Here is a 54,030-nt window from a genome sequence, read left to right as displayed (position 1 = left end):
ATCCGCAGCGCTCTTCGTTTCCGTTATAGGAACACCGCTCCTCATCTCTACGCTCACTAATTTTGAACGCAACGGCCTCGGCCCCCTTGAGTTCTGAACTGACAAACTCCGGCGGCATGCAAAATCGCTCCGCAAACTCCGGCGTCACCGCCCAGATATAGTGATCTTTCGTATAGACACCCTTTCCAGGGCGGGGTCCCGTGTAATAGCCGTCCGGACAGTTCTGGTACTTGGCTTTGATTTCGGCTTCATCCAGCCGCTGGAATGGTGCTTTTTGCGGCTCTTGCGCAAGAACGACTCCCGATACCAAGGCAGCGACGACGAGAAAAGCTGCCATATACGGGCGCCTTGACCCGACACATGCGGCAAGACAAGTCCACGCTCGCCTTCCGTTAATGAACATCGTTCCCTGCTGGACATGCATTTCCGGCTGTCTCCCAATCACCGTTTCATCGCTGCATCGGAAGCCACCGCACGGTCGCATCCACTTGGCACGTGATGACGGATGCTATCTCCTGATGCACGTTTTTGGTTCTCGGAAAAATCTATTTATAAAGAAGAAATTTCCGAAAATAATCCGATAATCCGGCGGCGCGGAATTCATCGCCGGAAGCCCCCGGTACCTGCGCGGGCTTCGTTGCACATTCCCGCAGTCCAGTTCCCCTCTTCCACACCGGCGCCAGCCGGCAGCAATCTGCGCCGGCGCAAGAAAATCCCCACCGCTGTCACAACCCCACGCCCTCCCCCGTCTTGTGATCATGCGAGGCGCACAGGGCGCCCGCGCAACCAGGCAAAGGAATCCCATGACCACCGCACGTCTCAATTTCTTCCAGCTCGCCCCGGCCAACCTGAAGGCGATGATCAATCTCTCGGGCACTGTCAAGCAGAGCTCGCTCGGCGCCAGGCTGGTGGAGCTGGTGCAGTTGCGCGTCTCGCAGATCAACGGCTGCGGCGTCTGCATCGACATGCACTGGCGCGACCTCGTCAAGCAGGGGGCCGAGCCGCGCCACCTGAACGCCGTCGCCGGCTGGCGCGAGGCGCCGTTCTTCGACGCCCGCGAGCGCGCGGCGCTGGCGTGGGCGGAGGCTGTCAACGCGCTGCCGCAGCGCGACGACACGGATGCGGTCTATCCGGCGCTGCGCGAGCAGTTCGGCGAGAACGAGATCGCCGAGTTGTCCTACGCGATCGCGGCCATCCGGGGGTGGAACGTGATCAACCTGAGCCTGCGCAACCAGATCCCGCAGAATCCGCCGCCCGGATTCTGAGCGCGGGCAGCCGCGCCGGTCGGCCGGCCCAGGCCAGGCCGGCCACGTCTTGCGCAACGGACGGCGGCGTCATGCCGCTGTCCCCGATTTCTCAACGAAAGGACTTGCCATGAAAATCGTCATCATCGGAGGTAGCGGCCTCATCGGGCGCAAGCTGTCGGCGCTGCTGGAGCAGGCCGGCCACGCCGTATTCGCTGCCTCGCCATCGGCGGGCGTCAACTCGGTCACGGGCGAAGGGCTGGCGCCCGCGCTGGCGGGCGCGGAGGTGGTCGTGGACGTCACCAACTCGCCTTCCTTCGAAGACGAGGCCGTCATGCATTTCTTCCGGACGTCGACGGCGAACCTGCTGGCGGCCAGCGCCGAGGCTGGCGTGCGCCACTTCGTCGCGTTGTCCGTGGTGGGCGCGGAGCGGGTTCCGGACAGCGGCTATTTCCGCGCCAAGGTCGCCCAGGAAGCGCTGATCGAGCGCGGCGGCGTGCCGTTCACCATCCTGCGCGCCACGCAGTTCTTCGAGTTCCTGAAATCGATAGCGCAGGCCGGCGCCGGCGACGGCACCGTGCGGCTGCCGTCCGCCCCGCTCCAGCCCATTGCCGCGGCCGACGTCGCCGCGGCGCTTGCCGACGTGGCATGCCAGGCACCGCTCAACGGTACCTGCGAAGTGGCGGGCCCCGCGTCGTTTCCGCTCGACGCGCTGGTCCGGCGCGTGCTGCGCGCCGGCGGGGATCCGCGCGAGGTGGTGACCGATCCGGACGCGCCGTACTTCGGCACGCGGCTCGCCGCGGATTCCCTCATCGCGGGCAGCCAGGCCAGGACCGGCAAGACCTCGCTGGAAGCCTGGCTCGCGGCCGCGCCGGACGCGCGCTGAGCCGCTCCCGGCACAGCGCCCGGCAGGATGGCCATGAGCGGCTCAGGGCACGCCAGGCGCCAGCTTCGTGGCCGCCAGCTCGCGGCCCAGCGCGGCGGCGATGCGCGCGAGCTTGTCCGGGTTCCGCTGCGCGTGGATGCGCACGATGCGCGCGCCGTCGGTCTCGATGGCTTGCGCCGATTCCAGCGCGCCGTCGATAAAGCGCAGCAGGCCCCACTGGCCATTGAGGATGACGGCCTCGAACTGCACGGCGCCCCGGTACCGCAGGCTGGTGGCGAGGTAGAGCTGGGCGATGCGCTGGCCGCCGACCAGCGGCACGCCGAAGCTGGGCACCTTGCCGCCGCCGTCGCCGATGAGCTGCGCGTCCTCGGCAAGCATGGCCTTGAGCGCGCCGAACTCCCCGCGCGTGGCGGCGTCGGCAAACCCTTGCAGCAGGCGCAGGTGGGTCTCGGGCGGCACCGCGTAGCGCGGCCGTCCGTCCTGCAACTGCGCTTTCGCGCGGTGGACGATCTGCCGGCACGCGCTCTCGGTCTTGCCGAGCGCGTCGGCCACTTCGCCGTAGTCCGCGTCGAACACCTCGCGCAGCAGGAACGCCGCGCGCGCTTCGGGCGCGAGGCGTTCGAGCATCGCGAGAAAGGCGACCGATACGTCGTCGGCGCGCTCGACGATCTGCTCCGGCGTGGGCGGCGAATCGGCCATCACGGGCTCCGGCAGCCACGTGCCGACGTAGTGCTCGCGCTGCACCTTGGCGCTGCGCAGCCGGTCGATGGCCAGGCGCGTGGTCACGGAGACCAGCCAGGCCTCGGCGCTGTCGACGGTCTCGCTGGCAGTCCCGTGCCAGCGCAGCCACGCGTCCTGCACGACTTCCTCGGCCTCGGCGGCCGAGCCCAGCATGCGGTAGGCGATGCCCTGCAGCCGGGGGCGGAGGCGGGTAAAGGTTTCGGTGTCTTCGTTCATGGCTCCCCCCAGACGTTTGGCATCCCTGTGTTGTGACAGCCATTGCGCCACGGCCGGGCAACGGCGCACTGACGGGCGGCGGCTGGATTGATACTAGACCGTCCGCGCCGGCCCGGGCCGGCTGCCGGATACCGCACATGCCGGCGCCGCGGCCAGCGGCATGGAACGTGACAGCGCGGCGCTGTCACAAGGCCGCCGCGCCGGACGTCTTGCAGTCACCGGCACCGGGCGAATCCGCCCGCATGCCGCCGCGCCGCCCAGATCACGGCGGCCTCACCAGACAAGGACAAACCATGCCACGCCTCAAGAAACTCGCAGTCTTGCTGAGCCTCGCCTCAGGCTCCCTGATGGCCCAGCCGCCGGCGGCGGCGCCGGAGCCCGTCGTCACCCCGGTGATGACCGTAGCGCTGGCCGACATGCCCGGCAAGGAAGCGCTGATGCTCACGGTGACCTACCCGCCGGGCGGCGCCGATCCCGTTCACCGCCACGACGCGCACGGCTTCATCTACGTGCTGGAGGGCAGCATCGTGATGGGCGTGAAAGGCGGCAAGGAAGTGACGCTGAAACCGGGGCAGACGTTCTACGAAGGCCCGCAGGACATCCACACCGTCGGCAGGAACGCGAGCCGCACGCGGCCCGCGAAGTTCCTCGTGCTGCTGATCAAGGACCAGGGCGCCCCGGCGCTGCTGCCGGTGAAATGAGCGGTGGAATAGCCGATGAGATTGCCATGGCGGCATCCGCGGCGGCACGGCTCACTCCACCGTCACCACGATCGCCACCCGCCGGTTCTCCGCCCGCCCGGCCGCGGTGCGGTTGTCGGCCACCGGCCGGCTCTTGCCGAGCCCGCGCACTTCGATGTTGGCGGGCGGGAAGGCTTTCTCGGCCAGCACCCTGGCCACCGCCTGCGCGCGCCGCACCGAGAGCTGCTGGTTGTATTCGGCCGAGCCGGAGTCGTCGGTGTGGCCGTCGAGCCGGACGCGTTCGATGCCGGCATCCTTGAGCGCCATGCCGATGCGCTGCACGATGGCCTGGTGGTCGGCGCTGATGGTGTCCTCGTTCAGGCCGAACAGCACCTTCTCGGACAGGTTCAGTTCCCAGCCGCTGCCGGTGAGCTGGAAGCCCTGCTGCCTGAGCGTCTCGACCTGCGGCGCGGTGAGCTTGCCGCCCGTGGTGGCCTGGCAGGCGGCGAGGCTCAACATGGCGGCGGCCAGGACGGCGGCCAGCCGCAGCCTTGCGCTGCCGGACAGGTTCGATGACACGATGGATCTCCTGTTTCTGTTCCGTGGGATGCCGCTATCCGGGCACGGCCTCGGCCGTGGCCAGGTGCGGCTGGGCGCTCTGCCAGCATCCGCCGCGGCCGCGCTTGGCCTGGTACATGGCTTCGTCGGCCTTCTGCAGCAGCCCGGCGGCGGTCTGCGCGTGCAGCGGGAATACCGCCAGGCCGACGCTGAGCGAGGCCTCGATGCAGGCGCCGCTGCTGAGCTGGACCGGGTCTTTCATGCGCAGCAGGATGTGCTCGGCCACCTGGATGATGTCGGCCGGCCGGCGCAGCGCGGTGACCAGCACCGCGAATTCGTCGCCGCCGATGCGCGCGACGAGATCGCCTTCGCGCAGGCAGGCGCGGATGCGCTGGGCGATGCCGGCCAGCACTTCGTCGCCGGCGGCATGGCCGAAGGTGTCGTTGATTTCCTTGAAGGCGTCGCTGTCGAGATAGAGCACGCCCACGTGCGACCGCGACGCCGCGGCGAAGCGCACGGCGCGGTGCAGCGCGTCCTCGAAGGCGGCGCGGTTGAGCAGCCCGGTCAGGCTGTCGTGGCTGGCGCGGTGGGCCAGCGAGCGGTTCTCGTGCTGGAGCTGGTCCTGCCAGCTTTCCAGCTCGTCGAGCAGGCCGTTGAAGTCTTCGCCCAGCGCGTTGAGCTCGGCGATGCGGGCCGGCGGCGTGCGCTGGTCGAAGGCACGCTCGGAGCGCACCGCGTGGGCCACGCGCATCAGGTTGCGCACCGGCTCGATGATGTGCACCAGCATGCGGCTCGACATGTAGTGCGCGCTCACCGCGGTCAGCAGCAGGCAGGCGAGCAGGCCGAGCAGGCCGCTGGCCACGAACTGGAACAGGTTGGCGGGATCGGCGCTCAGGCGCACGGTGCCCACCACCTGAGTCTCGTGCAGGATGACCTGCTCCACCGGGCCCAGGTCCATCAGGCGGCTTGCCAGCCGCTGCAGGCCGGCAAAGCGCACGCTGGCCGGATGATGCCATTCGGCCAGCAGATGGTCGTCGCGGTCGTAGACGCTGGCCTGCGCCACTTCCGCGGTGGCGATGGCGACCAGCGCCTCGCGGGTGGCGGCCGGGTCGCGGAACACCACCGGCGCTTCCAGCGTGTAGGCCAGCGAGCGCGCGATCAGGTGCAGGTTGTGGTCGGCGTAGACGCGCAGCGCCGCCAGCCCGAGCGCGGTCAGCGAAAGCCCCGCGGTGCAGACGGCGATCAGCGCCACGCTCAGGTGGATGCGGCGCAGCGTGTGATAGAGCGTGGGGCGCGCCGCCGCGCCGGGACGGTCATGCGGCTTCATGACGGTGGGCTCCGCCGCCGGCCGAGCTGCAGCACGCCCGGATGGATATGGATGCCGCTGCGTGCCACCGAGTCCAGGTTGACGCGGAACGAGACGCGGCTGTCGGCCACGCTCAGGCAGAACATGCTGCCGGTCTCGCATTCGAAGTCTTCTTCGGTGATCACCAGCACGGGGCGCCCGCCCAGTTCGGCCGCCACCTTCCTGCGGCTGGCGTCGGTCATGGCGGCCAGGTAGACGGAGTCGCAGCCGGCCATCGATCCCGCGCTCATGACGTCGATGCGGCGTGCCTGCACCGGGCGCCCGGTAGCCAGCGTGCCCCCGTCGGCGAGCCTGCCGGCGTAGCGCGCCGAGCTGTCCACGCACAGGCGCAGCACGTCGCGCTCGACCGGCCAGCGCGCGTAGCCAAGCAGGCTGTAGACCGTGCGCATCACGGCCTCGGAGCGCGGCTGGGCGGTATCGGCGGCGGCCCCGGGCGGCTGCACGCACAGCAGCGCGGCGCACAAGGCCGGCAAGATGCGAAGGAGAAGGAGCCGGCGCAAGCGCCGCGAGCGGCTGCTCGCCTCGCCTGGGACTGTCATGGAATGGGGCAAGAAGGTGCTACCTGCCAAGTGACTTGTTCTGGGCAGATCGGGCCAGCCCGCGAGCGGACCGATCTGGCTCTGGCCAGGAGAAAACGCCCGGTGCCGCGCGGCGCGCCGGGAAGCTTTGCTAGCCCACACACTATATCGGCGCGGCGGGGGCTTTATTTACCCCTCCGATCGGCGGATGCGCGCGGCGCCGTGGCGCGGACGGCACACCGGGGCCGCGCCGCGCACCGGCCCTGCCCTGCTTATCTACAATGGGCGCTGATGCATCCCCGGGAACCTCCCTCATCCATGCGCGACACCAAGACATCGCCCCGGCCACGCCGGCGCTGGACCGTGCCGGCCCGGCTCTACCTGCTGGGCGCGGCGATCCTGGCGGCCGGCTGGATCGGCAGCGCCCTGATCTACCTGAACGCCGCGCGCGAGGAAAGCTCGGCCGACCTGCTGTACGGCCCCGGCTGGCAGCGGCAATACGACTTCCAGCTCGAGCGCATCGGCGGCAAGGCGGCCGTGCTGGCAGCCGAGTTCTCGCAATGGTTCGGCGGCCTGTGGCACGGCAGGCAACTGGCGATCACGCTGGCGGTCCTGGCCACGGTGGCAGCGCTGCTGTGCTTTGCCGTGGCGCGCGAGCTGGCGCTCGCGGCGAGGCACCGGCATGCCGGCGAGGGCGACAAGGGCGACGGGAGCAGCCAGCGCCACGAGGATGGCGAAAACGACCGGTGAGCGCGCGCCCGCCTCAGAGCAGCGGCAGACCCGCGTTGCGCTTGACCTCGCGCAGCGACAGCATCGACTCCACGGCGGTCACGCCGGGCAGGGTGCGCAGCACGTCGCGCATGAAGATGCCGTAGTCGTCCAGGTCCCGCGACACCACCAGCAACAGGTAGTCCGCGCTGCCCGACACGTTGTGGCAGGAAATGATGCGCGGGATGGCCTGCACCTCGCGCTCGAAGCGGTCGGACAATTCGCGGCTGTGCACGCCGAAGCGCACCTGCGTGAAAGCCATCACCCCCAGCCCCAACGCCTGGCGCGACAGCACCGCGCGGTAGCCCTCGACATAGCCTTCGGCCTCGAGCCGCTTGAGCCGGCGCGCGCAAGGCGTCTCGCTGAGTCCCACGGATTGCGCCACGCTGGCGTTGGTGGCGCGCCCGTCGGCCTGGACCGCCGCCAGGATCGCGCGGTCCACTTTGTCCAGCTCCATGGCCTTTCTCCCATAAAGGGCCACAGATTAGCGCATTCCCCCAAAATTTGTCTTCCGCGCGCGGAAAATCGCCTGAAATCGCCCGGCCGCCAGCGGCATCATGATGCTTCCCCCACCGGAGTCGCATCATGGTTTCCCTGCATCTGCTGCTGACCTTCATCGGCGCGCTGGCCGTGGTCTACGCGCTGCCCGGCCCCGACATGGCGCTGGTGCTGCAGACCAGCACCGGGCGCGGCGTGCGGCACGGCCTGGCCACCGCGGCCGGGCTGGCGCTGGCGCGCGCCACGCACGTCACGCTGTCGGCCTGCGGCGTGGCCGCGCTGCTGCGCGCCGCGCCGTGGCTGTACCAGGGCGTGCGCGTGGCCGGCGGCCTCTACCTGGCGTGGGTGGCCATCCAGATCCTGCGCGGGCCGGCCTTCGGCATGGAAGCGGCCGAAGGCCGGGCCGAGGCCGCGTCGCCCTTGCGCGCGTCGGTGGCGCGCGGCGCGCTGAGCAGCCTGCTCAACCCGAAAGCGCTGCTGTTCTGCTCGGTGCTGCTGCCGCAGTTCGTCGATCCGCGCGGCGCGCCGGTGTGGTCGCAGGTGCTGGAGCTTGGCGTGGTGCTGGTGCTGACCGGCATCGCCTTCGACCTGGCCTGCGTGTTCGGCGCGGCGCGCCTGGGTGCCTGGCTGCGCGGCAGCCCGCGCGCGCAGGCGTTCCAGCGCTGGTCGTTCTCGGCGGTGCTGCTGGCGTTCGCGGCGCGGCTCTCGCTGGAGTGAGCGCGGCGCCGGTCACTCCAGCGGGTAGCGCTTGATGAGGTCGCCGAGCCGCGCGCTGTCCTCGCGCACCTGCGCCGCGAACTCGGCCGGCGAGTTGACCACCGGCTCGGCGCCGGCGGCGGCGATGGTCTTCTGCACGTCGGCGTCCTTCACGGCTTCGCGCAGTGCGGCCACCACGCCCTGCAGCACCGGCGCCGGCGTGCCCCTGGGCGCGAACAGGCCATACCAGGTGACGGCCTGGAACTGCGGATAGCCGGCCTCGGCGGTGGTGGGCACCTCGGGCAGCGCGGCCGCGCGCTTCTGCCCCTGCGTGGCCAGGATCCGCAGCGCGCCGCTCTTGTAGTGCGGCAGCGCCGCCGTGATGCCGGTGAACGCCAGGTTGACGTTGTTGGCGATCAGGTCGGTGACGATGGGGCCGGTGCCGCGGTAGTTGACGACGATGAGGTTGGGCAGGCCGGCCTCCTCCGCGAGCTGCTTGCCCGAGATGCGCGCCAGGCTCTCGCCGCTGCCCAGCGAGCACGACCTGCCCGCGCCCTTGCAGTACTGCACGAACTCGGCCAGCGTCTTCACCGGCAGCTTGCCGCTCGCCACCACGGCGGCCGGCGACTGCGAGATGGCCGTCACCGGATCGAGCCGCGCGAGCGGGTCGATCCCCTTCAGGCCCGGCGTGTATTTGGTGACCACGATGGCGGGCACCTGCAGCAGCAGCGTGTAGCCGTCGGGCCGGGCCTCCATCACGCGGCGCGTGCCGATCAGGCCGTCGGCGCCGGGCAGGTTCTCCACCACCACGGGCTGGCCCCACAGCACGCCGAGCTGCCTGGACACGGCGCGCGCGGTGGCGTCGGTGCCGCCGCCGGCCGCGTAGGGCACCACCAGCGTGACAGGGCGGTCCGGGCGCCAGGCGGGCGTCGCGCCGGCGCCCGCCGATGCGGCCAATGCGGCAGATACGGCCGGCGCGGCGGCCAGCAGCGCCACGGCGCAGGCCAGCGCCGCCTGGGCGCGCACGGGGCCGCGCCGTCGTTGGACGAAGGGATGCATGTTGTCTCCTTGTTGTTCCATGTTCTTGCGTGCTCATCCGATGCGGCATCGGGCATCGGGCATCGGGACCGGTCACCGGTTCGCGGCGGCTCAGGCCGCGTCCCCGCGCTCCACGGTCCATGCCCACGGCCTGCGCGCGCGGTCGGCCTGCTGCCAGGCGCGGATCAGGTGGTCGTCCTTGAGCGTGAGGCCGATATCGTCCAGGCCGTGCAGCAGCGCCTCGCGGCGCAGCGGGTCGATCGGGAACGCCATGGCGCTGCCGTCGGGCGCGGTCAGCGTGGCGCTCACCAGGTCCACCCGCAGCGGGGCGCCGCGCGCGCACTGTGCGGCCAGCGCCTGCACCGCCGCCGCGGGCAGGCGGATCGGCAGCACGCCGTTCTGGAAGCAGTTGTTGTAGAAGATATCGCCGTAGCTCGGCGCGATCACGCAGCGCACGCCCATGCCCATCAGCGCCCACACCGCGCCCTCGCGCGAGGAGCCGCAGCCGAAATTGGCGCCGGCCAGCAGCACCGGCGCGGCGCGGAACGCGGCCTGGTTGAGCACGAAGTCGGGATCCTCGCTGCCGTCGGCGCGGTAGCGCAGCGCCTCCAGCGCGTAGGGGCCGAGCGCGTCGCGCTCCAGGCTGGTGAGGCGCTCGATGCGGATGATCACGTCGGTGTCGATGTTGGCGCGCATCAGCGGCGCGGCGGCGCCCGTCACCACGGTAAAGGGTTGCATGGTCATGCGAGGCTCCGCACATCGGTGATGCAGCCGGTCACCGCGGCGGCGGCGGCCATGGCCGGGCTGGCAAGATGGGTGCGGGCGCCCGGTCCCTGGCGCCCGACGAAATTGCGGTTGGAGGTGGAGACCGAGCGCTGTCCGGGTGGCACCTGTTCGCCGTTGGCGGCCACGCACATGCTGCAGCCGGGCTCGCGCCAGGCGAAGCCGGCCGCCTCGAACACGGCGCGCAGGCCTTCGGCCTCGGCCGCGCGCTTGACGTTCTCCGAGCCCGGCACCACCCACGCCGTCACGCCAGGCGCCACATGGCGCCCGCGCGCCACGGCGGCGGCGGCGCGCAGGTCGGACAGGCGCGAGTTGGCGCACGAGCCGATGAAGACCCAGTCGACCGGCGTGCCGGCGATCGGCGCGTTGGGCGCCAGGCCCATGTAGTCCAGCGCGGCGCCGATGGCCGCGCGCGCCGCCTCGCCCGGCGCGTCGGCCGGGTCCGGGATGGTGCCGCCGACGGCGATGGCGTGCTCGGGACTGGTGCCCCAGGTGATGGTGGGCGCCACCGCGGCGGCGTCGATGGTTTCCTCGTGGTCGAACTGCGCGCCGTCGTCGGTGGCCAGCGTGCGCCAGTAGCGCGCCGCCGCTTCGAACTGCGCGCCGGCGGGCGCGTAGGGACGGCCGCGCAGCCACTCGATGGTGCGCTCGTCCGGCGCCACCATGCCGAAGCGCGCGCCCAGCTCCACGCTGAGATTGCACAGCGTCAGGCGCCCCTCCACGTCGAGCGCGCCGATCGCCGGGCCGGCGAACTCGATGGCATGACCCACGCCCGCGGCCGCGCCGAGCTTGCCGATGATGTGCAGCGCCAGGTCCTTGGCGGTGACGCCCGCGGCCAGCGCGCCCTCGCAGCGGATGCGCATGCGGCGCGGCTTCTGCTGGCGCAGGGTCTGCGTGGCGAGCGCGTGCGTGCTTTCCGACGAGCCCACGCCGAACGCCATCGCGCCGAGGCCGCCGTTGGTGCAGGTGTGGCTGTCGCCGCAGATCACGGTCAGGCCCGGCAGCACGATGCCCAGCTCGGGCCCCATCACGTGGACGATGCCCTGCCCCGGCTGGCCGAGATCGAACAGGGTCACGCCGGCCGCCGCGGAACTCTCGCGCAGCGCGGCCCACAGCCGCCCGCCCGGCGCGAAGGTATGGCCGTCGCGCCCGGGCCGGCTGGACACCGCGTGGTCCGGCGTGGAGAACACCAGCGCCGGGTCGTGCAGCGGCAGGCCGCGCGCGGCCACCTGGCCCAGCGCCGGCGGACCGGACAGGTCGTGCAGCAGGTGGCGGTCGATATGCAGCAGCGCCCAGCCGTCGCCCAGCTCGCGCACCACGTGCGCGTCCCAGAGTTTGTCGAACAGGGTACGGGGCATGCTCAGCCCGCCTTTGCGCCGGCCGGCGCGTCGGGGCTGGTGGCGCGCGCGCCGGCGTTGAAGCGCTGGCGCAGGCCGTCCCATTCGTCGGCGCCGAAGCGGCGGAAGGTCTGGCCCACGCTGGCCGATACCGCCGGCGCGGTGAAGGTGGCCTTGAGCTGGGCCAGCGCGGCATCGCCGGCCTCGATGGCGGCCTTGAGCATCAGGCCCGGCAGGATGGCCAGCTTGTAGCCCATGGCCTCGGCCTCGCGCAGGTCGAAGATCGGCGTGCGCCCGCCGGGCACCACGTTGAGCAGGCACGGGCCGCACACCAGCCGGGGCACCGCGGCCACTTCCTCGAGCGTCTGCGTGGCCTCCACGAAGGCCATGTCGGCGCCGGCCCCGAGCGCGGCGTTGGCCCGCCACACGGCCTCGTCCAGCCCCAGCACGGCACGCGCGTCGGTGCGCGCGATGATGGTGAAGTCCGGCGTGCGGCGCGCCTCCACGGCGGCGCGGATCCTGGAGACGAATGCCTCGCGCGATATCACTTCCTTGCCGTCCAGGTGGCCGCAGCGCTTGGGCGCGACCTGGTCTTCGAGATGGATCGCCGCCACGCCGCGCGCCTCGTACTCGCGCACGGTGCGGGTGACGTTGAGCTCGTTGCCGTAGCCGGTGTCGGCATCCGCGATCAGCGGGATGGACGCCGCGCGCGCCATCACCGCCGCGTTCTCGACCATCTCGCTCATGGTCAGCAGGCCGAAGTCGGGAAAGCCGCGCGCGGCCGAGGTGCCGGCGCCGGTCATGTAGCAGGCGGCAAAGCCCGCCTGCTCGATCAGGCGGGCGCCGATGGCGTCATACGCGCCGGGGGCAATGATCATGCCGGGCGCCTGGAGGCGCTGGCGGAAGGTGGCTGCGGGAGTCATGGGGCGGGTCCTGTCCTGCTTTCGGTGAGAGATGCCAGGGAAAATGGGCGGCGCTTGCTGTCGGGATGGCGGCCGGCCACGGCTGTAAATACGGCGGCGCGGCGATGGCGGCGTCGTGTTTATGTGTTTATATTCTAAATACAACTATTCGAGCCCGTCAAGAACGGGAAAAACCCGCGGGACCGTTGTGCTATGCTCCCCACGCCACTCAACCGCCATCCCATGCCGCGCGCCACCAACACCGCTTCGCCGCTGGGCCATATGCCCGGCACCTCGCTGCATCGCCAGTTGTTCATCGTGCTGCGCGACGAAATCACGCGCGGGGTCTACGCGGGAACCGGGGCCCTGCCCAAGGAAGAGGCGCTGTGCGAGCGCTTCGGGGTGTCGCGCATCACCGTGCGGCGCGCGCTGGCGGACCTGGCCGCGCTGGGCATCGTGGAGCGCCGGCACGGGCTGGGCACCTTCGTGCGCGCCGATGCGCGGGTGGAACGCAGCAGCCCCACGCTCAGCGTGATCGACGGCCTGCGCAAGACCGCGCTGGAAACCGACGTCGAGGTGCTGGAAGTGGGCGCGGCGGTGCCGCCGCCCGACATTGCCGCGCTGCTGCAGTTGCCGCCGGGCGCCAGCGCCGTGCACGCGCTGCGCCTGCGCAGCATGGCGGGCACGCCGGTCATGCTGACCGATGCCTGGGTGCCGGCCGCGCTGGGCAAGCGCGTGACGGCCGCGGCGCTGCGCAAGCATGCGCTCTACGAAATCCTGATGTCCCAGGGCGTGAAGTTCGGCCGCGTGGTGCAGGAAATCACCGCGCAGGCGGCCGACCCCGCCTTCGCGGCATGGTTGCGTACCGAGGTGGGAGCGCCGCTGCTAAAGCTGGTGCGGCTGATGCACGATCCCGACTCGCGGCCGGTGCAGTACATCACGGTATCGATGTCGCCCGAGCGCAGCCGGATCCTGATGGACATCTCGGCGGACCAGGTGAATACGCTGAGTGCCGGGCGCTTCGTGCACGACGTGCACGAAGCGCCGAAGGACTGAGGGCCGAAGCAGAAGGTCCGAGGCTGGAGGGCCGAAGGGCCGGGCATCGTGCACGGAGTGCCCGCGCACGGTGCCCCGTCGCCGGCGCGTCAGCCCGCGATGCGCGGCTTGACGCGGCTGGCGGCGTCCTTGGCGCGCGCGCGCGCCGTTTCCACGTCGGCGTCGTAGGCCAGCGCCACGCCCATGCGGCGCCTGGTGAAGCTTGCCGGCTTGCCGAACAGGCGCAGCTCGGTCTGCGGCACGCGCAGCGCTTCGTCCACGCCGTCGAAGACGACCCCGGCGGCATCCACGCCGCCGTAGATCACGGCACTGGCGCCGGGGCTCTTGAGCGCGGTGCTGACCGGCAGGCCGAGGATGGCGCGCGCGTGCAGCTCGAACTCGTTCTGCCACTGGGTGATCATGGTCACCATGCCGGTGTCGTGCGGGCGCGGGCTGACTTCGCTGAACCAGACCTGCTCGCCCTTGACGAACAATTCCACGCCGAACAGGCCCTGCCCGCCCAGGTTGGCGGTGACTGCCCCGGCGATCTGCTGCGCGGTCTTGAGCGCGGCCGGGTGCATCGGGTGCGGCTGCCAGCTTTCCACGTAGTCGCCGCTGACCTGCACGTGCCCGATGGGCTCGCAGAACTGCGTCTCGACCTGGCCGCCGGCACCGACCGCGCGCACCGTCAGCAGCGTGATCTCGTAGTCGAAATCGATGAAGCCTTCCACGATCACGCGGCCGTGGCTGACGCGGCCGCCGGCCATGGCGTAGTCCCACGCGGCCTTGACGCCTTCGGGGCCGTCGATCTTGCTCTGGCCCTTGCCCGAGCTGCTCATCACCGGCTTGACCACGCACGGGTAGCCGATGCCGCCGTCGATGGCGGCCTGCAGCTCTTCGAGCGAGTCGCAGAACCGGTAGGGGCTGGTGGGCACGCCGAGCGTTTCCGCCGCCAGGCGGCGGATGCCCTCGCGGTCCATGGTGAGCCGGGCCGCGCGCGCGGTGGGGATCACGCGCACCGCGCCCTGCGCTTCCAGCGCTTCGAGCATGGGCGTGGCGATGGCTTCGATCTCCGGCACCACGAGGTCGGGCTTCTCGGCCTCGATCAGCGCCCTGAGCTGCTCAGGATCGCTCATGGCGATGGTGCGGGCGTGGTGGGCGACCTGCTGGCCGGGCGCGTTGTCGTAACGGTCGACCGCGATGGTTTCCACGCCGAGCCGCTGCAGCGCGATCAGGACTTCCTTGCCGAGTTCGCCGGAGCCCAGCAGCATGACTTTGGTCGCGCCGGGCGACAGGGGGGTGCCGAGAGTGGTCATGTGAGACCTTCGAGATCAAGTCAAAACCGGGATTGTACGTCGAGGCCGATGGCGCGCCCAGGACGGCCGGTCAGCGCCTCGCTCAGGGAATCAGCCGGCGCACGTCCTGCTGCCACGACGGCTCGCCGCAGCCGGACGGGCTCTCCGGCCCGAGCAGCGTGAAGTAGCCGCGGCCCTTCATGCAGGCCTCGTAGGCGCGCACCTTGACGCACTGGCCGGTGCCGGCCTGCTGGGCGGCGGTCTTGCACTGCGCGATGGAACGGTCCATCGGGCCGAAGTCGAGGAAGTCCGGATTTACCGCGCCGGCGCCCGCGGCAAAACTGTCGGGGCCGCCGGCCGAGACCTCGACGGGCCCGGTGCAGCCGGCCAGCAGCAAGGCCGCGGCCATCAGCGCACCGGCAGGAACGGACCAGCTGGATTTCATGGCACGGCCTCCGGAAATGAGTGCTGCTGGATGATACGCCGATGCCGGCCATCGTTCGAGCGCGCCGCCAGTGATTTTTCCGGCGCAGCCTTGGAAGGAGCGCGCCGGGCAAATACACTTTGTCCACGGCCTCCATCCCGGACGCCATCGCATCAGGAGTGAGCATGAAGATCGACTTGTCGGGCAAGATCGCCCTGGTTTCCGGCTCGACCGCCGGCATCGGCCTGGCGACGGCCAAAGGGCTCGCCGGCGCCGGCGCGCGCGTGATCGTCAACGGCCGCAGCGAAGCCACCGTCGCCCGCGCGCTGGACACCCTGCGCGGCGCGGTGGCCGGCGCCGACGTGGTGGGCTTCGCCGGCGACCTGGCCGACGCCGGCGTCTGCGCGCGGCTGGTGGCGGAACAGCCGCACGTCGACGTGCTGGTCAACAACCTCGGCATCTTCCAGCTGCAGGATTTCTTCGAGACGCCCGACAGCGAATGGACCCGCTTCTTCGACGTCAACGTGCTGTCCGGCGTGCGGCTGTCGCGCGCCTACGCGCCGTCGATGGTCCAGCGCAAGTGGGGGCGGATCGTGTTCGTCTCGTCCGAGTCGGCAATCAACATCCCGACCGAGATGATCCACTACGGCTTCACCAAGACCGCGCAACTGGCGGTCTCGCGCGGCCTGGCCAAGCGCCTGGCTGGCACCGGCGTGACGGTCAACGCGGTGCTGCCGGGGCCGACGCTGTCCGAGGGCGTGGCCGAGATGCTGAAGGACGAGGTGCAGAAATCGGGCCGCCCGATCGAGGAGGTCGCGGCCGATTTCGTCAAGGCGCACCGTTCCACGTCGATCATCCAGCGCGCCGAGACCGTCGACGAAGTGGCCAACATGATCGTCTACGTCTGCTCGCCGCAGGCCTCCGCCACCACCGGCGCCGCGCTGCGCGTGGACGGCGGCGTGGCCGACACCATCATCTGAGCCCGCGCCGCTCCGCATGCGGGCGCGGCCTGCATGCGGAGCGGCCATGCAACGACCACCGCGGCAGTCTCTCAGGCGGGGCGGCCGAACGCCTCGCGCAGCTTGCGCTTGGCCTGTTCGAGCGTGGCGCGGCGCGCCTTCGGCAACTGCCGGCCGGCGCGGTTGATGTAGAAATTGAGCATCGACATCGCCGACTGGAACGGCGTGCCCTTGCGGCGGCGGCTGTGCAGCGCCGACCGTTTCAGCGATGCTGCGATCTCCGCGGCGCTGCCCGACTTGAAGATATCGGCCTGCAGATCGAGCGCATCGCTGTGCTCGGTCACGCGCTGCGACCAGCGCCGCGCGGCTTTCGCCTTGCCGCGGCCCGCGGCCTGGCGCGCCGGGCTTCCCTTCTTGCCCGCGCGCCGCGCGCCGGCGGGCTTGCGCCGGGCCGCGCGGCGCGCCGATCTCATGGCAACCATGTCGTGCTCCTTTTCCATCTAAACCGGCGCGCATGCCGACACCCGTGATTTTCACCCGTGCTTTGCATTCTCTTCCGGGCAATTTCATTCGCTTTCCCGCGCCGGTGAAATCGCCGCAATATGTGCACCGCGCAAAAAATGAAAGCGGCGGATCGCGCGCAAATGCCCTGCCGAAAACCCCGTGAAACCACGCCGAAGGTGCGCGTATACCCTCTGCCCACCAAGATTGCGGCGTGGGAATTACAGGCATACCATGAACTTGAACGTGCTCAAGGCAGCTCTGCGTACGGACGGTGTCATTAGATATAACGTTAAAGATATAACGGCTAAGGGAGACATCAAATGCATGATTATCAAAGCCTTGTCTTTGTGTGCGCTATTGTCCTTGTGTGCCTTTATGTCGTGCTTGGTACGCTCGCGCAGTCCCGTGCCATCAAGTTCGGCGCCCCCGCCATCGTCTCCGCGCTCGTGCTAGCCTTCTCCGTCTCGCCATGGCATTCGGTGGGATGAGCCGTCGGCACAACCTCTGACAGCACATCCGCTGCACTGCCGCGGCACGGCCCATGCCGCGGCGGCACCGTGCGCCCGGCTTCCACAAGGAGTTACGATGCGCCGCAGCATAGTGCATTGCGTCATAGCGATATCCGCGGGCCTGGCGGCCCTGCCGGGCGCCGTCCATGCACAAGCCGCCCAGGCTTTCACCGCCGGTCCCGTCGACCTGCTCGCCGGCCCCGGAAGGGAATACCCGGTGGTCGCGCAGCTGGCCGGCGGCACGCCGCTGTCGGTCATGGGCTGCGTCAGCCAGTACACGTGGTGCGACGTTGCGCTGCCCAACCTGCGCGGCTGGGTCTACGGGGGCATGCTCAGCTATCCGTACCAGGGCGGCGGCGTGCCGGTGCTCAGCTACGGCGCCATGATCGGGCTGCCCATCATCACGTTCTCGCTCGGCTCCTACTGGGGCAACTACTACCGCAACCGGCCCTGGTACCACGACCAGGGCCGCTGGGCTTCCCGGCCGCCCGCGCACGGACACTATCCCGGCCATCCGCCGCCGCATGCGCGCCCGCCCGGCGGCCCGTGGCATGGCGGACCTCCCCACGGCGGACGTCCGCCGGGCCACGGTGGCGGCGGCCACGGTGGCGGCAGCCATGGTGGCGGGGGCAACCATGGCGGCGGGGGCCACGGTGGCGGGGGCGGTCATGGTGGCGGTGGTGGTCATGGCGGTGGCGGTGGCCACGGCGGTGGCGGCGGCCACGGCGGTGGCGGCGGCCACGGTGGCGGCCACGGCGGCCGCTAGTCTCTCGCGGTGGTGGCGGTCACTGGCAAACGGGTTCATCCGGCGTGCGCCCTGCGGCCATTGCCGCGCGCGCCGGCGTGGCCCAGAATTTCGCCGGACGCGGTCCGCACGAACGCCCGCCATTCACAAAAGAAAGAGACACCAAGGAGACCACCATGCGCGATTACGCGGAGGCCATCGGCAGCTTTTCCTATGCGGCATCGCTGGCGGAGCGCCTGAGCGGCACGCCCGAAGCCCTCAACGCCTGCGTCGAATGCTGCGACCGCCACGCGCTGCCGGGCCGCATCGCCCTCTTCTGGGAAAGCCGCGACGGCACCAGCGAGACCTACACGTTCACCCAGCTGCAAAAGCTCTCGGCGCAGTTCGCCGGCTTTCTCAAGGCCCGGGGCATCGGCCCCGGCGACCGCGTCGCCGGGCTGCTGCCGCGCACGCCGGAACTGCTGGCCACCATCCTCGGCACCTGGCGCGCGGGCGCCGTCTACCAGCCGCTGTTCACCGCGTTCGGACCGAAGGCCATCGAGCACCGGCTGCGGACCTCGGGCGCGCGCCTGGTCGTCACCGACGGCGCCAACCGCGGCAAGCTCGACGACGTGCAGGACTGCCCCGCCGTGCTCACCGTGGCCGGCGCCAAGGGCCGCGGCCTGGTGCACGGCGACTTCAGCTTCTGGGCCGAGCTGGACCGCCAGCCCGCGGAGTTCGCCCCGGCCATGCGCAAGGCCGGCGATCCCTTCCTGATGATGTTCACCTCCGGCACCACCGGCCCCGCCAAGCCGCTGCTGGTGCCGCTCAAGGCCGTGGCGGCGTTCGCCGGCTACATGCGCGACGCGGTGGACCTGCGCCCCGAAGATGCGTTCTGGAACCTGGCCGATCCGGGCTGGGCCTACGGCCTCTACTACGCGGTCACCGGGCCGCTGGCGCTGGGCCATCCCACCACGTTCTACGACGGCCCGTTCAGCATCGAAAGCACCTGCCGCGTGATCGACAAATACGGCATCACCAACCTGGCGGGCTCGCCCACCGCGTACCGCCTGCTGATCGCCGCGGGCAAGGCCGTGTCCGGCCCGCTGCGCGGCAAGCTGCGCGCGGTCAGCAGCGCGGGCGAGCCGCTCAACCCCGAGGTGATCCGCTGGTTCGCCGAGCAGCTCGGCGTCACCATCCACGACCACTACGGCCAGACCGAGCTGGGCATGGTGCTGTGCAACCACCACGCGCTGCGCCATCCGGTGCACGTGGGCGCGGCCGGCTTCGCCAGCCCGGGCCACCGCGTGGTGGTGCTCGACGACGAAGCGCGCGAACTCGGCGCGGGCCAGCCCGGCACGCTGGCGCTGGACCTGGAGCAGTCGCCGATGTGCTGGTTCGGCGGCTATCACGACACGCACACCGGCGCCTTCGTCGGCAAGTACTACCTGACCGGCGACACGGCCGAACTGAACCCGGACGGCAGCATCAGCTTCATCGGCCGCGCCGACGACGTCATCACCACCTCGGGCTACCGGGTCGGGCCTTTCGACGTGGAGAGCGCGCTGATCGAGCATCCGGCCGTGGTCGAGACCGCGGTGATCGGCAAGCCCGATGCCGAGCGCACGGAGCTGATCAAGGCCTTCGTCGTACTGGACCCGCAATACCGCGCGAGCCCCGAACTGGCCGAGGAACTGCGCCTGCATGTGCGCAACCGCCTGGCGGCCCACGCCTACCCGCGCGAGATCGAGTTCGTGGCCGAACTGCCCAAGACGCCGAGCGGCAAGGTCCAGCGCTTCATCCTGCGCAACCAGGAAGTGGCGAAGGTGCGCGACGCCCAGGCGGAAGCGCGCACTTGAACTTGGTTTCGAGATGAAGCGAAGCGCTCCTGGCCGGGATCGTTTTGCAACGGCTTCTCAGGCACGGCACAAGACCGGCGTGGTGGCCGGGCGCGTCTTCACACCGCTTCGCCCGCGGTGCCTGGCCTGGCGGCGGGGACAGCCGCACCGTGCTCCGCTTCCGCACCGCGCCCGCGCAACCGCGCCAGGCGTGCGCGCGCCCAGCGCGCGCCCTGGTGCAGCCGGTAGCCCGCCAGTCCCCATTGCGTCGGGGCGACATGCAGGCTGGCCGTGGTGTAGGCCGCACCGTTGCTCCAGTACTGCTTGTACTGCTGCGTGCCGGAACCGAAGTTGAAATCGAAATGCTGGTCGAACGCCCATTTCACGCACCAGTCGATGAGGGCCGTGCCAGGCGAGAGCTTTCCGTAGGCTGCGTCATAGGTATTCATGAGGAGGTCGACGCACTGGTTCTGGACGGCGAGGAGATTGACCGCCAGCGTGACGCCGTCGAGTGTCAGCACCGCAAGCCGGAAGGGCCGGGCCGCCTGCCCGGCCGGATCATCCTCCGCTGCCATCAGCCGCATCAGGAAGGCACGGCTGTCGTCGGAGAACAGCCACGCGCTGTCGACCTCGCCGCGCTCGGCCCAGCGCCGCTTGTGCAGCAGCAGCCAGTCGACGAAGATCGCGGCGCGGCTGTCGTTGTGGTCGATCATCATGGCGTCGACCCGGCCTTGTCCCGCCAGACGGCGCTGCAGGTAGTCCGGCGGATTGCGGGCGCGGCCGACGCGGGAACGGCAGAAGTCGGCCCAGCCGGACAGCTCGCGCATGTGCGCCATGGGCGTGATCTCGTCGAGGCAGAAGGCAACGCGGCCGGTATCGCTGGCGCAGCGGTGCAGCAGCGAGCCGTTGCGCAGTCGTGGCAGGTAGACGAGATCGGGCCGCGCGCGCGCCAGCAGCGCGTGCCAGGCGCCCGCCACGATCGCGGCGGCGTCGGGGCCCGGCTCGACGAGGATATCGTGGGGAGAGTTGTTGTCCGGCCCGAGCGGCCGCATGAAACGCCAGCAAGCCTTGCGGCACGTCATCAGCGGCCACAGCACCACCAGGCGGCCCTGGCGGCGCCCGGCGAGGCATTGCAGCTTGCGCCCGGCCAGCTTGGCCTGCGCGTCGGGGCTGCTCGCGCAAAACGCGAACGACTGGAAATGCTGGCCGCCCGCGCGCCGCCACAGCGCATCCCATTCCGGCGCGAGCGCGTGGAATGCGCGGATGTCGCTGATTACGTCGTGCTGGACAGCATTCGTCGTCATCGTGGCCCCCGTATGGCTGATGGACGGCGACAGCTTAGCCGCCCGCACGCGCGACGCGATGTGCGGCCGCTCACACAAAGGAGCCGCGAAAGGGCCGCGAAAACCCTGCCCCACGTCACGGGGGTGGGGTCGATGTCGACCCTGCTGCACAGCAGCAGCGTCCGTCCCGAATTGTCCGGGTATGTCCCTAGGGGCTAACGAAATAGCGCCCTCTAGAATCAGCCCCTGGATGGTGCACTGCGCAACACAAGGCCCATCCTCTTCCGAACCAGACCCTCGACCCGATCCGCGCTGCATCGCATCCTGCGCATGCCGGCCCATGGCCAGGCGGCCGGGCGAATCACAGGAGAGCACGCATGTTCGTTTTTTCGTCCGAGCAGTTCGCCGAAGCGCAGAAGGCCAATCTCGCCAACCTGTTCGCGCTGACGAATACGGCCTTCGACGGCTTCCAGAAGCTGGCCGAGCTGAACCTGCAGGCGGCCAGGTCGTCGATCGCCGAGAGCCAGGACAATATCCAGGCCGCCCTGTCGGGCCGCGACCTGCGCGATGTCTTCACCACCCAGGGCACGCTGACCCAGCCCGCGGCCGACAAGGCGCTGTCGTATGTGCGCCATGTGTACGAGATCGCCTCGGAAACGCAGGCCGAACTCACCAAGGCGGTGGAGGCGCAGTATGAACAACACAACCGCCGCGTGCAGACCTTCGTCGACACGTTCGTGAAGAACGCGCCGGCCGGCTCGGAGGCCATCACGGCGCTGCTGAAGTCGACGGTCGCGGCCGCCAACAACACCTACGAATCGGTGCAGAAGGCAAGCAAGCAGGCCGCCGAAACGGTCAAGTCGAACTTCGAAGCCTCGACCGCTGCCGCCTCCGGCGCCGGCAGCCGCCGCACCGCCAAGGCAGCCTAGCCGAACGAGCGCGGCACGGCCTTCGTGCCGCGCAACGGCGCCAGGATCTTCTCGACGCGACTTTCTAGCGCAGGTGCCCGCCGAACAACCCCAGCAAGCCGATCACGATCAGGTAGATCGCCACGATATAGTTCAGCAGCCGTGGCACGACCAGGATCAGGATGCCCGCGATCAGCGAGATCAGGGGACTGGCGTTGGTAATGGCGATCATGATGTATCCCCTGCAGTGAACGTGCGCGCGGGGCCGCGCGGGAGCGATGCGCGCCCGCGCGGCCGATGGCCGGCCGGCACCGGCGCCGGGCGGAAGCCCGGGCCTGGCCGGACCGTGCTTACTTGCCCTTCCCCTTCATCAGGTTCTTCGCTTCCTCGATATTCTGCTCCGCGCGCTTGGTGATCACCGCCAGCGCCTCGGCCTGCGATTTCTGCGCCATCTCGGCCAGCTCGCGCATGTTGTGGAATGCCTTCTGCAGGCCCTGCTGCACGAATTCGCCCTGCTTGGCCATGGCCTCGGCCGGGCTGCCGCCCGAGCTCATCTGCTGCGCCGCGGTCTGGATCTCCTGCATGGTCTTGCTCAGGATCTCGGTCTGCTTCTGCACCAGCGCCTGCATGCCCTGGTAAGCCACCTTGTTGGCTTCCGTGAGCGCATCGATATCCTTGCGCCGGGCTTCGATCACCGAGGTCATGTCGACACCGGGAAGCTTGAACTGCTCGAGCAGCTTGCTGAAATCGGTAAACGGATTTGAGGTCGTAGCCATGATGCATCTCCTCGCAAGGGGGAATCGTGAAATGAGCCGCGCCGGAGCGCAGGCTTGCCGCGCGCAGATCGCCGGCGCGGTAACTCCAGTGTAGCGCGTGCGGCACAGCGCAAGTAAATGAATGCGGCGCACGCATCGGCAACGCCCCTTCCTTCGCCCCGCCCCCATTCGAAATCCGCGAACGCTTCTTTCGAAACTCTGAACTGGTCCGCGCGCGGGGCCGTCGATACACTCGCCCGCATCGTCACTGCCCCTCTTGCGGAGAACCCATGCTTCATCAGGCTTTGGCCGGCATCAAGGTGCTGGATTTGTCCCGGATCCTGGCCGGTCCCTGGTGCACGCAGAATCTCGCCGATCTCGGCGCCGAAGTCACCAAGGTGGAACGCCCGGGCCACGGCGACGACACGCGCGGCTGGGGTCCGCCCTACCTGCAGGACGCCGAAGGCGAGGACAGCCTCTCCGCGTACTTCATCTGCTGCAACCGCGGCAAGCGCTCGGTCGCCATCGACTACGCCACGCCCGAGGGCGCCGCGCGCATCCGCGCGCTGGCGCTGGAAGCGGACGTGCTGGTGGAGAACTTCAAGGCCGGCACGCTGCGCCGCTACGGGCTGGACTATGAAGCGCTCAAGGCGCTCAACCCGCGCCTGGTCTACCTGTCGATCACCGGCTTCGGCCAGAGCGGCCCGATGGCCGACAAGCCGGGCTATGACTACGTGTTCCAGGGCATGGGCGGCCTCATGAGCTATACCGGCCACCCCGACGGCCAGCCCGGCGCCGGCCCGCTGCGCACCGGCGTGGCGGTGGTGGACCTGACCACCGGCATGTACGCCACCTCGGCCGTGCTGGCCGCGCTGCTGCGCCGGCACGCCACCGGCAAGGGCGAATACCTCGACATCGCGCTGCTCGACGTCGCGGTGGCGCTCAACGCCAACCAGGCTTCCAACTACCTCGTGTCGGGCCGCGCGCCGCAGCGCAGCGGCAACGCCCATCCCAACTGCGCGCCCTACGAAGTGTTCCGCTGCGCCGACGGCCATCTCATCCTGGCCATCGGCAACGACGCGCAGTTCGCCCGCTTCTGCGACGTGGCGGGCCGCGCCGCGCTGGCGGCCGACGCGCGCTACGCCACCAACTCGGCGCGCATCGAGAACCTGCCGGCACTGCGCCAGCTCCTCGCCGACGTGTTCCCCACGCGCACCCGCCAGGCGTGGACCGACGCCTTCGACGCCGCCGGCGTGCCGTGGGGACCGATCAACTCGATGGAAGAGGTCTTCGCCCACCCGCAGGTACGGCACCGCCAGCTGGTGCAGGCCGCCGAGCATCCCACGCTCGGGCGCGTGCCGATGATCCGCAATCCCATGCTGGCCGGCGCCGGCGCGCCGCCCTGCGCGGCGCCGCCGCTGCTGGGCGAGCACGACGCGCCTTCCCCCGCGTGACGCCTCGCATGACACCACGCATGACGCCGCGCCCGGCGCCATGCGTGCCAAGAAACACGACACCAGAACACACCCGTATCCGGAGACACCACTTGAACACCCGCATCCTCGCCGCCACCCTGTTCACCGGCTTCGGCCTCGGCCTCGCCGCCGGCGCCCATGCCGCCGCCTATCCCGACAAGCCGGTCAAGCTGATCGTGCCTTATGCGGCAGGCGGCACCACCGACATCATCGCGCGCATCGTCGGCACCCGCCTGGGCGCCGTGCTCAGGCAGCCGGTGGTGGTGGAAAACCGCCCCGGCGCCGGCGGCGCGGTCGGCAGCGCCTATGCCGCCAAGCAGCCCGCCGACGGCTACACGCTGGTGATGGAAGTGGAAAGCTCGCACGCGGTCAACCCCAACGTGTACGCCAGGACCGCCTACGACCCGGTCAAGGACTTCGATCCCATCAGCAACCTGGCCGACGTGCCCAACGTGCTGGTGGTCAACCCCGCCTTCCCGGCCGCCGACCTGCCCGCCTTCATCAAGCTGCTCAAGGCGGAGCCGGGCAAGTTCTCGTTCGGCTCGTCCGGCAACGGCGGCCTGAGCCACATGAACGGCGAGCTGTTCATGAACGAGACCGGCACGAAGATGCTCCACGTCCCCTACAAGGGCCTGGGCCCGGCGCTGAACGACGCGGTGGCGGGTCAGATCCAGGTGGTGTTCGACAACATCCCGTCCTCCTCCGGCCTGATCCAGGGCGGCCGCCTGCGCCCGCTCGCGGTGGCGGCAAAGCAGCGCCTCAAGGTGCTGCCCAATGTGCCCACCTACGCGGAAGCCGGGCTGCCCGCCATGAACAATCCTTCGTGGTTCGGCCTCGGCGCGCCCGCCGGCACGCCGCCCGCCATCCTCGACCAGCTCAACGACGCCGTGCGCCGCGTGCTGGCCGAGCCCGAGGTGGTGGCCGCCATCGAAAAGCAGGGCGCCATCCCCAGCCCGATGTCGCGCAAGGCTTTCGCCGAGCTGATCCGCGGCCAGAATGCGCACTGGAAGAAGGTCGTCGAAGACATCCATTTCACCAAGCTGCAATAAGGCAGCGATAGGGCAGCGATAGGGCAGCGACCATGACACAGACAACACAGACGGACACCAGGCAGCACCCTGCCGCCGGCCACCACGCCGGCGTCGAGGTCGACGAGCGCGGCATCGCCACGCTCACCATCCGCGAGGCCGGCTCGCTGAACATCCTCGGCACGCCGGTGGTCGCCGCGCTCACCGCGGCCGTCCAGGCACTGGCCAGCCGCGACGACATCCGCGTGCTGATCGTGCAAGGCGCCGGCGAGAAAGGCTTCATCGGCGGCGCCGACATCAAGGAAATGGCCAGCCTGACGCGCGCCAGCGGCGAGGCGTTCATCAGCGGCCTGCGCGGCCTGTGCGACGCGCTGCGGCATTTCCCCGCGCCGGTGATCGCCCGCATGCCCGGCTGGTGCCTCGGCGGCGGCCTGGAACTGGCGCTGGCCTGCGACATCCGCATCGCCGCGGACAACGCCCAGCTCGGCATGCCCGAGGTCAAGGTCGGCATTCCCTCCGTGATCCATGCCGCGCTGATGCCGCGCCTGATCGGCAACGCGCGCGCCGCGTGGATGCTGCTGACCGGCGAGATCTCCGACGCGCAGGAAGCGCTGGCATGGGGCCTGGTCAGCAAGGTGGTGCCGCTGGCCGGGCTCGACGCCGAGGTCCAGCGCGTCGCCACGCTGCTGGCCGGCTTCGGGCCCACCGTGGTGCGCCAGCAGAAGCGGCTGCTGCGCGAGTGGGAAGACGCGCCGCTGGACGTCTCCATCGCCAACAGCGTGAAGGAATTCGGCAGCGCCTTCGAGACCGGCGAGCCGCAGCGCTACATGAACGAGTTCCTGGAACGCAAGCGCTAGGACCGGGCGGCCATCCTCGCGCAGGCCAGCGGAGCAGGCGGCTGCAAGCAGGTGCAGGCGGCATGCCGCTCCGGTATCATCGGCGGCACGGCGGCGCAGCCCGCCTGCATCGTCCTGTTCCTCCAAGAGGGATGTCCGCCATGACCGACACTCAAACCCCGCGCGGACGCCTGCGCATCGGCCTGCCCTTGGTCAGCGCGCAGTTCCTGCCCGCCTTGACCGCGTTCCAGGCACGCCATCCCGACATCGAGCTCGATATCGATTGCGACAACCGCAAGGTCGATGTCGTCGGCGAGGGCTACGACGCCGTCGTCCGCACCGGCGACGTCGGGGACGAGCGCCTGGCCGCGCGCGAACTCGGCAGCTTCCGCCTGTTCATCGTCGGCTCGCCGGCCTACCTCGCGCGGCACGGCAGGCCGGCGCATCCGCGCGATCTCGCCGCCCACGCCATCGTGCAGTACCGGATGCCGCACTCCGGCATGCTCCAGCAGTGGCCGCTCGAGCTGGGGCCCGGCGAGGCGCCGCCGCCGCTGCCGGTCCGGCTGACCACCAACAGCAACGAGGCGCGCCTGCATTTCGCGCTGGAAGGGCTGGGACTGACCTGCATGTCCGAGTTCTCGGTGCGCGACGCCCTCGACGCCGGCAAGCTCGAAGCCGTGCTGGAACCCTACACCCGGCAGCGGCACGTGTTCCGGCTGCTGTGGCCGGCGGAGCGCCCGGTCACCTCCGCGCTGCAGGCGTTCATCGACTTCGTGGGCGCGGCCATGACCGCGCCGGCGCAGCCGCGGCAAGGCGGCTGACACCCGCCGCCGGCCAGCGCCGGCATTGTCTCCGCAACGGATACACAGCGGGTCATTTTGGTGCGTTTATTTCCGCGATGGCGTTCATTAGAGTTGGGTCTGTTGGCGCGACGAACTCGAAGGAGCTCCGGACGCAACGAACATGAACGCAACTCGGACCATAGGACCCGTCAAATGAAACTCTACATCGCCCAGGCAACCTGCTCCCTCGCCGTGCAACTGGTCGCCAATGAACTCGGCCTGAACCCGGAACTGATCCACTACGATGTGTTCGACAAGACCACGTCGGCCAACGACGATTTCTCCAAGGTCAATCCCCTGATGTACGTGCCGGCGCTGGTGCTGGACAACGAGGAAAGGACGCAGCTCACCGAGACGATCATCATCGCCTCCTACCTCGCCGACCTGCACCTGGCCGCCGGCCTGATCCCGGCCCACGGCACGCTGGAGCGCGTCAAGTTCGACCAGCTCCTCACGTTCGTCGCGACCGAGATCGCCCAGAAGCATATTCCGCTGATGCGCAAGCTCCAGACCGAATTCGGCACCGAGTGGACGCGCGCCAAGCTGGTGAGCGCCTATGCCGTGCTGGACGAACGCCTGGCCGACGGCCGGCCCTACCTCACCGGCGACAAGTTCACCGTGGCCGACGCCTATGTGTGGGCCACGATGTGGCAGGAACGCTCGGGCGCGCAGATCGGCCACCTGAAGAACCTGATGGCCTATATCGACCGCATCAACGCCCGTCCGGCCGCGCAGAAGGCGCTCAAGGACGAAGCCGAGGTGGTCGCCCGCCACCAGGAACTCAAGGCCGCCTGAGCCCGGCTGAGCCTGTACGCGATGCCCGCGGGCGGCGCGCCGCCGCCTGCGGGTCCGGCCCCCCGGGCCTCAGATATTCCACTTCCCCGAAACCTCCGCCAGCGCCTTGCCCAGCTCAGAGAACTCCTTCTCCAGCAACAGCGTCAGCGACACATACCCCGCCCACGGCGCCGGGATGTCGTGCGGATCGAGCGCGGCCGCGCCGCGCACCGCCAGCCGGCTGACCACGCCGTGGGACAGGGCGCGCGCCATGCCGACCAGCATGGCCTGCAACCGCCGCGCCTCCGCCGCCAGCTGGCGCCGGACGGCGGCGGCGTCATCGCCGTCTTGCTGCCGCGGCCGGATCGCGGCCAGCACCTCGAGCAGGCTGATGCATACGCGCAGCCCGTGCTGGATCGTTTCGAGCTGCGCCATCGAAATATCCGTTTCCTTTGCCACCGACGGCATCAGCGCGCGCAGTTGCACCAGCAGGCTGCCCTGCAGCGCCATCGCGCGCTGCAGGGCAGCGGGGTCCAGCTGCGCGTCGAGCGCGATGGCGGTGTGCATGCGCGCGCAGCTGCGCAGCGCCTCGGCGAGCTGGTAGCGCCAGGTGTAGGTGGCATGCAGCGGCAGCGCGAACGAGAACAGCAGCGCCACCACGATGCCGATCAGCACGTCCACCGTGCGCCACAGCCCGTCGGCGATGGCGTTCTCGCCGTGGCCGGCGACGATGAAGATGGTGATGGCGGACAGCAGCGCGATATAACCGCCCTTGCCGATCGCGTAATACGCGCACACGGCGCAGGCGATCGCGATCAGGCCATAGCTGAGCAGCGGCACCTGCAGGTACGACTGCTGCACGATGATGACCAGCCCGACGGCCGCCCCGATCAGCGTGCCGAAGCCGCGCTCGGCCGCCTTGCGGCGGATGTTGCCCTGGTGCTGCAGGCCGCCCACCACCACCAGCAGCGTGATCGACGCCCATTCGCCGTGGGGGATGTGCATGCCCGTGGTGAGCGCGATGGAGGCCAGCAGCCCGAGCGCCACCCGTACCGCGTGGATCAGCCGCGCATGCCGGTAGCGCCGCGCCGGGTCCAGCAGCGGACGCAGCAGGCGCCGCAGCGGCGCCGGCAGCCAGGGCAGCGGCGGCCGCGCCGTCATGCCGGGCCTGCGCCGGCGTGGCAAGAAGGGCAGGCGGCCTTCGCCAAGGCGTCCTGCCGGGAAAGCGCGCGCAAGCTCGACTCCGTGGTGGCCCGGTGAAGCCCCGAGCATAGCAGCCCGGCGCCGCGGACGTCATCACGGCGGGTGGAGAACGAGCGTCGCTTCAGCCAGCGTCGAACGCCTGCCGTCCCTCGGCCACCAGCCTCGCCAGCAGCGGCGCGGGCGTCCAGTGCTCGCCGTGGGCGGCTTCGAGCGCGCGGATCTTGTCGAGCGTGCGCGCCAGGCCGATGCGCTGCGCATAAAACATCGGGCCGCCGCGCTGCGCGGGGAAGCCGTAGCCGTGCACGTACACCACGTCGATGTCCGAGGCGCGCCGCGCGATGCCTTCTTCCAGGATGCGCGCGCCTTCGTTGACGAGCGCGAGCATGCAGCGCTCCACGATTTCCTCGTCGCCGACCTCGCGACGGCGCACGCCGGCCTCGGCCGCGCAGGCGCGGATGATCTCGTCGACGAGCGGATCGGGCAGCGGCGTGCGGCTGCCGGGCTCATAGCGGTAGTAGCCCGCCGACGTCTTCTGGCCGAAGCGGCCCAGCTCGCAGATGCGGTCGGCCACCTTCGAATAGCGCAGGTGGGCCGGCCGCGTCGGCGCCAGCCGCTTGCGCGTGGCCCAGTTGATGTCCATGCCGGCGAGGTCGGCCATGGCCAGCGGGCCCATGGCCATGCCGAAGCCGGTCAGCGCGCTGTCCACCTGCCGCGGCGCGGCGCCTTCTTCGAGCAGGAAGCCGGCCTCGCGCCAGTAAGGCGTGAGCATGCGGTTGCCGACGAAGCCTTCGCACACGCCCACCAGCACCGGGATCTTGCCGATGGCCTGCGCCAGCTTCATGCAGGTGGCGGCCACCTCCGGCGCGGTCTGCCGGCCCCGCACCACTTCCAGCAGCTTCATCACGTTGGCGGGGCTGAAGAAGTGCAGCCCGATCACGTCCCGCGGGCGCGCCGTGGCCGCCGCGATGGCGTCGACGTTCAGCCGCGAGGTGTTGGTGGCGAGGATGGCGCCCGGCTTGCAGATCGCATCGAGCCGGCCGAACACGGACAGCTTGACGGCCATGTCCTCGAACACCGCCTCGATCACCAGGTCGGCGTCCGCCAGGTCCGTGTCGGCAAGCGTGGGCGCGATGCGCGCCATGCGCTGCGCGATGTCCTGCGGCGTGAGCTTGCCCTTGGCGGCGGTGATCTCGTAGTTGCGGCGGATCTGTGCCATGCCGCGTTCCAGCGCGGCCTCCTGCTGCTCGTACAGGATCACCGGCAGGCCCGCGTTGGCAAATGCCATGGCAATGCCCGCGCCCATGGTGCCGGCGCCGAGGATGCCCACCCGCGCGACCGGGCGCAAGGCCGCGCCGGCCGGCAGGGCGCCGGCCTTGGGCGCCTCGCGCTCGGCGAAGAACAGGTGGCGCAGCGCCTGCGATTCCGGGCCGGCCACGAGCCGGTCGAAATGCGCGCGCTCGGCATCGAGCCCCGCTTCGAGCGGCAGCCGGGTGGCCGCCTCCACGCAGGCGATGGCGGCGCGCTGGGCCAGCGCGTTGCGCGCGCGGGCGCCGACCGCGGCCAGGCGTGCGGCAAAGTCCACGCCCGCGCCGTCGGCGCACGGCTTGCGCGCGATCGCCGGGTGGGCGCCCGGCAACCCCGCCACGCGCTCGGCGAAGGCCACGGCGGCGGCAAGCGGCTCGCCGGCGATCAGCGCATCGGCCATGCCCAGCGCCACGGCACGCTCGCCGCGCACCGGCTTGCCCGACTGGATCAGTTCCAGCGCCGCCGCCACGCCGATCAGGCGCGGCAGCCGCTGCGTGCCGCCGCCGCCCGGCACCAGGCCGAGGCTGACCTCGGGCAGGCCCAGGCTGGCATCGGCGGTGGCGATGCGGTAGTGGCAGCCGAGCGCCAGCTCCATGCCGCCGCCCAGCGCCACGCCGTGGATGGCCGCCACCACCGGCTTGGCGGACTGCTCGATGCGCGCGATCACCTGGCGCAGCGTGGGCTGCGCGGTGGCCGCCGGCGTATTGAACTGGCGGATGTCGGCGCCGCCGCAGAACGCCTTGCCGGCGCCGAGGATGGCCACGGCGGCGACGGCTTCGTCCTGCGCCGCCATGGCCAGTCCTTCGGACAGGCCCAGGCGCACGGTGTCGCCGAGTCCGTTGACCGGCGGGTTGTCGATCAGCAGCACGGCGACGCGGCCGTGGCGCTGGTACCGCACGGTCGGGCCCGGGGCGGCGCTGTCTGGGGTGCTGGCGGAGTGCGAAGTCATGGAAATCTCGGGAAAAAGCTCGGGAAAGCTCGGGAAAGCTCGGAGAAAACGCCGCGAAGATTCAGACGGCAGTGGAAAGGATGGCCGTGGCCTGGCTCGACAGCACGCCGCCATTGCCGTGCACCAGCGCCACCTGCGCGCCCGGCACCTGGCGCGCGCCGGCCTCGCGGCGCAGCTGCGCGACCGCTTCGATCACCAGGAAGATGCTGTACATGCCCGGGTGCGTGCACGACAAGCCGCCGCCGTTGGTGTTCATCGGGAAGGCGCCGCCGGGCTCGATGCGCCCGCCCGAAACGAATGCGCCGCCTTCGCCCTTGGCGCAGAAGCCTAGGTCCTCCAGGAACAGGATCGGGTTGATGGTGAAGGCGTCGTACAGCTCCACCACATCGATCTCGGCCGGCGTCAGGCCTGCTTCGGCAAAAGCCTTGCGGCCCGACTCCACGGCCGGGGTCACGGTCACGTCTTCCATGCAGGAAATCTGCCGGTGCCAGTGGGCGTGGCCGCAGCCGAGCACGTAGACCGGGCTGGCGTGCAGCCCGCGCGCGCGGTCGGCGCGCGTGACCACGAAGGCGCCGGCGCCGTCCGTCACCAGGCAGCAATCGCGCACCGTGAGCGGATCGGAGATCATCCTGGCGCCGATCACGTCGTCCACGCTCAGCGGGCCGCGCGAGAACGCATCGGGGTTGAGCTGCGCCCACTTGCGCGCGGCCACCGCCACCTCGGCCAGCTGCGTGCGCGTGGTGCCGTACTGGTGCATGTGGCGCGCCGCCGCCAGCGCATAGCTGCTGGGCGGGTTGAAGGGCTTGTACGGATGCTCGTAGGGCTGCGGGTCCAGCTCGGCGCGCATCTGGTTCTGGCGCGTGCTGCTTGGCACGCTGCGCGGCGTGGCGCCATAGCAGACCAGGACGTTGTCGCATTCGCCGGCCTCGATGGCCATCGCCGCGATCTTCAGGTCGGCGATGAAGGACGAGCCGCCGAACATGGTGCTGTCGGAAAAGCGCGGCCGGATGCCGAGGTACTCGGCCATGCGCATCACCCACCAGGGCGAGGTGAGGCTGGAGGTGATGATGCCGTCGATCTCGTGCATGCGCAGGCCGCTGGCCTTCACCGCCGCGTGCGCCGCCTGCGCGATGATCTCCTGCTCGGTGCGCCCGCCGGCGTGGCCCATGCCGGCCAGCCCGGTGCCGAGGATGGCGACGGCGCCGCGCCGTGCGCCGTGCGTGCCGTGCGTGCCGTGCGTGCCATACATGCCGCTCATTGCCGCACCTCCGCGGAAACGAACTCCAGCAGCGGCCCGGCCGCCTCCTGCGCGATCCGTGCCCGCACCCGCATGCCGATGCGCACCGCGTCGGGCGCCACGCCCGCGACCCGGCTCATCATGCGCGGGCCTTCGTCGAGGTCGATCAGGCTGACGTTGTAGTCGCCTTCCTGCCGGCGCACCGTGGTGGCGGAATACACCGTGCCGCCGCCGGACGGCGCGTGCCAGGCCAGCGCATCCGAGCCGCAGTGCGGGCACAGCACGCGCGGGAAGAAATGCCAGCGCCCGCATTCGCCGCAGCGGGGAATGACGAAGCTGCCTTGCGCCAGGCTGGCGAAGTAGAAGGCGTCGGCGCCCTGGGTTTCGTTGCCGGCCGACGCGGCCGTGCCGCCGCCGTTCTCCGTGTGCATGGCGCTCGCTCCGCGTGGGGTTGCTTCGGGGTTCATTCGTCCACCTTCACGCCGGTGACCTGTACCGTGTGCTGCCACTTGGCCACTTCGGCCTCCACGTACTGGCGAAACGCGGCCGGGTCGAGCGTGCCGGCGGCCTCGGCGCTCTGCTTGCGCAGCTTGGCCGCCATCTCCGGCGAGCGCATGATGCGGTTGGCTTCCTGGTTCAGGCGCGCCACGATCTCCGGCGCGGTGCCGGCCGGCGCGTACAGGCCCAGCCAGGTGTACAGGTCGTAGTTCTTGAAACCGGCTTCGGCGATGGTGGGCAGCTCGGGGAACAGCTTGCTGCGCTCGGCGCTGGTGACGGCGATGGGCCGCAGCTTGCCGGCGGCGATGAAGGCGGAGACGCTCATCGAATCCTGGAACACCATCGGGATCTGCCCGGCCACCACGTCGTTGGTGGAAGGCGACGCGCCCTTGTACGGCACGTGCACCAGCGGCACGCCGGCCACCTGCCGGAACAGCTCGCCGGCCAGGTGGGTGGAGCCGCCCACGCCGGCGGAGCCGTACGGCACGCTCGGCTGCGCCTTGGCCCACTTGATGAACTCCGGCAACGTGCGCGCCGGCACCGAGGGGTTCACCACCAGCATGTTGGGCGCCTTGGCGATCAGGGCGATCGGCTCGAAATCCTTGACCGGCTGGTAGCGCACGTTCTTCTGCACGGCCGGGCCGATGACGTGGCCGGTGGCGCTGAGCAGCAGCGTGTAGCCGTCGCCGGGCTTGCGCGCCACGTACTCGGTGGCGATCTGCCCGGCCGCGCCGGGGCGGTTCTCCACCACGAAGCTCTGCTTGAACGCCTGCGACAGTTCCGCGGCCAGCAGGCGGCCCACGATATCGGTCATGCCGCCGGGCGCGAACGCCACCACGATGGTCACCGGCTTGGCCGGGTAGGCATCGGCCCGGGCCGGCTGCGCGTGCGCGGCGCCGGCCGCGAGAAGGGTGGAACAGATGCTGCCGCACATGGCGAGCAGGCGCAGGCGGGCCTGGATGGTTTTCACGGCTGTCTCCGGATCGATCGTTCTTATGTGTCGCCGCCGGACCGGCACAAGACGAAGGATCCGCCTTCCACGGGCCTGGAAGCTGGCAGCCAGTATATTTTTCGCGGCCGCCATCGGGCCATCCGAAAAATTCGAACCGGCAGTTCGCGGAATTAGAACGCTCGGAGAATGCGGCGCCCGGAACCGGGCCGCGCTCAGCCCTGCCGGGCCAGCAGCGCCATCGCCCTGTCGCCGAACAGCGTCAGCAGCACCCCGCCCAGGATCACCGCCGCGCCGGCAACCTTGACGCCGGTGAGCGGCCGCACCGCCATGCCGGCGATGCCGAACTGGTCGATCGCCAGCGAAGTGAACAACTGCCCCATGATGACCAGCGCGAGCATGTTGGCGATGCCGATGCGCGGCGCCAGCAGCACCGTGCAGAAGATCGCCGCGGCGCCCAGCAGACCGCCGGTGAAGCGCCACGCCGGCTGGCCCGGCAGGCTGGCCACGGCGCTGGCCAGGCCGCCCTTGCCCACGGCGATGGCGGCCAGCGCGACGGTGCCGACCAGGAAGGAGAGGAAGCCGGCCGCGACCGTGTTGCCGCCGAGCCCGGCGGCCAGGCGGCTGTTGACGGCGGCTTGCACCGAAATCGCGGCGCCGGCCGCGAAGGCGGTGAGCAGGAGAAATGGGTTCATGGCTGACAAGGCATCCGTGGCAGGAAAGGCGGCCGGCGCTCAGGCGAGGTCCGGCGAGGCGTCGGCGAACGGGTCCGCCGTGTAGCCGGCGCGCCCGAACAGGTAGGCGCGCGACGCTTCGGTGATCTCGCGCAGGCGCCGCATGTCCACGCCGAGCAGCTTGCCGCCGCGCTTGCGCAGGCGCCCGGCCACCATGACGGTGTCGACGTTGCCGCGGTCGGCCGCGTGCACCACGGTGCCGATGGCGTTGCTGGACGGGTAGAGATTGATGTCGCCGGCGCGGATCAGGATCAGGTCGGCCTGCTTGCCCGGCGTGAGGGAGCCGGTGCGGGCGTCCAGCCCGGCCATGCGCGCGCCGCTGAGGGTGCCGGCCTTGAGCATGCCGCGCACGGAAACGGCGGCGGGCGCGTCCTGCTCGCCGCGATAGCGGCGGTGCTGCGCATGCGCGCGCTGCACGAAGTAGGCCACGCGCATCTCGGAGAACATGTCGCCGCCGTAGGAAGCCTCCACGTCCACGCTGAGGGCCGGCTCGATGCCGTGGTCGACGGCGCGCTGGTAGGCATGCACGCCTTCCTCCAGCGCGTACTGCGCGTCCGAGCGCGGGCAGACGTTGACCCTGACGCCGGTGCGGCGGATGATCTCCCACTCGGCGTCGCTCAGGCCGGTGTTGTGGTTGAAGATATTGTCCGGGCCGAGCAGGCCTTCCCGCTCCAGCCCGGGCAGCAGCGCGCCCATCTCGGCGCCGAGGAACTCGGTGATGATCGGCAGGCCCAGCGCGCGCGCCGCGGCCCAGGTCGCGCGGTCCCACTGCGACATCATGGCCATGGTCACCAGGCCGTCCTCGCCGGCGAAGCGCTCGCGCTTGAGGCGGGCGAGGTCGCCGGGCCAGTGGTGCGCCCATGCGCCGGCCAGCGGCGTGCCGGGCGCGTACACGGCGCGGATGCCGGCGTCTTCCAGCGCGTCGATCGCCGCGTCGGAATGCTGCGGGCTGCGCGCATTGTGCGAGTTGTCGACCACGGTGGTGATGCCGGCGTCCAGGCAGCCCAGCGCGGTCAGCATGTTGCCGATGTAGATGTCCTCCGGGCGGTAGTGGGTGGCGAACGAGAAGTGCGTCGAGTTCAGGTAGTCAAGCAGCGTCGGCGAGTTCGGGGCGATGCGGCGCAGCTGGCCCTCCCACGCATGGCGGTGCGCGTCGACCAGCCCCGGCACGACGATCATGTCGGTGGCGTCGATGACCTGCGCGCCGTCGGCCGGCAAGCCGCGGCCGATGGCGGCGATCCGGCCGCCGCGGACCAGGATGTCGCCGCCGGCAAGGTCGCCGACCTGCGGGTCCATGCTGACGATGGTGCCGCCCCGGATGAGGATGGCTTGCGGTGCATCGGCGGGGGCCGGGGGGGCGACGACGTTGCGCAGGACGTCCCAGGCATGGCGTGGCGTTTCGGTGTTCGGCATCGGTGGGTCTCGCTTGTGGTTGGCGGCGCCCGGGCGCCCGGGGCGAGCGGGCGCCGCGCCGCGTTCACGCCGGCAAAGGCGGCGGCCATGGGACAATCGGGCGCCCGGGGCATGCAGCGCATTCTGGCCCGCGCGGGGGGCGGGAAAAAGCGGCCGCGGCCGGTATGAGAATCCGGCGCCGCCGAACAATGGACACGGGCGCGGGCGCTATCTTTCCCCGTCTTGAAAACGCGGAGGACTCGGACATGGACCGCTTGCAGGCAATGCGGGTGTTTCAACGCATCGTGGAAGCGAACAGCTTTACGCGGGCCGCGGAGACGCTGGGGTTGCCGCCCTCTTCCGTGACCAGCATCGTGCAGAACCTGGAAGCCCATCTCGGCGTGCGGCTATTGCAGCGGACCACGCGGCGGCTCAGCCTGACGCCGGACGGCGCGGTCTACTTCGAGCACTGCAACCGCATCCTCGACGACATCGACAGCGTGGAAGGCAGCTTTCCCGGCGTGGCCGGCAAGCCGAAGGGCAAGCTCAGGGTCGACGCGCCGATCTCCATCTGCAAGGCGGTGCTGATCCCGGCGCTGAAAGCTTTCCAGCAGGCCTATCCCGACATCGAGCTGACCTTGAGCCTGAACGACAGGACGGTCGACCTGGTCCAGGAGGGCGTGGACTGCGCGATCCGCACCGGCGCGCTGGCCGACTCCGCCACGCTGGTGGGGCGGCAGGTGGGCACCTTCGAGTGGATGACGTGTGCCGCGCCGGCCTACCTGGCCGAGTTCGGCGAGCCCGAGAGCGTGGAAGCGCTGCGCCAGCACCGCACGGTGGGATACACGCTCAGCCGCACCGGGCGCCCGCTTGAATGGAGCTTCGTGGTGGACGACAACCTGGAGCATTTCCTGCCGGCCGGCAGCCTCTTCGTCAACGACGCGGAGAGCTATGCCGAGTGCGGCGTCGCGGGCCTGGGCATCGTCCAGGCCGGCAGCTATCTCCTGCTGCCGTACATCGACGCCGGCAAGCTGGTGCCGCTGCTGCGCGGCTATGCGCTGGCGCCGGTGCCGGTTTCGATCCTGTACGCGCGCAACCGCAATCTTTCCCCCACGGTGCGCGCCTTCCTCGAATGGGCGATGGCGCTGTTCGCCGACTCGCCGGTCTTCAACGGCGAGCGCCTGAAGGGGCAGCCCGCGCGGCCCGCGGCCCGCCCCGCGCGGCGCCCGCGGAAGTGAGGCTGCCGGCGCCGCGGACAATGCGGACCCAGGCCTGCCCGCGCGCGCGTCAGCCTCCGCGGAACAGCTCGCTGGCACCCACGTACACGCGGATGCCCCTGTCAGCCTTGTGGCGCGCCCTCCTCCCGGGTCGCCGCCACGCGCGGATCGTCGAGCAGGAACTGCACGAAGGCGGCGGTAAAGGACGGCAGCTTGCGCTCCGCGCGCACGATCAGGTTCAGCTCGCGGCGCGCCCACGGCTCGGCCAGCCGCACGCCGGCCACGCGCGCTTCGCGCAGCGCCTGCGCGGCCACGCTGCGCGGCACCAGCGCCACGCCCACGCCGGCCTCCACCAGCGACAGCGCGGCTTCGAAGCTATGCGCATGCAGCCGCACGTTGGGGCTCTTGCCGGCACGCTGCGCCATGTCGCGCAGGAAGAGGAAATTGCTGCTGCTGCGGCTCATGCAGACGAAATCGAATTCCAGCGCCGCGCCGAAACGCAGCTCCGCCTGGCGCGCGAGCGGATGGTCGGCCGGCACGGCCAGGATCAGTTCGTCCACGGCATAACGTTCGGCGCGCACGCCGCCGGCATCGATGTCGCCCGCCAGGATGCCGATGTCGGCCTCCTGCGCCGCCACGGCGGAAGGAATGGCCTGGCTGGCGCGCTCCTCCAGGTCGATGTTGACGTCGGGGTTGGCCGCCAGGAAGCGGCTCACGCTGGGAATGATGAAGCCATTGAGCGAGCTGCTGTTGGCCAGCAGGCGGATGTGGCCCTTCAGGCCGGCCGAGAAGCGCCCCACTTCGCCGTGCATGCGCTCCACGCCCTGCAGCAGTTCGCGCACGTGCGCGAGCAGGGTCTGGCCGGCGGGCGTGAGCTCCATGCCGCGCGCGTTGCGCACGAACAGCGGCGTGCCCATCGCATGCTCGAGGTTCTTCAGCCGGTAGCTGGCGGCGGATGCCGTGATGTGGATCGCGGATGCCCCGCTGGACAGGTTCTGCGCTTCGGCAATGGCCTGGAACAGGCGCAGGTCTGTCAGTTCGTAGCGCACGGTGTCTCCGTTTTCGTTCTCGTTTTCGTGGCGCGCCCCCGCCGGAATGGCAAGGCCGCGCCACGATTCTAGAACATGCGGGCGGCCCGCCCTCCCGTGCGGGGGCGGGCCGCGGCGCCGGCGCCTCAGATCAGCGTCAGGCGCACGTCGATATTGCCGCGCGTGGCGTTCGAGTACGGGCACACGATGTGCGCCTTGTCGACCAGCGACTGGGCCACGGCGCGGTCCACGCCGGGCAGCGAGATGTTCAGGTCCACTTCGATGCCGAAGCCCGTGGGGATGGCGCCGATGCCGACCTGGCCGGTGATGGAGGTATCCGCGGGCAGCGCGATCTTGTCGCGCGCGGCGACGAACTTCAGCGCGCCCAGGAAGCAGGCCGAATAGCCGGCGGCGAACAGTTGCTCGGGGTTGGTGCCGGCGCCGCCCGCGCCGCCCAGCTCGCGCGGGGTGGCCAGCTTGACGTCCAGCACGTTGTCGGAAGACACGGCGCGGCCGTCGCGGCCTCCGGTGGCGGTGGCGCTGGCGCGGTAGAGGACTTTTTCGATCGACATGGTGAATCTCCGGTTTGTTGAGTGAGGGTGAAACTGCCGGCCCGGGAGCCGTGGGTTATGAAGTGCTGCGTTATGAGGTGCTGCGTACTGCGTGGTTCCTGCTTGCTGCCGTACTGCTGTCTGCTATCTGCCACCTGCTACCTGCTACCTGCTTACTATCAGCTATCTGCGGAACACTGCATAGCTGACGATTGAATCGTGCACTATATATATATCGGATTCCAGCGGCGCGCTCGCGCCGCCGCCGGCCTTCCTTCAGCCTTTCAACTGCCCGCGTCGGCGAACCGCTCGCGCAGCTTGTCCAGCCCCGCCTTGACCGACGCGATCTCTTCGATGCCGCAATCCGCCGCGCACAGCACCGCGCGCGGCACCGCCTCGGCCTGCTGCCGCAGCGCGCGCCCTTGCGGGGTCAGCGTGACGATGACCTGCCGCTCGTCGGCCGCGGCGCGCTCGCGGCGCAGCAGCTGCTGCGCTTCCATGCGCTTGAGCAGCGGCGTCAGCGTGGCCGAGTCCAGGTGCAGGCGCGCGCCGATGTCCGATACCGTCAGGCCGTCGGCCTCCCACAACACCATCATCACCAGGTACTGCGGGTAGGTCAGGCCCAGCGGCGCCAGCAACTTGCGGTATAGCTTGTTCAGGGCCAGCGAAGTGGCATACACGGAAAAGCAGAACTGGTGGTCCAGCAGCAGCGCGGAGGCGCTGTCGATGCCGGCGCCAGTGGCTGCCTGCTTGTTCCGGGAAGTGCGTTTCGTGTCCATGGACCGTAATTTAGATCGCGCACTATTTAATTGCAAGCTATTTTTTAGTCATGGCAGATTTTTTTTGCGCGCGCACCCGGCCGGTCAGGGCTGGTCGTCTCCCACCACGCCCAGCGCGGTGGTGTCTATGGTCTCAACCTTGCCCTTCTGCCGCACCTCCGTACGCAGCACGAAGGACTCGGTCGGACAGTACCAGTCGGTGATCTCCATGACCGCGGGTTCCGTCTGGATCACCTCGTCGCCCATCAGCACCGGGCCGAGCGAATTGCGCTTCTCGTAGGTGATCGGCATGCACTCGCGGCGGCCGAGCGTGGTCTCGATGGCGCGCGGGCGGCCCACGCGGCGCTCGCCGATGGTGACCGAGGCCGACGGCGCGCGGATGGTGGTGACGAGCGCGTCGGTGGCCAGGCTGTGGATCTCCAGGTCGAGGCTGGAGGTGAGCGTCTCGCCCGGCAGCACCACGCCTTCGCGCACCGCCAGCCCGGCATAGCTGAGCACGCCGTGGCCCTGGAACGACGCCTCGCCGAACAGGCGCGTGTAGCGCGCCCGCGCGTTGATGGTGGCGCGCTGGCTGCTGACCGTGCCGCCGGTGCCGCTGGCCGCGCGGTCGAAATTCATGTGGTGCACCTGGTCCATCACCACCGGCGGCCCCATCATCGCGGCGAGCGCCGATTTCGAATGGATCGTCAGCCATGCGCTGCAGCCGGTCTCGGTGCGCACCGGATGGCGGATCGTCATGGTGATCGACATCGGCATGTCGCCGTCGGCTTCCATCTGCGTGCGGGCGCCGGACTGGAACCAGTCGGTGTCGCAGATGGTGCCCGGCGCGGCGGGCAGCGGCTCCGCCGGCGCGGCAGATGCGGCAGACGCGGCGGCGGCGGCCGCGGCGGCGGCGGTATCCGGCGGCACGGCCGGCTGCGCCTGCGCGGCGCCGCAGATGCCGCACAGCAGCAATGCGGACAGGCGGGCCAGCGCCGGCGCCCATGCGCGCGCGCCCGGTTTTGCGCCGGCGGCGGTCCGGCAAAGTCGAACTGTCATGTCATATCCCTGGCTGGCCCGCGGGCCGCGGCGGCACCGGCCGCCGTCACGCAGCGAAGGTAGCACCGCCGCCAGGTCCGCACAATCCGGACCGGCAGCCGGCGCCGCCCGGCGCGTACAATCGGCCGACGCCAGCCATGACTACAAGGAGACGACAATGGCAGTGATCGGACCGGATGTGAGCCTGCACCCGAGCGCCTACGTGCACGAATCAGCCTACCTCTACGGCAAGATCACGGTGCACGAGAACGCCTCGATCTGGATCAACGCGGCCGCGCGCGCGGAGCACACGGAAATCGTCATCGGCGCGTACACCAACATCCAGGACTTCGCCATGCTGCACGTGGGCGACCGCACGCCCACCCTCATCGGCAGCCATTGCTCCATCACCCATCACTGCACCATCCACGGCTGCACCATCGGCGACAACTGCCTGATCGGCATCAACGCCACCATCATGGACGGCTGCGTGATCGGCGACAACAGCATCGTCGCCGGCCATGCCTTCCTCAAGGAAGGCACCGTGATCCCGCCCGACTCCATCGTCATGGGCAGCCCCGGCAAGGTCACGCGCACGCAGAACAACTACGTGCGCAACCGGCTCAACGCCTTCCTGTACTACAAGAACGCGCTGGCCTATGCGCAGCAGAACTACCGCGCCTGGGAGGGCCCGGCGTTCACGGCCGAAGTGATGCGGGAGATGGCGAAGCTGCAGGCGGAACTGAAGGCGCTGGCCGGCTGAGGCCGGCCGCCTGGAGCGGTCCGCTCACGCCAGGCCGCTCACACCAGACCGATATCCACGGCGCGCGTGTCGGGAAACACCTGCGCCAGGCGCGTGTCGTCCAGCCCGTAGAGACGCTTGAAGAGGCCGCCGAGCAGCGCGCGGTATTCGTTGAGCACGGGCCAGTCGCGGTTCTGGTTCAGCGTGCGCGGCTCCACCGCCACCTGCTCGCCGGCGATGCGCCCGCCGCGCACCGCGCCGCCGGCCACCCAGTACACCGTGCCGTGGCCGTGGTCGGTGCCGCGCGTGCCGTTCTCGCGGAAGGTGCGGCCGAACTCCGACACCACCACCAGCGTGGTCTGGTTCCACGCCGGGCCGATTTCCTCGGCGAAGCCGGCAATGCCGCGCCCGAGGTTGTCGAGCAGGCTGGCCAGCTGCCCTTGCGCGCCGCCCTGGTTGACGTGCGTGTCCCAGCCGCCCACGTCGATGAAGCCCAGGTTGAAACGTTCGCGCATCAGGCCCGCCATGCGGCGCGCTTCGAGCTCGAACCCCCTCGCGCTGAGCGCGCGCCGGTTGGCCGCCTGCATCTCCTGCATGCGGGCAGCCATGGCGGCATCGCCATCGCCCTGCCCGCCCTGCGTCAGCATGGCGTTGCGGCGCTGCATGGCCTCGGCCTCCTGCGCCACCGTCTGGCGCAGCTCGAAGCCTTCGTCGATCAGTGACTCGAAACGCGTGCCGCGGTACATCTGCGCCAGCACGCGCGTCTGGCGCTCGTCGAACGGCGTGCGCCCGGTGCCCTTGAGCGAGACGTTGGGCACGTTGAGCGGCCCGCTGAGCACCACCGGCAGGCCGTCGGTAAAGGCCACCGGCGCGGCGCGTCCGCCCATGGCGCCGGCCAGCCGGTTGAGAAAGCCGGTGCCGCGCAACGGCGACCCGGCGCCCGCCGGCGGCAGGCCCGCTTCCACGCCGTCCTGCGTCTCGAAGTGGCTGCGCGACAAGTCCTCCGTGCCGGCAAACGGCACGAAGGCAAGCTGCTGCTTCTGCCACAGCGGCAGCATGCTGCCCCTGAGCGCGGGATGCAGCGCCCAGTCGCCGATGCCCCGCTCCGGTCCCCCGCCGGAGGCCGCCGCCAGCGACAGCGCCGCGCGCGGATCGCCGGGCAGGCCGGGCGCAGCCGGCCGGGCGATGGCGATCGTGGGCCGGGAGGCATAATAAAAATCGCTGCCCGCGGGCACCAGCACGTTGGTGGCATCGTAGCCGCCGCGCAGGAATACCAGCAGGAAGCGCGCGTCGGCCTGCTGCGGCAGCGCATAAGCGCGCGAGACGATGCCGGGCGCCAGCGTGGCCAGCCCGGCCATGCCGGCGCGCCTGAGCCATTCACGTCGTTGCATAGCGGCTCCTGTGTCGTAATCAGTCCTGCATCCACTCGGGCGAAGACAACAATATCGTGTTCCATTCGGCCTGCGACGCGGCCTGCGTCATGGCGGTGCGCGTGGCGGGCCCGAGCGTGGACTCGATGCTGCCGAAGTACATGCGGTTGCCAAGCTGCGGAAAGCCCGTGCGCTCGGCCGGCTTGCCGTCGTCCTGCGAGAACAGCCCGGCCTGCCCGGAGCCGATCGCGCGCGCGATCTCGAAGCGCTTGACCATCTGGCCCGAGCTGGCCCACGCGCTTTCCGCGGCGGGGAAACCGTCCGGCGTGACGCGGCCGTAGAGCGGCTCGCCGAGCTGGTTGAGCCAGCCGATGGCCGGGCGCAGGTTGGCCACCATGCGGCCGTCGTACGCCAGCCGCAGCGACGACGCCACGAACTGCATCGGGTCCTTGAAGCGGCGCGTGCCGGAGGCCAGCGTGGCATCGAGCTCGGCCGACAGGAACAGCGTGCGCAGCACGGTGGCGATATCGCCGTCGCTCCTGGCGAACGCCGCCGCCATGCGGTCGACCAGCGCCGGCGGCGGCGCGTCGCCGACGAAGTGCGCGGCGATCTTGGCCGAGAGGAAGCGCGCCGTGGCCGGATCGCGGCTGAGGATGTCCACGGCCTGCTCCACCTCATGGAAGCCGGAGGGCTCGATGCGGTGGCCGAGCAAGGTCTTGGCGCCGAAGTCGTGGCGGTTCGGGTTGAACTCGAACACGCCGTCGGCGCGGTACAGCGCCTGCTTCTGCGGCGGCAGCTTCGGCGCCTGGCCGCTGGCGTTGATGCCGAGCCCGGTCAGCACGCGCGCCAGCTCCTGCACGTCCTGCTGCGTGTAGCGCGAGCCGCTGGGGCCGCCGGACACGCCGAGCGTGTGCAGCTCCATCAGCTCGCGCGCGTAGTTTTCGTTGATGCGGCCGGCGGCGCTCTGCGCGTTGTCCAGGTACTCCAGCATGGCGGGCGCGGTCACGGTGGCCATCAGCAGGTCGCGGAACCTGCCGAGCGCGCGCGGCCGGATGGCCTTGTCCTCGTAGTCGGCCAGCACCCAGCGCACCGAGCCCTTGCCCGAGTACACGCTGAAATGGTTCATCCAGAACCACGTCATCTGCTCGCGCAACTGTGCCGGCGAATAGAGCGCGCGCAGCAGGTGGCGCCGGCCGGTGTCGAGCACCACTTCGTTGCCGGTGCGGTTGAGCGCGTCGCGGGCCTTCTGCTTTTCGTCCTCGTCGGCGAGCGTGTTGATGCGCTGCTGCTCGGCGCGCACGCCGCGCAGGCGCTGTTCGCCGCTTTGCTGGGCGACGCTCAATGTGCCGATGGCGGCCGCGAGCTCGCCGCTGTCGGCCGCGGGCGCCTTGAGCTGTTCGTCGAGATAGCGCGTGCGGCCCAGCTCGCGCAGGCGGTCGATGCCGGCCTGGTTGGCGCCGAAGGTCACGCTGTTGAGCCAGTGCAGGTCGGCCGGCCTGAGCGGGGCGCCGGGCGTGCTGTCGTCGTGCAGCCCGCCTTGCGCGCAGGCGGCCAGCAGCACGGCGGCCGCGGCCAGGCACGGCGTTGCCGTCAGGCGTGGAAAGCGAAGAGGCATGGCGGTCCTGTCTCGGCTCGCGCGAGCGCGTGGGTGACACCGCTCTTACGCGCGCGGACGCGGTTCGGTTGACCCGTCCGCGCCGCGATTTACCCGAACTTACACCCTGGAATGGATGTGGATGCGCAAGGAAAACGAAAGTTCCGGCCGCTGTCCGCGCACGCCTGCCCGCCGCGGACTCAGGGCTGGCCGCCCGGCGCGGGCATCGCGCGCAGCGTGAGCGCCCAGAAGGCCAGCGCCGCCAGGCTGATGGCCGCGCCCAGCACGCACACCCCGCTCCAGCCGGCGTGCGCATAGACGTGGGTCGAGGCGATGGCGCCGGCGCCGCTGCCCAGTGCGTAGAACAGCATGTAGCAGCCCACCAGCCGGCCATGCGCTTCGGGCTTCACGCGGAACACCAGGCTCTGGTTGGTGACGTGGATGGCCTGGCCGGCCAGGTCGAGCACCAGCACGCCGGCCGCCAGCAGCCACAGCGACTGCGGCGCGAACGCCAGCGGCAGCCAGCACGCCAGCAGCAGCACCAGCGCCACGCCGGTGGTGCGCTGGCCCAGGCCGCGATCGGCCAGCCGGCCCGCGCGCGCCGCCGCCAGCGCGCCCGCCGCGCCCACCAGCCCGAAGGCGCCGATGGCCGTGTGCGACAGGGAATGCGGCGGCGCGCTCAGCGGCAGCACCAGCGCGGTCCAGAACGCGCTGAAGGCGGCAAACATCAGCATGGCTAGCACGCCGCGGATCTGCAGCGTGCGCTCGCGCGCGAGCAGCACGAACATCGAGCCGAGCAGGCGCGCATAACCCATGCGCACCGGCGCCGCGGCCTGGCGCGGCAGGCGGCGCGCCAGCACCGCAAGCAACAGCAGCGCCAGCGCGCCCGATGTCGCGTACACCGCCCGCCAGCCGGCCAGGTCGGCCAGCACGCCCGCCATGGCGCGCGCGGCCAGCAGGCCGATCACCACGCCGCCCTGCGCCGCGCCCACCACGCGCCCGCGCTCGCCGGGCGCGGCCAGCGTGGCGGCGAACGCGATCAGCCCCTGCGTCATGGCCGTGCCGAGCAAGCCCACCGCCAGCATGCCGGCCAGCAGCGCGGGGCGCGTGGCGGCGAAACTGACCAGCCCAAGCGCCAGGGCCAGCAGCAGCAGTTGCAGCAGGATCAGCCGGCGCCGGTCCACCAGGTCGCCCAGCGGCACCAGCAACAGCAGCGCCAGCGCGCAGCCGGCCTGGGTGGCGGTCACCACGATGCCGACCGCGCTCTCGGCAAAACCGAACTCGCGCGCCATGGCGTCCAGCAGCGGCTGCGCGTAATAGACGTTGGCCACGCTCAGCCCGCAGGCCAGCGCGAACAGCCAGACCAGCGCGGGGGGCATGCGGGCGGGCGCCGCGGCGGCGGGCGGTATCGCGCGCGCATCGGCGTCGATGCAGGCATTGGCGGTCATGCGAGACTCCATCTGGTTTTTTTAGAAAACCAGATGGAGTCTATTTAACTTGGTTTCTTTAAGCAACCAAATGATGCGCAGCGCGCCGGATCGCCCGCGGCAATGCGCAGCAAAAGGCACCTCGGCAAGGTTGCTGCGTATATCGTATAGTTGCGATATTAATTTTGAGAGAAACGGATATATGTTTCGGTAAAAAACGAAACAGGCCGTTCTTCCGCGAGCCGACCCGCCCCCCCAAATGGACACCGACGACACCGACGACATCGACATCGACGCCATCCTCAAGGCCCTCGCCAACCCGCTGCGGCGCAATATCCTGGGCTGGCTGAAAGACCCGGAAGCGAATTTCGCCATGCAGGACCATCCGCTCGACATCGGCGTGTGCGCGGGCCTGATCGATGCGCGTACCGGGCTGTCGCAGTCCACGGTGTCGGCGCACCTCGCCACGCTGCAGCGCGCGGAGCTGGTGACGTCGAAGCGGGTCGGCCAATGGATTTTCTTCAAGCGCAACGAGCAGACCATCCAGGCCTTCCTGGACCGGCTGCACCGCGATCTTTGAACCCCGGCGGCGCGCGAGCGCCCTGTTTTCCGCACCGATGGTGCCTGTCTACCTGCTGTCTCTCCTGATACCGGACGAACCATGACTACCCTTTTCGACCCGATCCGCATTGGCGACCTCGACCTGCCCAACCGCGTCATCATGGCGCCGCTGACGCGCTCGCGCGCGGTGGGCGGCGGCCGCGTGCCCAACGCCCTCATGGCCGAGTACTACGTGCAGCGCGCCTCGGCCGGCCTGATCCTGAGCGAGGCCACCGCCGTCACGCCGCAGGGCGTGGGCTACGCCGACACCCCGGGCATCTGGTCCGACGAGCAGGTGGCCGGCTGGAAGGTGGTCACCGATGCCGTGCACGCCGCCGGCGGCCGCATCTTCCTGCAGCTCTGGCACGTGGGCCGCATCTCCGACCCGGTCTTCCTCGACGGCGACCTGCCGGTGGCGCCCAGCGCCATCGCCGCCAAGGGCCACGTCAGCCTGGTCCGCCCGCAGCGCCCCTACGTCACGCCGCGCGCGCTGGAAACCGACGAGATCCCGGGCATCGTGGCCGCCTACCGCCACGGCGCCGAAAACGCCAAGGCCGCCGGCTTCGACGGCGTGGAAGTGCACGGCGCCAACGGCTACCTGCTCGACCAGTTCCTGCAGGACAGCACCAACAAGCGCACCGACGCCTACGGCGGCCCGATCGAGAACCGCGCCCGCCTGCTGCTGGAAGTGACCGACGCCTGCATCGACGTGTGGGGCGCGGCGCGCGTGGGCGTGCACCTGGCGCCGCGCGGCGACGCCCACACCATGGGCGACTCCGACCCGGCCGCCACCTTCGGCTACGTGGCGCGCGAGCTCGGCAAGCGCAAGATCGCCTTCATCTGCGCGCGCGAGGCGCTCGGCGACGACCGCCTGGGACCGGCCCTGAAGCAGGCCTTCGGCGGCGTCTACATCGCCAACGAACGCATGACCAAGGACACCGCGCAGCGCGTGCTGGCAGCCGGCGAAGCCGATGCGGTGGCCTTCGGCCAGCTGTTCATCGCCAACCCGGACCTGCCGCGCCGCCTGCAGATCGACGCGCCGCTCAACGCGCCGCAGCCGGAAACCTTCTACCACCCGGGCGCGGAAGGCTACATCGACTACCCCGCGCTCGCCTGAGCACCGGGAAAACAGCCACGCGCGGCGCCGTGCGCGGCGCGGCGGGCACGGCGCATCATGCCGCCGTGCCCGCCCGGCGGTGGCGCCATCGCCGTCCTCAGTCCGCCTGCGCTCCCGAACGGATCACCACCGGACCCCACTTGCGGATCTCGCTGTCGACGAACCGGCCGGTTTCCTCGGGGCTCATCGGCATCGGCTCCGAGCCGCGGTCCACGATGAACTTCTGCAGTTCGGGCGATTGCAGCGCCTTCACGGTCTCCGCGTTGAGCTGGCTGGTCAGCGCCGGCGGCAAGCCCTTCGGCGCCATCAGGATGGCCCAGCCCAGCGCCTCGAAGCCGGGCACGCCTTCCTCGCGCACGGTCGGCACCGACAGCAGCTGCGGCGTGCGCCTGGCCACCGTCACCGCCAGCGGGACGGCTTTCTTCGACTGGATCAGCGGCAGCGCCGCGGTGACCGAATCCACCATCAGCGGGATCTGGTTGCCGAGAAAGTCGGACTGCGCGGGGCCGCTGCCCTTGTACGGGATATGCACCATGAAGATGCCCGCCTGGGCCTTGAGCATCTCGGCGGACAGGTGCTGGGTGCCGCCGATGCCGGCGCTAGCGTAGCTGTACTTGCCCGGCGCCGCCTTGGCCCTGGCGATCAGGTCGTGCAGCGAGGCAATGCCCGAGCCCGGCGTGGCGAGGAACACCAGCGGCACCGAGAACACGCCCGAGATCGGCTGGAAGTCCTGGCGCGGGTTGTAGTTCAGTTTCTTGTACAGGGTCTGGTTGATGGCCATCGCGCTGCCTGCCATCACCAGCGTGTAGCCGTCGGGCGCGGCATGCGCGGCGATCTCCATGCCGAGGTTGCTGCCGGCCCCGGCGCGGTTGTCCACCACCACCGGCTGGCCGAGCTGCTTGCCGAGCCGTTCGGCCAGCGCGCGCGCGAAAATGTCGGTGGCCTGCCCGGGCGGGAACGGCACGATCAGCTTGATGGGGCGCTCGGGATAGGCGGCATGGGCAAGCGTGCCGGCCATCGCCAGGGCGGCGGCGATCAGGGCGTGGGGTGTCTTCAAGATGCTCTCCTGTCTTGTTGTTCTGTGCGGCGCGTTCTGTGTTGCGCGTTCTGTGTCACGCGTTCCCGGGCGCGATGCCCGGCGCGCGCAGGGAGCGATTCTACGGGACGGCGCCGCGCGCATTTCCATATGTGGTTCGCTGCGTTGGCACGGTCGCCCGTGCCGCCGTATGATGTGGCGGCACCCACCCCACATCATGGAGCGCCGCATGAACGCCGTCACCGAGCCGTCGCTGGCTTCGCAGGACCCCGCCTTTGCCCTTCCCTCGCTGCATTTCCCCGCCGTCCAGGCCGAGGTCTCGCCCCAGGAATGGGCCGTGCGCGTCGAACTGGCGGCCGCCTACCGGCTGGCCGCGCAGTTCCGCTGGACCGACCACATCTACACCCACTTCTCCGCGCGCGTGCCCGGCCCGGACGAGCATTTCCTGATCAATGCCTACGGCCTGACCTTCGAGGAAATCAGCGCGTCCAACCTGGTCAAGGTCGACATCGACGGCGAGATCGTGCGCGACGACACCGGCCTGGGCATCAACCCCGCCGGCTACACCATCCACAGCGCGCTGCATGGCGCGCGCCATGACGTGGGCTGCGTGCTGCATACCCACACCGCGGCCGGCATCGGCGTCTCGGCGCAGCGCGACGGCCTGCTGATGATCTCGCAGCACGCCATGCGTTTCTTCGGGCGGGTGGCTTACCACGACTACGAAGGCATCGCCCTCGACCTCGACGAGCGCGTGCGCCTGGTGGCGGACCTCGGCGACAAGAACATCTTCATCCTGCGCAACCACGGCCTGCTGACCTGCGGGCCCACCATCGCGCAGGCCTTCCAGGAACTGCATGTGCTAGAACGCGCGTGCGTGGCGCAGCTGGCCGCGCAGTCCGGCGGCGCGCCGCTGATCATCGCGCCGGACGCGGTGGCCCGCAAGGTGGCCGACGTGGCGATCCGCAACACCGGCGGCGCGGTCACGCGCAAGCACTGGGCCGCGCTGCTGCGCCAGCTCGACCGCAGCGATCCGTCGTACCGCCAGTAGAAGACAAGAAGCCCGCCAAGAGACGCTATCAAGATGAAGCGAAGCGGTTCTGGCCAGGCGCGCGGCCGCGGACAGCGACAGTACAAGTAGTACGGCAAGGCCGTGCAACGACGCCGGAATCATTTCGACGGCGTCTCTCAGCGCCGGTGGTCGAACCGGCGCGCGAGCCGCTCCCCGCCGAACTGCACCAGCGTCACCAGCGCGATCAGGATGGCGATGACGTTGAACATCACGGCGGTCTCGTAGCGCTCGTAGCCATAGCGGATGGCGAGGTCGCCAAGGCCGCCGGCGCCGACCGCGCCGGCCATCGCCGAGGAGCCGATCATGGCGATCACGGTGACCGTGGCGCCGCCCACGATGCCCGGCAGCGCCTCCGGCAGCAGCACGTGGCGCACGATGTGCCAGCGCCGGCAGCCCATTGCGCGCGCGGCCTCGATCAGCCCCGGGTCGATCTCGTTGAGGCTGACCTGCGCGATGCGCGCGAAGAACGGGACCAGGTGCACGCTCAGCGGCACCACGGCCGCCCACGTGCCCATGGTGGTGCCCACGATCAGCCGCGTGACCGGCAGCATGGCCACCAGCAGGATGATGAAGGGCACCGAGCGGAAGGTGTTGACCAGCACCGACAGCACGCGGTGCAGGCGCGGTCGCGGCCGCAGGCCGCCCGGCGCGCTGAGCGTCAGCACGATCGCCAGCGCCATGCCGCACACGAACACCACCAGGCAGGCGGAACCGGTCATCAGCAGGGTCTCGCCCAGCGCCTTCACATACTTGTCAGCCAATGGCGGGAACATGGTCCGCTGCCTCCTTGTGCCTGGCGCGCGTGCCGGCCTCGACCGCACCGACTTCATTGGCCGCGACCGCCGCGCCGGCGATGCTGGCCATGCCGGCCACGCTCGCCGCGCCGCTGGCCAGCCGCAGCGGACGCAGCAGCGCCAGCGTGGCGGCGGCCTGCGGCTGGGCGAACACCTGCTCCACCGTGCCGAGCTCCACCACGTGGCCGTGGTCGAGCACCAGCACGCGGTCGCAGGCCTGGCGGATCACCGCCATGTCGTGGGTGATGAGCACCACGGTCAGGCCAAAGCGGCGGTTGATGTCGCGCAGCAGGGCCAGGATCGATTCGGTGGTTTCCGGGTCCAGCGCCGAGGTCGCCTCGTCGCACAGCAGGATCTCCGGGCGCTGCACCAGCGCGCGCGCAATGCCCACGCGCTGCTTCTGCCCGCCCGACAGCATGGCCGGATACACCTGCGCCTTGCCGGCCAGGCCCACCAGTTCGAGCAGTTCCGTCACGCGCGGCGCGATCTGCGCGCGCGGCACGCCGGCCACGCGCAGCGGCAGCGCCACGTTCTCGAACACGGTCTTGGCCGAGAGCAGGTTGAAATGCTGGAAGATCATGCCCACGCGCCGGCGCAGCGCCACCAGGCCGTCCTCGTCGAGCGTGCCCACGTCCACGCCGTCCACGCGCACGTGGCCGCTGCTCGGGCGCTCCAGCATGTTGATGGTGCGCAGCAGCGTGGACTTGCCGGCGCCGCTGCGGCCGATGATGCCGAAGATCTCGCCGCGCGCCACGGTGAACGACACCGCGGACAGCGCGGCGGACGGCGCGCCGGGATACTGCTTGCGGAGCTGCTCGAACACGATGTGCGGCAGCGCGGACGGCTCTGGGGAAGGCTGCGGGGGCGCCTGGGACACGGTGGATCCTCCTGGAACGGCGGCGACGGCGGCGGCGTCAGAACGCCGGGATCACCGAGCCCTGGTACTTGCTCAGGATGAACTTGCGCACTTCTTCCGACTGATAGGCCTTGACCAGCGGCGCCACCCACGGCGCGGCCTTGTCGCGCTCGCGCACGGCGATCACGTTGACGTAGGGGTTCTGCTCCTTCTTCTCCACGGCAATGCCGTCGCGCGTGGCGATCAGGCCGGCCTGGTAGGCGAAGGTGTTGATCACGGCGGCCGCGTCCACGTCCGGCAGCGAGCGCGCCAGCACCACCGAGGCGCTTTCCACCAGGTCCAGCTTCCTCGGGTTGGCGGTCACGTCGGCCAGCGTGGCGGTGCCGGTAAACGGATCGAAGCCGTCGCGCAGCTTGATCAGGCCGTGGTCGCGCAGGATCACCAGCGCGCGGGTCTGGTTGCTCGGGTCGTTGGGAATGCCGATGCGCGCGCCGGCCGGCAGCGCCTCGAGCGACTTGTACTTCTTCGAGTAGAAGGCGATCGGCGAGATCAGCGTGTCGGCCACCGCCACGATCTTGTAGCCGCGCTGCGTGACCTGGTCGCGCAGGAACGGCTTGTGCTGGAACGCGTTGGCGTCGAGGTCGCCGTTGTTGAGCGCCTCGTTGGGGCTGGCGGTGCCGGTGATGACGATGGGCTGTACGTTGAGGCCCTGTTTCTTGGCCACCTGGGTGACGACTTCCCAGATTTCTTCGTCGACACCGCCGCGCACGCCTACCTTGATGGTCTTGTCGGCGGCCAGCGCGGGAGCCGCGCCGATGGCGAGCGCCGCCGAGGCGGCCAGGAGCGTGGAGAGGATCTTGCGCAGGGTCATGAGCGGTCTGCCTGGGTGCGGTTGCGTTGGAGACGGTGGCACGGCGGCCGGCGCGGTGGGTGACACAGCGCCGCGCGATGCCAGGGGATGCAGTCTAGGCAAGCGCCCGCACCCCGGTCCACGAATATTTCCGCACTAGCAAATCAGGAATTTATGCCCCTGCGCGGGCGCGGTCCGTCGCGCTGGCGCGCAGCGCGCGGACCGCAATCACGCCCGCGTCAAGGCTGATCGTAGACCCACACCGAGCCGTCGGCCAGCCGGGCGGCGATGCGCAGCTTGCCGTTCGCGGCGGCTGCGCTCACGAAGTCGGTCGCAGTGCCGTTGCCCGGCAGCGCGAGCGTCGTCGGCGTGTTGCTGTCCGTATCGAGGACAGCAAGCGACGACGCGGCGAGCCCCACCACGAAATGCGGGACGGCGCTCAGCTTCGTCAATGGCGGTACCGCGGCCGCGACAGGCGCATAGGGGATGCCTGGTCCGGCGTTGACAACGATCCCGGAGCCGCTCGCATAACCATAGAGTGGCGCATTTTCATTGACGGCATTCCCCTGGACGGCCCCAAGGCCAAGGTTTATCGGTGCCACGGCGCCCCAAGAAATTCCGTCGCCGTCCGCCCACACGAAGCTGCGCGATCCGTCTGCCTGGACAGCCAAGCCACCACCAGCGGGAAGCGGACGCGCGTCAAGAACTGGTGAGCCGTCGAAATAGCTGAAATACGCATCACCACCCACCTGCTGCCACCACCATATCCACGAATTGGCACACCAGCCCGTCGAGACAATGCCGGTGCCGACGCTGGCCTTCACGAAGGCACGCCCCGCAGTGGAAGAGGCCGTATATTGCGCGCAGTCCATCAGCGAGAAGCTCGTGAGGGGGCCGACAAGCTCCGCATCGAAGCTGCCGAACGGCACGCCCGCGCCATCCGCACCCAGTTGCACCACCACCGCCGAATTCGCCGGGTCCGTATCCGCCGCCAGCCACACGCCGCGCGCCGCCGCCGGCAACGCCGTAGCAGGTTCGCGCGGAGCGGCGTCGAGCGCACCGAAGCGCTCCAGCCGCGCCGGCTGGCTGCCGTCGGCGCTCAGCCGCCACACACGTGTGCCGTCGATGGCCAGGCTGATGACCGTCGGGCTGGCGATGGGCGCATCCGGCAGGCGTGTCCATGCGCCCGTGGACGTCAGCGGCAGCGTGCTGCTGTTGGTGCGGCCGTCCGGATAGGTCGCCGTCAGCGTCAGCGTCGCAACATAGGCGTCGACCTGTGCGGCATCGAGGCCGATCGTCACGCTGGTGCTGGTGGGCATGCCGACGATGGATGCGGCCGTGCCGCTTTGCTGGATCGACCACGCCAGCGTCGCCCGGCCGGCCAGGTCGGCGCCCGGCCCGTCGGTCAGCGTCGCCGTCACGGTGCCGGTGCGGCCCGGCTTCACGCTCAGCGACGGCGCCGAGAACGCGATCGAGGGCAGCGCCACCAGCGGCCGCGCCAGCGCGGCATTGGCGCACAGCCGGTCGCCCGCCGGCGTGCTGGCGCACGCGGTGAGTTGCCCCGTGCCCGCCAGCGTGCCCGTGGTGGAAACCTGCGCCGAATGGCTGTCCGCCGCCGGCGCGGCGGCGAACGTGGCGTTGTCGACCGCCCACGACCAGTCCGTCAGATCGGCCGCGCCGTCGACGCCGTCCGAGCGCTGCACCACCGCCGTGACGACCTGCGGCGCCGCGCTGTAGTTGACCGTCAGCGTGGACGGCGACAGCGTCAGCGCATAGGTCTTCGCCGCCGGCGCCTGCACGGCCAGGTGCGTGGTGCTGGTGGCCTGGCTGCCGTCGGGCAGCGTCGCCGTGGCGACGATGTCGACCTCGCCGGGCGCGAGCATGCGCACCGACGCATAGGTGCCCACCGGCTGCATCATGCTGGCCGCCGCCGGCGCCTGGTCGGAGGCCGACACGATTACCGCGACCGCTTCGTTGGACGACGACCACGCGAATTTGGCGCCCTTGACCTCGAGGCCGTCGGCGCCGAGCAAGGTGGCCTTCAGCGTCAGCGTGCCGCCCTGCGCGGGCGCGGCCGTGCCGGTGTCGACGACGAGGCGGCTGCTGGGTGTCTGCGTGGCTGGGGAAGATGGCGTTTCGTCGCTGCCGCAGGCGGACAGCAAGGCCGCGGCGAGGACGAGCGAGAGCAGGCCGGCCGCGCGAGACCGCGCGCCGGCATGGATACCTTGGAACATGTGACCTGACCCGTTTTTATTTATTGGCAAGCGCACGCCGCCGGCGTGCTCCGGGGGCG

General features: G+C 70.2%; 57 protein-coding genes (1 of these 57 only partly in view). 22 read left to right on the top strand and 35 right to left on the bottom strand.

The annotated features are described in order from the left end of the window. On the bottom strand, positions 1–337 hold the beginning of the coding sequence (locus tag ACKI2N_RS21875) for a hypothetical protein (RefSeq protein WP_420995602.1). The gene continues 548 nt to the left of window position 1, outside the view; only the first 337 of its 885 coding nucleotides appear in the window; the start codon lies at positions 335–337; its stop codon lies beyond the left edge, outside the window. 466 nt (positions 338–803) lie between these two features. On the opposite strand from ACKI2N_RS21875, the gene ACKI2N_RS21870 reads away from it, so the two are divergent. Together ACKI2N_RS21870 and ACKI2N_RS21865 are read left to right on the top strand one after the other, a co-directional pair. Next, positions 804–1,265: a carboxymuconolactone decarboxylase family protein gene (locus ACKI2N_RS21870; RefSeq protein WP_420995601.1), complete on the top strand. Its 462-nt coding sequence runs from the start codon at positions 804–806 to the stop codon at positions 1,263–1,265. 109 nt (positions 1,266–1,374) lie between these two features. Continuing rightward, positions 1,375–2,130: an SDR family oxidoreductase gene (locus ACKI2N_RS21865; RefSeq protein ID WP_420995600.1), complete on the top strand. Its 756-nt coding sequence runs from the start codon at positions 1,375–1,377 to the stop codon at positions 2,128–2,130. A 42-nt stretch (positions 2,131–2,172) separates the two neighbouring features. Here ACKI2N_RS21865 and ACKI2N_RS21860 read toward each other — a convergent pair whose 3' ends face one another. Next, positions 2,173–3,087, bottom strand: a complete 915-nt coding sequence (locus ACKI2N_RS21860) for an RNA polymerase sigma-70 factor (RefSeq protein ID WP_420995599.1) — start codon at positions 3,085–3,087, stop codon at positions 2,173–2,175. A gap of 293 nt (positions 3,088–3,380) precedes the next feature. Between ACKI2N_RS21860 and ACKI2N_RS21855 the strand changes: the two genes are divergently transcribed. After that, entirely contained in the window at positions 3,381–3,788 is a 408-nt protein-coding gene (locus ACKI2N_RS21855) for a cupin domain-containing protein (RefSeq protein ID WP_420995598.1), read from the top strand. A gap of 51 nt (positions 3,789–3,839) precedes the next feature. Here the strand turns inward: ACKI2N_RS21855 and ACKI2N_RS21850 are convergent, their stop codons facing one another. From ACKI2N_RS21850 to ACKI2N_RS21840, 3 genes are all read right to left on the bottom strand, one after another. After that, a complete protein-coding gene (locus tag ACKI2N_RS21850) occupies positions 3,840–4,286 on the bottom strand; it encodes an OmpA family protein (protein WP_420995690.1) in 447 nt (148 codons plus the stop codon). A gap of 94 nt (positions 4,287–4,380) precedes the next feature. Then, positions 4,381–5,652 carry a diguanylate cyclase domain-containing protein gene (locus tag ACKI2N_RS21845; RefSeq protein ID WP_420995597.1) on the bottom strand — a complete coding sequence of 424 codons (1,272 nt, stop codon included), beginning with the start codon at positions 5,650–5,652 and terminating at the stop codon, positions 4,381–4,383. Beyond that, the gene (locus ACKI2N_RS21840; RefSeq protein WP_420995596.1) at positions 5,649–6,230 is read right to left on the bottom strand and encodes a YfiR family protein; all 582 of its coding nucleotides are present in this window, start codon (positions 6,228–6,230) and stop codon (positions 5,649–5,651) included. The genes ACKI2N_RS21845 and ACKI2N_RS21840 overlap by 4 nt, the downstream gene beginning before the upstream one ends. 297 nt (positions 6,231–6,527) lie before the next feature. On the opposite strand from ACKI2N_RS21840, the gene ACKI2N_RS21835 reads away from it, so the two are divergent. Next, positions 6,528–6,959 carry a hypothetical protein gene (locus ACKI2N_RS21835; RefSeq protein WP_420995595.1) on the top strand — a complete coding sequence of 144 codons (432 nt, stop codon included), beginning with the start codon at positions 6,528–6,530 and terminating at the stop codon, positions 6,957–6,959. 13 nt (positions 6,960–6,972) lie between these two features. Here the strand turns inward: ACKI2N_RS21835 and ACKI2N_RS21830 are convergent, their stop codons facing one another. Further along, complete coding sequence (locus ACKI2N_RS21830) at positions 6,973–7,434, bottom strand: Lrp/AsnC family transcriptional regulator (protein WP_420995594.1); 462 nt, start codon at positions 7,432–7,434, stop codon at positions 6,973–6,975. A gap of 128 nt (positions 7,435–7,562) precedes the next feature. On the opposite strand from ACKI2N_RS21830, the gene ACKI2N_RS21825 reads away from it, so the two are divergent. Next, on the top strand, positions 7,563–8,192 hold the full coding sequence (locus ACKI2N_RS21825) for a LysE family translocator (protein WP_420995593.1): 630 nt from the start codon (positions 7,563–7,565) through the stop codon (positions 8,190–8,192). 12 nt (positions 8,193–8,204) lie between these two features. On the opposite strand, the gene ACKI2N_RS21820 is transcribed toward ACKI2N_RS21825, so the two are convergent. The 4 genes from ACKI2N_RS21820 to ACKI2N_RS21805 all read right to left on the bottom strand — a co-directional run bounded on the left by ACKI2N_RS21820 (position 8,205) and on the right by ACKI2N_RS21805 (position 12,252). Then, complete coding sequence (locus ACKI2N_RS21820; protein ID WP_420995592.1) at positions 8,205–9,230, bottom strand: tripartite tricarboxylate transporter substrate binding protein; 1,026 nt, start codon at positions 9,228–9,230, stop codon at positions 8,205–8,207. Between the two features lie 90 nt (positions 9,231–9,320). Beyond that, positions 9,321–9,947: a 3-isopropylmalate dehydratase small subunit gene (gene leuD, locus ACKI2N_RS21815; RefSeq protein WP_420995689.1), complete on the bottom strand. Its 627-nt coding sequence runs from the start codon at positions 9,945–9,947 to the stop codon at positions 9,321–9,323. Positions 9,948–9,949: 2 nt separating this feature from the next. Continuing rightward, entirely contained in the window at positions 9,950–11,350 is a 1,401-nt protein-coding gene (leuC, locus tag ACKI2N_RS21810) for a 3-isopropylmalate dehydratase large subunit (RefSeq protein ID WP_420995591.1), read from the bottom strand. A 2-nt stretch (positions 11,351–11,352) separates the two neighbouring features. Then, positions 11,353–12,252 carry an isocitrate lyase/PEP mutase family protein gene (locus tag ACKI2N_RS21805; RefSeq protein WP_420995590.1) on the bottom strand — a complete coding sequence of 300 codons (900 nt, stop codon included), beginning with the start codon at positions 12,250–12,252 and terminating at the stop codon, positions 11,353–11,355. A gap of 192 nt (positions 12,253–12,444) precedes the next feature. Between ACKI2N_RS21805 and ACKI2N_RS21800 the strand changes: the two genes are divergently transcribed. Beyond that, complete coding sequence (locus ACKI2N_RS21800; RefSeq protein ID WP_420995589.1) at positions 12,445–13,287, top strand: GntR family transcriptional regulator; 843 nt, start codon at positions 12,445–12,447, stop codon at positions 13,285–13,287. An 89-nt stretch (positions 13,288–13,376) separates the two neighbouring features. Here ACKI2N_RS21800 and purT read toward each other — a convergent pair whose 3' ends face one another. Beyond that, positions 13,377–14,582 (bottom strand): formate-dependent phosphoribosylglycinamide formyltransferase, encoded by a 1,206-nt coding sequence (purT, locus tag ACKI2N_RS21795; RefSeq protein ID WP_420995588.1) that lies wholly within the window; start codon positions 14,580–14,582, stop codon positions 13,377–13,379. 82 nt (positions 14,583–14,664) lie between these two features. Further along, entirely contained in the window at positions 14,665–15,006 is a 342-nt protein-coding gene (locus ACKI2N_RS21790) for a hypothetical protein (RefSeq protein ID WP_420995587.1), read from the bottom strand. 164 nt (positions 15,007–15,170) lie between these two features. On the opposite strand from ACKI2N_RS21790, the gene ACKI2N_RS21785 reads away from it, so the two are divergent. Beyond that, the gene (locus tag ACKI2N_RS21785; protein WP_420995586.1) at positions 15,171–15,965 is read left to right on the top strand and encodes an SDR family NAD(P)-dependent oxidoreductase; all 795 of its coding nucleotides are present in this window, start codon (positions 15,171–15,173) and stop codon (positions 15,963–15,965) included. Positions 15,966–16,036: 71 nt separating this feature from the next. Here the strand turns inward: ACKI2N_RS21785 and ACKI2N_RS21780 are convergent, their stop codons facing one another. Continuing rightward, positions 16,037–16,426, bottom strand: a complete 390-nt coding sequence (locus ACKI2N_RS21780; protein ID WP_420995585.1) for a DUF3175 domain-containing protein — start codon at positions 16,424–16,426, stop codon at positions 16,037–16,039. A gap of 44 nt (positions 16,427–16,470) precedes the next feature. Here ACKI2N_RS21780 and ACKI2N_RS21775 point away from each other — a divergent pair, with 44 nt between their 5' ends. The 4 genes from ACKI2N_RS21775 (at position 16,471) to ACKI2N_RS21760 (ending at position 19,540) form a co-directional block, all read left to right on the top strand. Further along, entirely contained in the window at positions 16,471–16,611 is a 141-nt protein-coding gene (locus ACKI2N_RS21775; RefSeq protein WP_420995584.1) for a hypothetical protein, read from the top strand. Between the two features lie 157 nt (positions 16,612–16,768). Beyond that, positions 16,769–16,936: a hypothetical protein gene (locus ACKI2N_RS21770; RefSeq protein ID WP_420995583.1), complete on the top strand. Its 168-nt coding sequence runs from the start codon at positions 16,769–16,771 to the stop codon at positions 16,934–16,936. A 97-nt stretch (positions 16,937–17,033) separates the two neighbouring features. Next, positions 17,034–17,723 carry an SH3 domain-containing protein gene (locus ACKI2N_RS21765; protein WP_420995582.1) on the top strand — a complete coding sequence of 230 codons (690 nt, stop codon included), beginning with the start codon at positions 17,034–17,036 and terminating at the stop codon, positions 17,721–17,723. A gap of 155 nt (positions 17,724–17,878) precedes the next feature. Next, a complete protein-coding gene (locus ACKI2N_RS21760) occupies positions 17,879–19,540 on the top strand; it encodes an AMP-binding protein (protein ID WP_420995581.1) in 1,662 nt (553 codons plus the stop codon). 98 nt (positions 19,541–19,638) lie between these two features. On the opposite strand, the gene ACKI2N_RS21755 is transcribed toward ACKI2N_RS21760, so the two are convergent. After that, entirely contained in the window at positions 19,639–20,871 is a 1,233-nt protein-coding gene (locus ACKI2N_RS21755; protein WP_420995580.1) for a GNAT family N-acetyltransferase, read from the bottom strand. A gap of 308 nt (positions 20,872–21,179) precedes the next feature. Between ACKI2N_RS21755 and ACKI2N_RS21750 the strand changes: the two genes are divergently transcribed. Beyond that, on the top strand, positions 21,180–21,731 hold the full coding sequence (locus ACKI2N_RS21750; RefSeq protein WP_420995579.1) for a phasin family protein: 552 nt from the start codon (positions 21,180–21,182) through the stop codon (positions 21,729–21,731). Positions 21,732–21,795: 64 nt separating this feature from the next. On the opposite strand, the gene ACKI2N_RS21745 is transcribed toward ACKI2N_RS21750, so the two are convergent. Both ACKI2N_RS21745 and ACKI2N_RS21740 read right to left on the bottom strand, forming a co-directional pair. Next, on the bottom strand, positions 21,796–21,942 hold the full coding sequence (locus ACKI2N_RS21745; RefSeq protein WP_420995578.1) for a DUF3096 domain-containing protein: 147 nt from the start codon (positions 21,940–21,942) through the stop codon (positions 21,796–21,798). 118 nt (positions 21,943–22,060) lie between these two features. After that, entirely contained in the window at positions 22,061–22,486 is a 426-nt protein-coding gene (locus ACKI2N_RS21740) for a phasin family protein (RefSeq protein WP_420995577.1), read from the bottom strand. Positions 22,487–22,755: 269 nt separating this feature from the next. Between ACKI2N_RS21740 and ACKI2N_RS21735 the strand changes: the two genes are divergently transcribed. From ACKI2N_RS21735 to ACKI2N_RS21715, 5 genes are all read left to right on the top strand, one after another. Next, complete coding sequence (locus ACKI2N_RS21735) at positions 22,756–23,919, top strand: CaiB/BaiF CoA transferase family protein (protein ID WP_420995576.1); 1,164 nt, start codon at positions 22,756–22,758, stop codon at positions 23,917–23,919. A 92-nt stretch (positions 23,920–24,011) separates the two neighbouring features. After that, entirely contained in the window at positions 24,012–24,989 is a 978-nt protein-coding gene (locus tag ACKI2N_RS21730) for a tripartite tricarboxylate transporter substrate binding protein (RefSeq protein WP_420995575.1), read from the top strand. Between the two features lie 32 nt (positions 24,990–25,021). Then, complete coding sequence (locus ACKI2N_RS21725; protein ID WP_420995574.1) at positions 25,022–25,825, top strand: enoyl-CoA hydratase; 804 nt, start codon at positions 25,022–25,024, stop codon at positions 25,823–25,825. A 140-nt stretch (positions 25,826–25,965) separates the two neighbouring features. Continuing rightward, positions 25,966–26,625, top strand: a complete 660-nt coding sequence (locus ACKI2N_RS21720; RefSeq protein ID WP_420995573.1) for a LysR substrate-binding domain-containing protein — start codon at positions 25,966–25,968, stop codon at positions 26,623–26,625. 174 nt (positions 26,626–26,799) lie between these two features. Further along, on the top strand, positions 26,800–27,441 hold the full coding sequence (locus ACKI2N_RS21715) for a glutathione S-transferase family protein (protein WP_420995572.1): 642 nt from the start codon (positions 26,800–26,802) through the stop codon (positions 27,439–27,441). A 69-nt stretch (positions 27,442–27,510) separates the two neighbouring features. On the opposite strand, the gene ACKI2N_RS21710 is transcribed toward ACKI2N_RS21715, so the two are convergent. The 7 genes from ACKI2N_RS21710 to ACKI2N_RS21680 all read right to left on the bottom strand — a co-directional run bounded on the left by ACKI2N_RS21710 (position 27,511) and on the right by ACKI2N_RS21680 (position 35,708). Further along, positions 27,511–28,581 (bottom strand): FUSC family protein, encoded by a 1,071-nt coding sequence (locus ACKI2N_RS21710; RefSeq protein ID WP_420995571.1) that lies wholly within the window; start codon positions 28,579–28,581, stop codon positions 27,511–27,513. Positions 28,582–28,744: 163 nt separating this feature from the next. Then, positions 28,745–30,877, bottom strand: a complete 2,133-nt coding sequence (locus ACKI2N_RS21705; protein WP_420995570.1) for a 3-hydroxyacyl-CoA dehydrogenase NAD-binding domain-containing protein — start codon at positions 30,875–30,877, stop codon at positions 28,745–28,747. Between the two features lie 61 nt (positions 30,878–30,938). Then, positions 30,939–32,135: a thiolase gene (locus ACKI2N_RS21700; protein ID WP_420995569.1), complete on the bottom strand. Its 1,197-nt coding sequence runs from the start codon at positions 32,133–32,135 to the stop codon at positions 30,939–30,941. Beyond that, entirely contained in the window at positions 32,132–32,545 is a 414-nt protein-coding gene (locus tag ACKI2N_RS21695; RefSeq protein WP_420995568.1) for a Zn-ribbon domain-containing OB-fold protein, read from the bottom strand. Before ACKI2N_RS21695 ends, ACKI2N_RS21700 begins: the two co-directional genes overlap by 4 nt. Before the next feature lie 32 nt (positions 32,546–32,577). After that, positions 32,578–33,582 carry a tripartite tricarboxylate transporter substrate binding protein gene (locus tag ACKI2N_RS21690; protein ID WP_420995567.1) on the bottom strand — a complete coding sequence of 335 codons (1,005 nt, stop codon included), beginning with the start codon at positions 33,580–33,582 and terminating at the stop codon, positions 32,578–32,580. 194 nt (positions 33,583–33,776) lie between these two features. Next, positions 33,777–34,256, bottom strand: coding sequence for a DMT family transporter (locus ACKI2N_RS21685; protein WP_420995566.1), 480 nt, complete (start codon positions 34,254–34,256; stop codon positions 33,777–33,779). Between the two features lie 39 nt (positions 34,257–34,295). Beyond that, complete coding sequence (locus tag ACKI2N_RS21680) at positions 34,296–35,708, bottom strand: amidohydrolase family protein (RefSeq protein WP_420995565.1); 1,413 nt, start codon at positions 35,706–35,708, stop codon at positions 34,296–34,298. 263 nt (positions 35,709–35,971) lie between these two features. Between ACKI2N_RS21680 and ACKI2N_RS21675 the strand changes: the two genes are divergently transcribed. Continuing rightward, positions 35,972–36,925, top strand: a complete 954-nt coding sequence (locus ACKI2N_RS21675; protein ID WP_426990957.1) for a LysR substrate-binding domain-containing protein — start codon at positions 35,972–35,974, stop codon at positions 36,923–36,925. A 101-nt stretch (positions 36,926–37,026) separates the two neighbouring features. On the opposite strand, the gene ACKI2N_RS21670 is transcribed toward ACKI2N_RS21675, so the two are convergent. From ACKI2N_RS21670 to ACKI2N_RS21655, 4 genes are all read right to left on the bottom strand, one after another. Then, on the bottom strand, positions 37,027–37,953 hold the full coding sequence (locus tag ACKI2N_RS21670; protein WP_420995563.1) for a LysR substrate-binding domain-containing protein: 927 nt from the start codon (positions 37,951–37,953) through the stop codon (positions 37,027–37,029). A 125-nt stretch (positions 37,954–38,078) separates the two neighbouring features. Continuing rightward, positions 38,079–38,504 (bottom strand): organic hydroperoxide resistance protein, encoded by a 426-nt coding sequence (locus tag ACKI2N_RS21665; RefSeq protein WP_420995562.1) that lies wholly within the window; start codon positions 38,502–38,504, stop codon positions 38,079–38,081. 263 nt (positions 38,505–38,767) lie between these two features. Continuing rightward, positions 38,768–39,262, bottom strand: coding sequence for a MarR family winged helix-turn-helix transcriptional regulator (locus ACKI2N_RS21660; RefSeq protein ID WP_420995561.1), 495 nt, complete (start codon positions 39,260–39,262; stop codon positions 38,768–38,770). An 84-nt stretch (positions 39,263–39,346) separates the two neighbouring features. Next, positions 39,347–40,213 (bottom strand): hypothetical protein, encoded by an 867-nt coding sequence (locus ACKI2N_RS21655; protein WP_420995688.1) that lies wholly within the window; start codon positions 40,211–40,213, stop codon positions 39,347–39,349. 244 nt (positions 40,214–40,457) lie between these two features. On the opposite strand from ACKI2N_RS21655, the gene ACKI2N_RS21650 reads away from it, so the two are divergent. Further along, positions 40,458–41,042 (top strand): gamma carbonic anhydrase family protein, encoded by a 585-nt coding sequence (locus ACKI2N_RS21650; protein WP_420995560.1) that lies wholly within the window; start codon positions 40,458–40,460, stop codon positions 41,040–41,042. A 38-nt stretch (positions 41,043–41,080) separates the two neighbouring features. Here the strand turns inward: ACKI2N_RS21650 and ACKI2N_RS21645 are convergent, their stop codons facing one another. The 3 genes from ACKI2N_RS21645 to ACKI2N_RS21635 all read right to left on the bottom strand — a co-directional run bounded on the left by ACKI2N_RS21645 (position 41,081) and on the right by ACKI2N_RS21635 (position 45,433). Continuing rightward, complete coding sequence (locus ACKI2N_RS21645) at positions 41,081–42,412, bottom strand: DUF1501 domain-containing protein (protein ID WP_420995559.1); 1,332 nt, start codon at positions 42,410–42,412, stop codon at positions 41,081–41,083. Positions 42,413–42,431: 19 nt separating this feature from the next. Further along, entirely contained in the window at positions 42,432–44,006 is a 1,575-nt protein-coding gene (locus ACKI2N_RS21640) for a DUF1800 domain-containing protein (protein ID WP_420995558.1), read from the bottom strand. A gap of 179 nt (positions 44,007–44,185) precedes the next feature. Next, positions 44,186–45,433: an MFS transporter gene (locus tag ACKI2N_RS21635; RefSeq protein ID WP_420995557.1), complete on the bottom strand. Its 1,248-nt coding sequence runs from the start codon at positions 45,431–45,433 to the stop codon at positions 44,186–44,188. Between the two features lie 238 nt (positions 45,434–45,671). Here ACKI2N_RS21635 and ACKI2N_RS21630 point away from each other — a divergent pair, with 238 nt between their 5' ends. Together ACKI2N_RS21630 and ACKI2N_RS21625 are read left to right on the top strand one after the other, a co-directional pair. After that, a complete protein-coding gene (locus ACKI2N_RS21630; protein ID WP_420995556.1) occupies positions 45,672–45,992 on the top strand; it encodes an ArsR/SmtB family transcription factor in 321 nt (106 codons plus the stop codon). A gap of 81 nt (positions 45,993–46,073) precedes the next feature. Beyond that, positions 46,074–47,129, top strand: a complete 1,056-nt coding sequence (locus ACKI2N_RS21625) for an alkene reductase (RefSeq protein ID WP_420995555.1) — start codon at positions 46,074–46,076, stop codon at positions 47,127–47,129. 97 nt (positions 47,130–47,226) lie between these two features. Here the strand turns inward: ACKI2N_RS21625 and ACKI2N_RS21620 are convergent, their stop codons facing one another. Then, a complete protein-coding gene (locus tag ACKI2N_RS21620; protein ID WP_420995687.1) occupies positions 47,227–48,147 on the bottom strand; it encodes a tripartite tricarboxylate transporter substrate binding protein in 921 nt (306 codons plus the stop codon). Between the two features lie 247 nt (positions 48,148–48,394). Here ACKI2N_RS21620 and ACKI2N_RS21615 point away from each other — a divergent pair, with 247 nt between their 5' ends. Further along, positions 48,395–49,216, top strand: a complete 822-nt coding sequence (locus ACKI2N_RS21615) for a class II aldolase/adducin family protein (RefSeq protein WP_420995554.1) — start codon at positions 48,395–48,397, stop codon at positions 49,214–49,216. A 137-nt stretch (positions 49,217–49,353) separates the two neighbouring features. On the opposite strand, the gene ACKI2N_RS21610 is transcribed toward ACKI2N_RS21615, so the two are convergent. The 4 genes from ACKI2N_RS21610 to ACKI2N_RS21595 form a co-directional block, all read right to left on the bottom strand. Next, on the bottom strand, positions 49,354–50,010 hold the full coding sequence (locus ACKI2N_RS21610; RefSeq protein WP_420995553.1) for a methionine ABC transporter permease: 657 nt from the start codon (positions 50,008–50,010) through the stop codon (positions 49,354–49,356). Beyond that, the gene (locus tag ACKI2N_RS21605) at positions 49,991–50,908 is read right to left on the bottom strand and encodes a methionine ABC transporter ATP-binding protein (RefSeq protein WP_420995552.1); all 918 of its coding nucleotides are present in this window, start codon (positions 50,906–50,908) and stop codon (positions 49,991–49,993) included. The genes ACKI2N_RS21610 and ACKI2N_RS21605 overlap by 20 nt, the downstream gene beginning before the upstream one ends. Before the next feature lie 37 nt (positions 50,909–50,945). Beyond that, on the bottom strand, positions 50,946–51,758 hold the full coding sequence (locus tag ACKI2N_RS21600; RefSeq protein ID WP_420995551.1) for a MetQ/NlpA family ABC transporter substrate-binding protein: 813 nt from the start codon (positions 51,756–51,758) through the stop codon (positions 50,946–50,948). Positions 51,759–51,976: 218 nt separating this feature from the next. Continuing rightward, positions 51,977–53,971 (bottom strand): hypothetical protein, encoded by a 1,995-nt coding sequence (locus ACKI2N_RS21595; protein ID WP_426990930.1) that lies wholly within the window; start codon positions 53,969–53,971, stop codon positions 51,977–51,979. Positions 53,972–54,030 lie beyond the last annotated feature (59 nt).

The organism is Cupriavidus sp. 30B13, from assembly GCF_049059565.2.
Lineage (GTDB): Bacteria > Pseudomonadota > Gammaproteobacteria > Burkholderiales > Burkholderiaceae > Cupriavidus.
The sequence above is the reverse complement of the archived record's forward strand: the minus strand, read 5'-3'. Positions and strand labels throughout refer to the sequence as shown.

Coding starts and splice junctions, on each gene's coding strand:
- ACKI2N_RS21870 (WP_420995601.1), top strand. CDS start 804: ATGACCACCGCACGTCTCAATTTCTTCCAGCTCGCCCCGGCCAACCTG.
- ACKI2N_RS21865 (WP_420995600.1), top strand. CDS start 1,375: ATGAAAATCGTCATCATCGGAGGTAGCGGCCTCATCGGGCGCAAGCTG.
- ACKI2N_RS21860 (WP_420995599.1), bottom strand. CDS start 3,087: ATGAACGAAGACACCGAAACCTTTACCCGCCTCCGCCCCCGGCTGCAG.
- ACKI2N_RS21855 (WP_420995598.1), top strand. CDS start 3,381: ATGCCACGCCTCAAGAAACTCGCAGTCTTGCTGAGCCTCGCCTCAGGC.
- ACKI2N_RS21850 (WP_420995690.1), bottom strand. CDS start 4,286: ATGTTGAGCCTCGCCGCCTGCCAGGCCACCACGGGCGGCAAGCTCACC.
- ACKI2N_RS21845 (WP_420995597.1), bottom strand. CDS start 5,652: ATGAAGCCGCATGACCGTCCCGGCGCGGCGGCGCGCCCCACGCTCTAT.
- ACKI2N_RS21840 (WP_420995596.1), bottom strand. CDS start 6,230: ATGACAGTCCCAGGCGAGGCGAGCAGCCGCTCGCGGCGCTTGCGCCGG.
- ACKI2N_RS21835 (WP_420995595.1), top strand. CDS start 6,528: ATGCGCGACACCAAGACATCGCCCCGGCCACGCCGGCGCTGGACCGTG.
- ACKI2N_RS21830 (WP_420995594.1), bottom strand. CDS start 7,434: ATGGAGCTGGACAAAGTGGACCGCGCGATCCTGGCGGCGGTCCAGGCC.
- ACKI2N_RS21825 (WP_420995593.1), top strand. CDS start 7,563: ATGGTTTCCCTGCATCTGCTGCTGACCTTCATCGGCGCGCTGGCCGTG.
- ACKI2N_RS21820 (WP_420995592.1), bottom strand. CDS start 9,230: ATGCATCCCTTCGTCCAACGACGGCGCGGCCCCGTGCGCGCCCAGGCG.
- leuD (WP_420995689.1), bottom strand. CDS start 9,947: ATGCAACCCTTTACCGTGGTGACGGGCGCCGCCGCGCCGCTGATGCGC.
- leuC (WP_420995591.1), bottom strand. CDS start 11,350: ATGCCCCGTACCCTGTTCGACAAACTCTGGGACGCGCACGTGGTGCGC.
- ACKI2N_RS21805 (WP_420995590.1), bottom strand. CDS start 12,252: ATGACTCCCGCAGCCACCTTCCGCCAGCGCCTCCAGGCGCCCGGCATG.
- ACKI2N_RS21800 (WP_420995589.1), top strand. CDS start 12,445: ATGCTCCCCACGCCACTCAACCGCCATCCCATGCCGCGCGCCACCAAC.
- purT (WP_420995588.1), bottom strand. CDS start 14,582: ATGACCACTCTCGGCACCCCCCTGTCGCCCGGCGCGACCAAAGTCATG.
- ACKI2N_RS21790 (WP_420995587.1), bottom strand. CDS start 15,006: ATGAAATCCAGCTGGTCCGTTCCTGCCGGTGCGCTGATGGCCGCGGCC.
- ACKI2N_RS21785 (WP_420995586.1), top strand. CDS start 15,171: ATGAAGATCGACTTGTCGGGCAAGATCGCCCTGGTTTCCGGCTCGACC.
- ACKI2N_RS21780 (WP_420995585.1), bottom strand. CDS start 16,426: ATGGTTGCCATGAGATCGGCGCGCCGCGCGGCCCGGCGCAAGCCCGCC.
- ACKI2N_RS21770 (WP_420995583.1), top strand. CDS start 16,769: ATGCATGATTATCAAAGCCTTGTCTTTGTGTGCGCTATTGTCCTTGTG.
- ACKI2N_RS21765 (WP_420995582.1), top strand. CDS start 17,034: ATGCGCCGCAGCATAGTGCATTGCGTCATAGCGATATCCGCGGGCCTG.
- ACKI2N_RS21760 (WP_420995581.1), top strand. CDS start 17,879: ATGCGCGATTACGCGGAGGCCATCGGCAGCTTTTCCTATGCGGCATCG.
- ACKI2N_RS21750 (WP_420995579.1), top strand. CDS start 21,180: ATGTTCGTTTTTTCGTCCGAGCAGTTCGCCGAAGCGCAGAAGGCCAAT.
- ACKI2N_RS21745 (WP_420995578.1), bottom strand. CDS start 21,942: ATGATCGCCATTACCAACGCCAGTCCCCTGATCTCGCTGATCGCGGGC.
- ACKI2N_RS21740 (WP_420995577.1), bottom strand. CDS start 22,486: ATGGCTACGACCTCAAATCCGTTTACCGATTTCAGCAAGCTGCTCGAG.
- ACKI2N_RS21735 (WP_420995576.1), top strand. CDS start 22,756: ATGCTTCATCAGGCTTTGGCCGGCATCAAGGTGCTGGATTTGTCCCGG.
- ACKI2N_RS21725 (WP_420995574.1), top strand. CDS start 25,022: ATGACACAGACAACACAGACGGACACCAGGCAGCACCCTGCCGCCGGC.
- ACKI2N_RS21720 (WP_420995573.1), top strand. CDS start 25,966: ATGACCGACACTCAAACCCCGCGCGGACGCCTGCGCATCGGCCTGCCC.
- ACKI2N_RS21715 (WP_420995572.1), top strand. CDS start 26,800: ATGAAACTCTACATCGCCCAGGCAACCTGCTCCCTCGCCGTGCAACTG.
- ACKI2N_RS21710 (WP_420995571.1), bottom strand. CDS start 28,581: ATGACGGCGCGGCCGCCGCTGCCCTGGCTGCCGGCGCCGCTGCGGCGC.
- ACKI2N_RS21705 (WP_420995570.1), bottom strand. CDS start 30,877: ATGACTTCGCACTCCGCCAGCACCCCAGACAGCGCCGCCCCGGGCCCG.
- ACKI2N_RS21700 (WP_420995569.1), bottom strand. CDS start 32,135: ATGAGCGGCATGTATGGCACGCACGGCACGCACGGCACGCACGGCGCA.
- ACKI2N_RS21695 (WP_420995568.1), bottom strand. CDS start 32,545: ATGCACACGGAGAACGGCGGCGGCACGGCCGCGTCGGCCGGCAACGAA.
- ACKI2N_RS21685 (WP_420995566.1), bottom strand. CDS start 34,256: ATGAACCCATTTCTCCTGCTCACCGCCTTCGCGGCCGGCGCCGCGATT.
- ACKI2N_RS21680 (WP_420995565.1), bottom strand. CDS start 35,708: ATGCCGAACACCGAAACGCCACGCCATGCCTGGGACGTCCTGCGCAAC.
- ACKI2N_RS21675 (WP_426990957.1), top strand. CDS start 35,972: ATGCGGGTGTTTCAACGCATCGTGGAAGCGAACAGCTTTACGCGGGCC.
- ACKI2N_RS21665 (WP_420995562.1), bottom strand. CDS start 38,504: ATGTCGATCGAAAAAGTCCTCTACCGCGCCAGCGCCACCGCCACCGGA.
- ACKI2N_RS21660 (WP_420995561.1), bottom strand. CDS start 39,262: ATGGACACGAAACGCACTTCCCGGAACAAGCAGGCAGCCACTGGCGCC.
- ACKI2N_RS21650 (WP_420995560.1), top strand. CDS start 40,458: ATGGCAGTGATCGGACCGGATGTGAGCCTGCACCCGAGCGCCTACGTG.
- ACKI2N_RS21645 (WP_420995559.1), bottom strand. CDS start 42,412: ATGCAACGACGTGAATGGCTCAGGCGCGCCGGCATGGCCGGGCTGGCC.
- ACKI2N_RS21640 (WP_420995558.1), bottom strand. CDS start 44,006: ATGCCTCTTCGCTTTCCACGCCTGACGGCAACGCCGTGCCTGGCCGCG.
- ACKI2N_RS21635 (WP_420995557.1), bottom strand. CDS start 45,433: ATGACCGCCAATGCCTGCATCGACGCCGATGCGCGCGCGATACCGCCC.
- ACKI2N_RS21630 (WP_420995556.1), top strand. CDS start 45,672: ATGGACACCGACGACACCGACGACATCGACATCGACGCCATCCTCAAG.
- ACKI2N_RS21625 (WP_420995555.1), top strand. CDS start 46,074: ATGACTACCCTTTTCGACCCGATCCGCATTGGCGACCTCGACCTGCCC.
- ACKI2N_RS21620 (WP_420995687.1), bottom strand. CDS start 48,147: ATGGCCGGCACGCTTGCCCATGCCGCCTATCCCGAGCGCCCCATCAAG.
- ACKI2N_RS21615 (WP_420995554.1), top strand. CDS start 48,395: ATGAACGCCGTCACCGAGCCGTCGCTGGCTTCGCAGGACCCCGCCTTT.
- ACKI2N_RS21610 (WP_420995553.1), bottom strand. CDS start 50,010: ATGTTCCCGCCATTGGCTGACAAGTATGTGAAGGCGCTGGGCGAGACC.
- ACKI2N_RS21600 (WP_420995551.1), bottom strand. CDS start 51,758: ATGACCCTGCGCAAGATCCTCTCCACGCTCCTGGCCGCCTCGGCGGCG.
- ACKI2N_RS21595 (WP_426990930.1), bottom strand. CDS start 53,971: ATGTTCCAAGGTATCCATGCCGGCGCGCGGTCTCGCGCGGCCGGCCTG.